Annotated in this window: 53 protein-coding genes; 30 read left to right on the forward strand and 23 right to left on the reverse strand. The window is 50.7% G+C overall.

What is annotated here, in order from left to right:
- Positions 1–299: 299 nt before the first annotated feature.
- Entirely contained in the window at positions 300–632 is a 333-nt protein-coding gene (locus BZJ21_RS09470; protein WP_077461911.1) for an SMR family transporter, read from the forward strand.
- 77 nt (positions 633–709) lie between these two features.
- Here BZJ21_RS09470 and groL read toward each other — a convergent pair whose 3' ends face one another.
- Together groL and BZJ21_RS09480 are read right to left on the reverse strand one after the other, a co-directional pair.
- Positions 710–2,356, reverse strand: coding sequence for a chaperonin GroEL (groL, locus tag BZJ21_RS09475; RefSeq protein ID WP_021024082.1), 1,647 nt, complete (start codon positions 2,354–2,356; stop codon positions 710–712).
- 43 nt (positions 2,357–2,399) lie between these two features.
- Complete coding sequence (locus BZJ21_RS09480) at positions 2,400–2,690, reverse strand: co-chaperone GroES (protein WP_021024083.1); 291 nt, start codon at positions 2,688–2,690, stop codon at positions 2,400–2,402.
- 219 nt (positions 2,691–2,909) lie between these two features.
- On the opposite strand from BZJ21_RS09480, the gene BZJ21_RS09485 reads away from it, so the two are divergent.
- On the forward strand, positions 2,910–4,259 hold the full coding sequence (locus BZJ21_RS09485; RefSeq protein ID WP_077669656.1) for an MATE family efflux transporter: 1,350 nt from the start codon (positions 2,910–2,912) through the stop codon (positions 4,257–4,259).
- Here BZJ21_RS09485 and BZJ21_RS09490 read toward each other — a convergent pair.
- Entirely contained in the window at positions 4,229–4,702 is a 474-nt protein-coding gene (locus BZJ21_RS09490; protein ID WP_077461909.1) for a MarR family winged helix-turn-helix transcriptional regulator, read from the reverse strand. The two genes, BZJ21_RS09485 and BZJ21_RS09490, sit on opposite strands and share 31 nt — an antisense overlap.
- Positions 4,703–4,949: 247 nt before the next feature.
- Between BZJ21_RS09490 and BZJ21_RS09495 the strand changes: the two genes are divergently transcribed.
- The 4 genes from BZJ21_RS09495 to BZJ21_RS09510 are packed head-to-tail and all read left to right on the forward strand — an operon-like array spanning position 4,950 to position 9,739.
- On the forward strand, positions 4,950–6,089 hold the full coding sequence (locus BZJ21_RS09495; RefSeq protein WP_074214047.1) for a homogentisate 1,2-dioxygenase: 1,140 nt from the start codon (positions 4,950–4,952) through the stop codon (positions 6,087–6,089).
- 14 nt (positions 6,090–6,103) lie between these two features.
- Positions 6,104–7,090 carry a fumarylacetoacetate hydrolase family protein gene (locus BZJ21_RS09500; protein ID WP_077669657.1) on the forward strand — a complete coding sequence of 329 codons (987 nt, stop codon included), beginning with the start codon at positions 6,104–6,106 and terminating at the stop codon, positions 7,088–7,090.
- Between the two features lie 60 nt (positions 7,091–7,150).
- On the forward strand, positions 7,151–7,771 hold the full coding sequence (gene maiA / locus BZJ21_RS09505; protein ID WP_077646945.1) for a maleylacetoacetate isomerase: 621 nt from the start codon (positions 7,151–7,153) through the stop codon (positions 7,769–7,771).
- Between the two features lie 9 nt (positions 7,772–7,780).
- Positions 7,781–9,739, forward strand: coding sequence for an acetoacetate--CoA ligase (locus BZJ21_RS09510; protein ID WP_077669658.1), 1,959 nt, complete (start codon positions 7,781–7,783; stop codon positions 9,737–9,739).
- Between the two features lie 113 nt (positions 9,740–9,852).
- On the opposite strand, the gene BZJ21_RS09515 is transcribed toward BZJ21_RS09510, so the two are convergent.
- Positions 9,853–10,374: an FxsA family protein gene (locus BZJ21_RS09515; RefSeq protein WP_021024090.1), complete on the reverse strand. Its 522-nt coding sequence runs from the start codon at positions 10,372–10,374 to the stop codon at positions 9,853–9,855.
- A gap of 306 nt (positions 10,375–10,680) precedes the next feature.
- Between BZJ21_RS09515 and aspA the strand changes: the two genes are divergently transcribed.
- A complete protein-coding gene (aspA, locus tag BZJ21_RS09520; RefSeq protein ID WP_394329758.1) occupies positions 10,681–12,132 on the forward strand; it encodes an aspartate ammonia-lyase in 1,452 nt (483 codons plus the stop codon).
- 75 nt (positions 12,133–12,207) lie between these two features.
- Here aspA and BZJ21_RS09525 read toward each other — a convergent pair whose 3' ends face one another.
- A complete protein-coding gene (locus tag BZJ21_RS09525; RefSeq protein WP_077461905.1) occupies positions 12,208–13,518 on the reverse strand; it encodes an anaerobic C4-dicarboxylate transporter family protein in 1,311 nt (436 codons plus the stop codon).
- Positions 13,519–13,772: 254 nt separating this feature from the next.
- Between BZJ21_RS09525 and BZJ21_RS09530 the strand changes: the two genes are divergently transcribed.
- The 8 genes from BZJ21_RS09530 to BZJ21_RS09565 all read left to right on the forward strand — a co-directional run bounded on the left by BZJ21_RS09530 (position 13,773) and on the right by BZJ21_RS09565 (position 18,989).
- Positions 13,773–14,042: a type B 50S ribosomal protein L31 gene (locus BZJ21_RS09530; RefSeq protein ID WP_021024093.1), complete on the forward strand. Its 270-nt coding sequence runs from the start codon at positions 13,773–13,775 to the stop codon at positions 14,040–14,042.
- On the forward strand, positions 14,039–14,182 hold the full coding sequence (gene ykgO, locus BZJ21_RS09535; RefSeq protein WP_077461903.1) for a type B 50S ribosomal protein L36: 144 nt from the start codon (positions 14,039–14,041) through the stop codon (positions 14,180–14,182). Before BZJ21_RS09530 ends, ykgO begins: the two co-directional genes overlap by 4 nt.
- Before the next feature lie 133 nt (positions 14,183–14,315).
- Positions 14,316–14,831: a thioredoxin fold domain-containing protein gene (locus BZJ21_RS09540; protein ID WP_077669659.1), complete on the forward strand. Its 516-nt coding sequence runs from the start codon at positions 14,316–14,318 to the stop codon at positions 14,829–14,831.
- A gap of 88 nt (positions 14,832–14,919) precedes the next feature.
- Positions 14,920–15,552: a response regulator gene (locus tag BZJ21_RS09545; protein WP_077461901.1), complete on the forward strand. Its 633-nt coding sequence runs from the start codon at positions 14,920–14,922 to the stop codon at positions 15,550–15,552.
- Positions 15,553–15,587: 35 nt separating this feature from the next.
- Positions 15,588–16,220, forward strand: a complete 633-nt coding sequence (locus BZJ21_RS09550) for a MarC family protein (RefSeq protein WP_077669660.1) — start codon at positions 15,588–15,590, stop codon at positions 16,218–16,220.
- 180 nt (positions 16,221–16,400) lie between these two features.
- Positions 16,401–16,667, forward strand: coding sequence for a DUF4212 domain-containing protein (locus BZJ21_RS09555; protein ID WP_021024098.1), 267 nt, complete (start codon positions 16,401–16,403; stop codon positions 16,665–16,667).
- 12 nt (positions 16,668–16,679) lie between these two features.
- Entirely contained in the window at positions 16,680–18,407 is a 1,728-nt protein-coding gene (locus tag BZJ21_RS09560; protein ID WP_077461899.1) for a sodium:solute symporter family protein, read from the forward strand.
- Between the two features lie 69 nt (positions 18,408–18,476).
- The gene (locus BZJ21_RS09565; RefSeq protein ID WP_236719544.1) at positions 18,477–18,989 is read left to right on the forward strand and encodes a hypothetical protein; all 513 of its coding nucleotides are present in this window, start codon (positions 18,477–18,479) and stop codon (positions 18,987–18,989) included.
- 58 nt (positions 18,990–19,047) lie between these two features.
- On the opposite strand, the gene BZJ21_RS09570 is transcribed toward BZJ21_RS09565, so the two are convergent.
- The 3 genes from BZJ21_RS09570 to BZJ21_RS09580 all read right to left on the reverse strand — a co-directional run bounded on the left by BZJ21_RS09570 (position 19,048) and on the right by BZJ21_RS09580 (position 24,027).
- Positions 19,048–19,272 carry a hypothetical protein gene (locus BZJ21_RS09570; RefSeq protein WP_077461897.1) on the reverse strand — a complete coding sequence of 75 codons (225 nt, stop codon included), beginning with the start codon at positions 19,270–19,272 and terminating at the stop codon, positions 19,048–19,050.
- On the reverse strand, positions 19,272–22,721 hold the full coding sequence (locus BZJ21_RS09575; RefSeq protein ID WP_077669662.1) for a PAS domain-containing hybrid sensor histidine kinase/response regulator: 3,450 nt from the start codon (positions 22,719–22,721) through the stop codon (positions 19,272–19,274). The genes BZJ21_RS09570 and BZJ21_RS09575 overlap by 1 nt, the downstream gene beginning before the upstream one ends.
- A gap of 130 nt (positions 22,722–22,851) precedes the next feature.
- A complete protein-coding gene (locus BZJ21_RS09580) occupies positions 22,852–24,027 on the reverse strand; it encodes a 3-phenylpropionate MFS transporter (RefSeq protein WP_077669663.1) in 1,176 nt (391 codons plus the stop codon).
- 197 nt (positions 24,028–24,224) lie between these two features.
- Between BZJ21_RS09580 and BZJ21_RS09585 the strand changes: the two genes are divergently transcribed.
- The 9 genes from BZJ21_RS09585 to fis all read left to right on the forward strand — a co-directional run bounded on the left by BZJ21_RS09585 (position 24,225) and on the right by fis (position 33,921).
- Positions 24,225–26,021 (forward strand): DUF294 nucleotidyltransferase-like domain-containing protein, encoded by a 1,797-nt coding sequence (locus tag BZJ21_RS09585; protein WP_077669664.1) that lies wholly within the window; start codon positions 24,225–24,227, stop codon positions 26,019–26,021.
- Position 26,022: 1 nt separating this feature from the next.
- Positions 26,023–26,646: a 3'-5' exonuclease gene (locus BZJ21_RS09590; protein ID WP_021024105.1), complete on the forward strand. Its 624-nt coding sequence runs from the start codon at positions 26,023–26,025 to the stop codon at positions 26,644–26,646.
- Positions 26,647–26,875: 229 nt separating this feature from the next.
- Positions 26,876–28,825 carry an acetate--CoA ligase gene (acs, locus tag BZJ21_RS09595; RefSeq protein ID WP_077669665.1) on the forward strand — a complete coding sequence of 650 codons (1,950 nt, stop codon included), beginning with the start codon at positions 26,876–26,878 and terminating at the stop codon, positions 28,823–28,825.
- Between the two features lie 270 nt (positions 28,826–29,095).
- Positions 29,096–29,551 (forward strand): type II 3-dehydroquinate dehydratase, encoded by a 456-nt coding sequence (aroQ, locus tag BZJ21_RS09600; RefSeq protein ID WP_077461892.1) that lies wholly within the window; start codon positions 29,096–29,098, stop codon positions 29,549–29,551.
- 25 nt (positions 29,552–29,576) lie between these two features.
- Entirely contained in the window at positions 29,577–30,038 is a 462-nt protein-coding gene (accB, locus tag BZJ21_RS09605; protein ID WP_021024108.1) for an acetyl-CoA carboxylase biotin carboxyl carrier protein, read from the forward strand.
- A 10-nt stretch (positions 30,039–30,048) separates the two neighbouring features.
- Entirely contained in the window at positions 30,049–31,392 is a 1,344-nt protein-coding gene (gene accC / locus BZJ21_RS09610; RefSeq protein ID WP_021024109.1) for an acetyl-CoA carboxylase biotin carboxylase subunit, read from the forward strand.
- Positions 31,393–31,519: 127 nt separating this feature from the next.
- Entirely contained in the window at positions 31,520–32,407 is an 888-nt protein-coding gene (gene prmA, locus BZJ21_RS09615) for a 50S ribosomal protein L11 methyltransferase (RefSeq protein ID WP_077669666.1), read from the forward strand.
- 229 nt (positions 32,408–32,636) lie between these two features.
- The gene (gene dusB, locus BZJ21_RS09620) at positions 32,637–33,602 is read left to right on the forward strand and encodes a tRNA dihydrouridine synthase DusB (protein WP_021024112.1); all 966 of its coding nucleotides are present in this window, start codon (positions 32,637–32,639) and stop codon (positions 33,600–33,602) included.
- Between the two features lie 22 nt (positions 33,603–33,624).
- Complete coding sequence (fis, locus tag BZJ21_RS09625; protein WP_021024113.1) at positions 33,625–33,921, forward strand: DNA-binding transcriptional regulator Fis; 297 nt, start codon at positions 33,625–33,627, stop codon at positions 33,919–33,921.
- Positions 33,922–34,010: 89 nt separating this feature from the next.
- Here fis and zntR read toward each other — a convergent pair whose 3' ends face one another.
- Positions 34,011–34,436: a Zn(2+)-responsive transcriptional regulator gene (gene zntR / locus BZJ21_RS09630; RefSeq protein ID WP_394329759.1), complete on the reverse strand. Its 426-nt coding sequence runs from the start codon at positions 34,434–34,436 to the stop codon at positions 34,011–34,013.
- Between the two features lie 270 nt (positions 34,437–34,706).
- Here zntR and purH point away from each other — a divergent pair, with 270 nt between their 5' ends.
- Positions 34,707–36,296: a bifunctional phosphoribosylaminoimidazolecarboxamide formyltransferase/IMP cyclohydrolase gene (purH, locus tag BZJ21_RS09635; RefSeq protein WP_077669667.1), complete on the forward strand. Its 1,590-nt coding sequence runs from the start codon at positions 34,707–34,709 to the stop codon at positions 36,294–36,296.
- 21 nt (positions 36,297–36,317) lie between these two features.
- Complete coding sequence (gene purD, locus BZJ21_RS09640) at positions 36,318–37,613, forward strand: phosphoribosylamine--glycine ligase (protein ID WP_077669668.1); 1,296 nt, start codon at positions 36,318–36,320, stop codon at positions 37,611–37,613.
- A 132-nt stretch (positions 37,614–37,745) separates the two neighbouring features.
- On the opposite strand, the gene BZJ21_RS09645 is transcribed toward purD, so the two are convergent.
- Both BZJ21_RS09645 and hupA read right to left on the reverse strand, forming a co-directional pair.
- Positions 37,746–38,420, reverse strand: a complete 675-nt coding sequence (locus BZJ21_RS09645; protein WP_077461886.1) for a DUF1481 domain-containing protein — start codon at positions 38,418–38,420, stop codon at positions 37,746–37,748.
- A gap of 60 nt (positions 38,421–38,480) precedes the next feature.
- Entirely contained in the window at positions 38,481–38,753 is a 273-nt protein-coding gene (gene hupA, locus BZJ21_RS09650) for a nucleoid-associated protein HU-alpha (protein WP_021024119.1), read from the reverse strand.
- Positions 38,754–38,976: 223 nt separating this feature from the next.
- On the opposite strand from hupA, the gene BZJ21_RS09655 reads away from it, so the two are divergent.
- Positions 38,977–40,065 carry a CNNM domain-containing protein gene (locus BZJ21_RS09655; protein WP_021024120.1) on the forward strand — a complete coding sequence of 363 codons (1,089 nt, stop codon included), beginning with the start codon at positions 38,977–38,979 and terminating at the stop codon, positions 40,063–40,065.
- Between the two features lie 58 nt (positions 40,066–40,123).
- Here the strand turns inward: BZJ21_RS09655 and BZJ21_RS09660 are convergent, their stop codons facing one another.
- A complete protein-coding gene (locus BZJ21_RS09660) occupies positions 40,124–40,714 on the reverse strand; it encodes a YjaG family protein (RefSeq protein ID WP_077461884.1) in 591 nt (196 codons plus the stop codon).
- A gap of 91 nt (positions 40,715–40,805) precedes the next feature.
- Between BZJ21_RS09660 and BZJ21_RS09665 the strand changes: the two genes are divergently transcribed.
- Both BZJ21_RS09665 and BZJ21_RS09670 read left to right on the forward strand, forming a co-directional pair.
- Positions 40,806–41,711: a D-2-hydroxyacid dehydrogenase gene (locus BZJ21_RS09665; protein WP_077669669.1), complete on the forward strand. Its 906-nt coding sequence runs from the start codon at positions 40,806–40,808 to the stop codon at positions 41,709–41,711.
- A complete protein-coding gene (locus tag BZJ21_RS09670; protein ID WP_077577035.1) occupies positions 41,712–42,326 on the forward strand; it encodes a uracil-DNA glycosylase family protein in 615 nt (204 codons plus the stop codon).
- A 31-nt stretch (positions 42,327–42,357) separates the two neighbouring features.
- On the opposite strand, the gene hemE is transcribed toward BZJ21_RS09670, so the two are convergent.
- A complete protein-coding gene (gene hemE / locus BZJ21_RS09675; protein WP_077669670.1) occupies positions 42,358–43,422 on the reverse strand; it encodes a uroporphyrinogen decarboxylase in 1,065 nt (354 codons plus the stop codon).
- A gap of 289 nt (positions 43,423–43,711) precedes the next feature.
- A complete protein-coding gene (gene nudC, locus BZJ21_RS09680) occupies positions 43,712–44,482 on the reverse strand; it encodes an NAD(+) diphosphatase (protein ID WP_077669671.1) in 771 nt (256 codons plus the stop codon).
- A 144-nt stretch (positions 44,483–44,626) separates the two neighbouring features.
- Here nudC and BZJ21_RS09685 point away from each other — a divergent pair, with 144 nt between their 5' ends.
- Complete coding sequence (locus tag BZJ21_RS09685) at positions 44,627–45,112, forward strand: Rsd/AlgQ family anti-sigma factor (protein WP_025744442.1); 486 nt, start codon at positions 44,627–44,629, stop codon at positions 45,110–45,112.
- Between the two features lie 143 nt (positions 45,113–45,255).
- Here the strand turns inward: BZJ21_RS09685 and rpoC are convergent, their stop codons facing one another.
- The 9 genes from rpoC to BZJ21_RS09730 all read right to left on the reverse strand — a co-directional run.
- Positions 45,256–49,470, reverse strand: coding sequence for a DNA-directed RNA polymerase subunit beta' (gene rpoC / locus BZJ21_RS09690; RefSeq protein WP_077661080.1), 4,215 nt, complete (start codon positions 49,468–49,470; stop codon positions 45,256–45,258).
- An 83-nt stretch (positions 49,471–49,553) separates the two neighbouring features.
- Positions 49,554–53,579 (reverse strand): DNA-directed RNA polymerase subunit beta, encoded by a 4,026-nt coding sequence (gene rpoB, locus BZJ21_RS09695; RefSeq protein WP_025744443.1) that lies wholly within the window; start codon positions 53,577–53,579, stop codon positions 49,554–49,556.
- 231 nt (positions 53,580–53,810) lie between these two features.
- Positions 53,811–54,179: a 50S ribosomal protein L7/L12 gene (rplL, locus tag BZJ21_RS09700; protein WP_077669672.1), complete on the reverse strand. Its 369-nt coding sequence runs from the start codon at positions 54,177–54,179 to the stop codon at positions 53,811–53,813.
- Between the two features lie 57 nt (positions 54,180–54,236).
- Positions 54,237–54,725 (reverse strand): 50S ribosomal protein L10, encoded by a 489-nt coding sequence (gene rplJ / locus BZJ21_RS09705; RefSeq protein ID WP_025744445.1) that lies wholly within the window; start codon positions 54,723–54,725, stop codon positions 54,237–54,239.
- A gap of 227 nt (positions 54,726–54,952) precedes the next feature.
- Entirely contained in the window at positions 54,953–55,657 is a 705-nt protein-coding gene (gene rplA / locus BZJ21_RS09710) for a 50S ribosomal protein L1 (RefSeq protein WP_025744446.1), read from the reverse strand.
- Between the two features lie 4 nt (positions 55,658–55,661).
- Entirely contained in the window at positions 55,662–56,090 is a 429-nt protein-coding gene (gene rplK, locus BZJ21_RS09715; RefSeq protein WP_025674743.1) for a 50S ribosomal protein L11, read from the reverse strand.
- 122 nt (positions 56,091–56,212) lie between these two features.
- On the reverse strand, positions 56,213–56,758 hold the full coding sequence (gene nusG, locus BZJ21_RS09720) for a transcription termination/antitermination protein NusG (RefSeq protein ID WP_025744447.1): 546 nt from the start codon (positions 56,756–56,758) through the stop codon (positions 56,213–56,215).
- Between the two features lie 11 nt (positions 56,759–56,769).
- Positions 56,770–57,141, reverse strand: a complete 372-nt coding sequence (secE, locus tag BZJ21_RS09725; protein ID WP_025744448.1) for a preprotein translocase subunit SecE — start codon at positions 57,139–57,141, stop codon at positions 56,770–56,772.
- A 222-nt stretch (positions 57,142–57,363) separates the two neighbouring features.
- Positions 57,364–57,565: EF-Tu C-terminal domain-related protein (locus tag BZJ21_RS09730; protein WP_449329001.1), on the reverse strand; the 202-nt coding region annotated here is incomplete at its 5' end.

A 57,565-nucleotide genomic window follows, 5' to 3' on the forward strand; every position in this document is an offset into this window, starting at 1 on the left:
AGAGCGTGTCGATTCGTGGTTGGCATTTCGTGACTTACGTCTCGTTGCCCCGTCGACAGGAAGCGCAGTATAGAGATCTCAGTTTTTACCGCAACCCCTTTTTGCAAAAAAAAACTCACCCGCACAAAAAACATACTAAGTCGCTTTTTTTGTCTATTTTAACGTTCAGGAAAGGCTTGTTTTTGTTTAGATTTATTAACATAGTCGAAATTTTCACCTTTCTCTAGAAAAAATGAGGCATACATCATGAAAAGGGGCTGGTAGCATATCGGCCTGTTTCTCACTTGGGAGTCATCGATATGAAGCACTGGCTTTTTCTGGGGTTTGCGATTGTGGCAGAAGTGATTGCAACAGCGTCACTCAAAAACAGCGACGGCTTTTCAAAGCTCGTCCCTTCGGTGTTAGTCGTAGTGGGGTACAGTTTTTCTTTCTATTTACTCGCGCTGACACTACGCGCTATACCGGTTGGTATCGCTTATGCAATTTGGGCAGGTGCTGGCGTAACATTGATTGCTTTAATTGGCTGGCTTGTCTTTGACCAAAAACTCGATACAGCGGCGATTATCGGCATGGTACTGATTGTCTCGGGTGTAGCAGTGATGAATATTTTTTCATCTGCGTCTCCGCACTGAGTCGCGTTATTGGCGTCAGCCCGAGAACGAAAAAACCCAGCCGAAGCTGGGTTTTTTCTTTAAGGAGGAGAGGCAGATTACATCATGCCGCCCATTCCTCCCATACCGCCCATTCCAGCAGCACCCATATCAGCGCCGCCATCTTTTTGTGGCAGATCAGTAATCATGGCTTCGGTGGTGATCATCAGGCCAGCCACGGATGCCGCAAACTGAAGCGCACTACGCGTCACTTTGGTTGGATCCAGGATACCCATTTCAATCATGTCACCGTATTCACCGGTTGATGCGTTGTAGCCAAAGTGGTTTTCACCCGCTTTCACGTTGTTCGCAACCACTGAATCTTCGTCACCTGCGTTAGTGGCGATTTGACGCAGTGGTGATTCCATCGCACGTAGCGCCACACGGATACCGACATTTTGCTCTTCGTTATCGCCTTTTAGCTCACCGACTTTGCTTGCAGCACGGATAAGCGCAACGCCACCACCGGCAACCACGCCTTCTTCAACCGCAGCACGGGTTGCGTGCAATGCGTCTTCAACGCGATCTTTCTTCTCTTTCATTTCAACTTCGGTCGCTGCACCGACTTTAATCACCGCAACACCGCCAGCCAGTTTGGCAACGCGCTCTTGCAGTTTTTCTTTGTCGTAGTCAGACGTCGCGTCTTCGATTTGTTGACGAATTTGAGCAACACGACCTTCGATCGCCGCTTCTTCACCAATACCATCAACAATTGTGGTGTTGTCTTTAGTAATGGTGACACGCTTGGCTTGGCCAAGGTCTTCTAGTGTCACTTTCTCAAGATCCATACCGATCTCTTCAGACACGACAGTACCTGCAGTCAGGGTCGCGATGTCTTGTAGCATCGCCTTACGACGATCACCGAAACCAGGTGCTTTCACTGCTGCCACTTTGACAATGCCGCGCATATTGTTTACCACCAAGGTGGCCAGCGCTTCACCTTCAAGATCTTCTGCAATGATCAGCAGCGGACGAGACGCTTTAGAAACCGCTTCAAGGGTTGGCAGTAGTTCGCGAATGTTAGAGACTTTTTTGTCGATCAGTAGGATAAATGGGTTATCCAGTTCAACATTACCGGCTTCTTGGTTGTTGATGAAGTACGGAGACAAGTAACCGCGGTCGAACTGCATGCCTTCCACAACGCTCAGTTCGTCTTGCAGTGACTGCCCTTCTTCAACAGTGATCACACCGTCACGGCCCACTTTGTCCATTGCTTGTGCGATAAGCTTACCAACGGTGTGGTCAGAGTTTGCCGAGATAGTCCCCACTTGCTCAATAGCATTGTTGCTGGTGCAAGGTGCAGACAGATTTTTCAGCTCTTCCACCGCGGCAACGACAGCTTTGTCGATACCACGTTTCAGATCCATTGGGTTCATGCCCGCAGCAACTGCTTTTAGGCCTTCGCTAATAATAGACTGCGCCAATACGGTCGCTGTGGTCGTGCCGTCACCCGCCGCATCATTGGCTTGTGAAGCGACTTCTTTCACCATTTGCGCGCCCATGTTCTGGAATTTGTCTTCCAGCTCAATTTCACGCGCAACAGAAACACCATCTTTAGTGATGGTTGGTGCACCGAATGATTTGTCGAGCACTACGTTACGGCCTTTAGGGCCCAGTGTGACGCGAACGGCATCCGCCAGAACATTCACACCTTCGAGCATTTTCGCACGTGCGTCGTCACTAAATTTAACGTCTTTAGCAGCCATGTTTTTATTCCTTTCTTACGTTATTGATTGGAGGTGAAATGAATTACTCAACGATTGCCATAATGTCGCTTTCAGACAAGATCAAAACCTCTTGACCCTCGATCTTTTCGGTTTTGGTACCAAAGCCTTCAGAGAAGATAACAGTGTCACCCACTTGAACGTCCAACGGCTGCACACTGCCGTTTTCAAGAATACGGCCTTTACCTACCGCCAGTACTTTACCGCGGGTAGATTTTTCTGCAGCAGAACCAGTTAACACGATGCCGCCCGCTGATTTAGACTCAGCTTCTTGGCGCTCAACGATAACGCGATCATGTAGTGGACGAATGTTCATCGGTCGTCTCCTGAATTAGTAATGATGTTCCGTTTGATGAAGTAAGTATGCACACAGGCCGTACATGCGTCCGGTACCTGATGTCTCTCCCTATGTGGGGACGGACTTTTTCTTTCCCAAGGGCTTTACAGCAATTTTTTTGTTTTTTTTAGACACGTAACTTTCTCACCTTATGCGGATCCGCTAGGGTAAGCCGTCCCAACTCAGCGATCAGAGACTATGAACGATAAACACGGGTTGCTTTCTGCTCCAATTAATCAAACCTTGCGCAAAATGACGATTCCAATGGTGTTCGGCCTGTTTGCGATCATCATGTTCAACGTGGTCGATACCTTTTTTATCTCGCAACTAGGGACAGAGGCGTTGGCAGCGGTGAGTTTTACCTTTCCTATCACCTTTGCGGTGAACTCCATCACTCTCGGGTTAGGAGTCGGTATTGCAGCACTTGTCGGACGTTTACTCGGCCAAGGAGATCACCAAGATGCGGCGCGCGTATCAACCCACGGATTATTATTGGCCTTGTTACTCGTGATGTTGGTTGGCTGGTTGGGTGCTGCCACCATTGTTCCCGTTTTTTCTGCATTAGGCGCCAGTAAAGATTTACTTCCACTGATCCATGAATATATGCAGATATGGTACCTCACGATTCCTTTATTGGTGGTACCGATGGCAGGTAATGCCGCCATTCGTGCCACAGGTGATACCAAAACCCCAGCCAAAATCATGATGGTCTCTGGGCTGATTAATGGCGTTCTCGACCCCTTGCTAATTTTTGGTTTAGGCCCTTTCCCTGAACTAGGCGTGCAAGGTGCCGCTATCGCTAGTGCCTTGAGCTGGGCCGGAGCCATGCTCGCTGCACTTATCGTACTCACTCGACGAGAGCAGTTACTGATTGCGCCGCAATGGCAACAGATTGGCACCGATGTGAGTCAAATTCTTAAAATTGGCATGCCTGCTGGAATGACCAATGCGCTCAACCCTGCAGCAGCTGCCATATTAATGATGATGCTCGCCTCACAAGGCACAGAAAGCGTTGCCGCCTATGGCGCCGCGCAACGGATTGAAGCGATTTTATTGATAGTGATGATGGCAATGACGTCTTCGCTTACGCCCTTAATGTCGCAAAACTTTGGCGCCCAATACCATCAGCGGGCCTTTCAGGCGCTGTTCAGTGCGATGCGCTTTGCCATCTTGTTCCAATTTGCCTTGTACTTATCGCTGTGGCCTTTTATCGATCTGATTGCGGATGTGTTCAGTGACAATGTGCGGGTTCAACAAGAAATTGCCCACTATTTGATGGTGGTCCCGGCCAGTTACGGCTTACAAGGCACCTTGATGTTATTGGTCGGCGGCCTGAATGCCATGAAGCGTTCGCTGCATTCGTTCGCCTGCAACCTAGTCCGTTTGTTTGTTTTCTTAGTGCCCTGTGCGTGGCTGGGCGGCATGGTCAACGGCACCCATGGCCTGTTTGCGGGAATCGCTGTTGCCAATCTACTGGCCGGTATTATGGCGTACCTGTATGCCGTGGTGTTGCGCCGTCAAACACTGGCTTCGTCACTGCCGGTCTGATCCAAGTGATACACTCGGTGCTGCAAGGCATCTAATGCCTGATATAAGGCTTGATACTGCGCCGCACTGAGTCCCTCAAGCATGGCTTTTTCCCACTCCAACACCTTGGGAATAATGGTCTGATAATGGGTGCGGCCTTTGTCGGTCAAATGGACTAACGCGGCGCGCTGATCACCTTGACACGCGCGTCGCTCTACCAACTGATGCTGCTCTAAACGGGTAAGCAAGCGCGACACTCTCACTTTATCCAACCGCGTTTCTGCGGCTAAATCTTTCGCCATCACGCCATCCCGTGCGCCCAAAGAGGCCAGCACGCGCCATTCTGGACGCGACAATCCAAACTCTGCTTCATAACGTGCCGCAAGACTATCGGCAACCAGCTCTGCGGTGTGAACTAATTTGTAGGGCAAAAAACTGTCAAGGGCTAGGTGCGGAACGGTCATATCAGTTAGTTTCAATTGAAATCATATACCTTACTTTACGAGAGGCGTCGATAAGATGCAAAGGTAGTGCTTTGTTTACACTTACGGTTTTTAGGCGGCAAAAATACTGAACAGACAAGGTAAAATATTTGTTAACAGTACGTTGCTTTTTATCTTGTCTGCTCGCTAGTATAAACGGATAGATTGTTTCTTTTGAAACTATTTGGCCGTACCGGTGACCACGGCCGCCCAGCACAAGGAGCGAGATATGCGAAAGTGGTTTTCATTCCCCATTCGTGAAGGGGACGCCTCACGTCAAGCCCACTGCGACTTTCCCGAAGGAACCTACGAGCGCGAATGTGGCAAGGAAGGCTTTTTTGGCCCGGCCAGCCATATGTATCACCGCCATCCCCCGACGGGCTGGAGTGAGTGGGAAGGCCCATTGCGACCGCATGCTTTTGACACCAACCGAGTTGAAACGCAAGGCACGTCGCCAATGGATGCCCCTGTGCTGTTATCCAATGCCAATGTTCAGGTTCGCTTATGGCGCACCGATACCGCCATGTCTTATCTGGTGCGCAACAGCGATGGCGACGATTGCTTATTCGTCCATCAGGGCGAAGGCTCGCTGTATTGCGATTACGGCCACTTGCGCTACAGCAAAGGCGATTACTTGATTATTCCTCGTGCCACCAGCTGGCGACTGGTGCCGGATGAGGCCACTACTTTGCTGATGATTGAAGCGACACATGGCTCCTACATGAGCGCCGAACGAGGCATTGTCGGCGAGCATGCGGTGTTTGACCCCGCGGTGCTAGAACATGCACGTATTGACGATAGCTTTAAAGCCCAGCAATCCGATAGCGAAAGCTGGCAGGTGATGATCAAATCGCGCCAACAGCTCAACCGTGTCACTTATCCTTATAACCCACTCGATGCCGTAGGCTGGAAGGGCAACCTCACCGTATTCCGGCTTAACTGGCGAGATATCCGCCCACTAATGAGCCATCGTTATCACTTGCCGCCATCCGCGCACACCACCTTTGTCGCGCAAGGTTTTGTGATTTGTACCTTTGTCCCCCGCCCGATCGAGTCGGATCCTGGCGCACTGAAGGTGCCTTTTTACCACAATAACGATGACTATGATGAAGTGCTTTTCTATCACCAAGGTGACTTTTTCAGCCGCGATAACATTGATGCCGGTATGGTGACCTTACACCCTTGTGGCTTCCCACATGGACCTCACCCAAAAGCCTTTGCCGCGGGCAAAAAGCATCAGAAAAAAGAGACCGATGAAGTGGCGGTGATGATCGATACCCGCATGCCACTTGATATGGGCGACGCGGCGAAAGCCACCGAACTGACCGATTATGTCTACTCTTGGCGCACGCCAAGTGACGCAGAATAGCGAAGGAGAAAGCAATGAAACTGGCTTCACTCAAACACGGACGTGATGGCAAATTGATTTTGGTCTCTCGCGACCTTACTCGCGCCGTCCACGCCGACGATATTGCGCCCACACTACAAGCGGCACTCGATAATTGGACGACCCTTGCGCCCAAACTGACTCAGCGCTATGACGCGCTTAACGACAACCAAGTCAGTGAGTCTTTTGCCTTTGACCCAAGTGTCTGCGATTCACCGCTGCCCCGCGCCTTTCAGTGGGCGGATGGTAGCGCCTACGTTAACCACGTTGAACTGGTGCGCAAAGCACGCGGTGCAAAAATGCCTGAGAGTTTTTGGACCGATCCTTTGATGTATCAAGGCATGTCTGATGGCTTTCTTGGTCCGCGTGATGAGATTGAATTAGTGGATGATGCATGGGGCTGTGATTTTGAAGCCGAGCTAGCCGTCGTCACCGATGATGTGCCCATGCACCTAAGCGCTGACAAAGCCGGCCAACACATTAAATTACTGATGCTGGTCAACGATGTTTCTCTGCGCAACCTGATCCCCGGCGAGCTTGCCAAAGGGTTCGGTTTTTTCCAATCCAAGCCCGCCTCTGCTTTTTCGCCGGTGGCGGTTACCCCCGATGAGCTTGGCGATCACTGGCGCGACCATAAAGTCCACTTGCCGATGCATGTCACTCTGAACGGCGACTGGTTTGGCTCGCCCGACGCCGGTGTCGATATGACCTTTGATTTTGCCGAACTAGTCGCCCATGTAGCGAAAAGCCGTCATGTCAGTGCCGGGACCATTATTGGCTCCGGCACCGTGTCCAATACCGATCGCAGTAAAGGCTCTTGCTGCTTAGCCGAAAAGCGCATGCTGGAAATTATCGACCAAGGCGAGGCAAAAACCCCGTTTATGACCTTTGGCGATAGTGTCACCATCGATATGCGCGACAGCCAAGATGCGTCTATTTTCGGCGCCATTGAGCAAACTGTGACCCGTTACATCGCAGAGTAACCTTGATGCGCGCCCGGTGCCTCTGGGCGCGCTTGACGTTGACGCCGTCTAGGAGCTTGTATGCTGCTTTATGATTACAGTAAGTCGACCGCGGCCTACCGCGTCCGCATCGCCCTTGGCCTTAAAGGCCTCAGCTACCAACGAGAAACCGTGTCCCTTCTGGATAAACATCAGCACAGTGACGCCTATCGTTCGCTCAACCCCGCCGGTTTAGTGCCTACCTTGGTCGATAGCGATGTCACCTTGAGCCAATCGCTCGCCATTATCGAATACCTCGATGAGCGCTATCCACAGGTCAAACTGCTCCCCGGTGATCCAGTGCAAAAAGCCCAGTGCCGCTCTCTGGCACTCGATATTGCCTGTGATGTGCATCCACTCAATAACTTGCGAGTTCTGCAATACTTAACCGGCCCCTTTGGCCACAGTGATGATGACAAAATCACTTGGTATCACCATTGGCTAAAACAAGGGTTCGATGGCTTGGAAGCCAAACTACAAGGATTAGACAGCTCCTTTATCGGCGGAGAAGCGCCCAATTTGGCCGATATTTGTTTGGTCGCGCAGCTGTTTAATGCACGCCGATTTGCGTTTGATTTAACGGCCTACCCAACTTTGACGCGCATTGAATCACAATGCCAAACGTTGGATGCATTTATACAGGCACACCCTGATAAGGGCTAAGGAGAGGACATGAAAGACGGATTGTTGTGGGCGCCGGATAAGGAACGTCAAACCCACACGTTACTCGCTGCGTTTATCCGTGCCGTGAATCAGACTCACGACACCCAGCTAAGCGGTTATGACGATCTTTATGCATGGTCAGTACGTCAAAGCGGCGATTTTTGGCAACAGTTATGGCAATTTTCCGGCGTGATCGGCGATCCGGGCGAGAGAGTGTGCGATATCGATCCCGAGCACCCCAATCGAGATAGCCACTGGTTTCCCACCGCACGTCTGAACTATGCCGAAAACCTGCTCAAGCACGCAGAGCAATATGCCGACCAACCGGCGATGATTTTTAGCGGTGAGCATGAGGTAGCACGAACCCTCACTTGGCGTGAGCTCGTCGATCAGGTCGCGGCCATCCGTCACTACCTATATATGCAAGGCGTTCAGCCGGGCGATGTGGTTGCGGGCTATTTACCTAACCTGCCTGAAACCGTGATTGCGATGCTTGCCACCGCGGCACTGGGCGCGATTTGGACCTCAACCTCACCGGACTTTGGCGTCGACAGTGTGTTAGACCGTTTTGGCCAAACCGAGCCCAAAGTGCTGTTTACCACCGATCATTACCACTATAACGGCAAAACCTATGACTGCCTGAATAAAGCACAGCAGGTGGTGGGTAACGTACCGGCCATTGAACGCCTAGTGGTGATCCCTTTTGATGGCGAGCGACCTTCTTTACCTGCTGGCGTGGATAACTGGCAGGACTTATTAGTCAAGGACGTGCCGCCGCTTCGCTTTACCCGCGTGGCGTTCAATGCCCCACTCTTTGTGCTTTACTCTTCCGGCACCACGGGTAAGCCCAAGTGCATTATTCATTCGGTAGGGGGGATATTGCTCAATCATTTGAAAGAGCATCAGCTCCATTCGGATGTGCGCCCCGGCGATCGCTTTTTCTATTTCACCACCTGCGGCTGGATGATGTGGAATTGGCAAGTCAGCGCTTTAGCAAGCGGCGCGACCTTGGTGCTCTATGATGGCTCGCCGTTTTATCCCGATGCGGGGGTACTTTGGCGACTGGCCGAGCGGCACCGGCTCACCCTTTTTGGCACCGCAGCCAAATACTTAGAGGCATTGGAAAAACAAGGTGTGGCGCCGAAAGATGATTACTCGCTGACGTCACTACGCGTCCTATGTTCGACCGGCTCGGTACTTGCGCCCGAGCAGTTTGATTATGTCTATCAAAAAATAAAATCTGATCTGCAATTAAGCTCGATTGCGGGTGGCACCGACATTTGTGGCTGCTTTGTTCTTGGCAGCCCGCTGTCACCGGTTTATCGCGGCGAAAGCCAAAAGCGGAGCTTGGCGCTGGATGTACAAGTGTTTAACGCCCAAGGCCAAGCGGTTGAAGAGCAGAAAGGGGAACTGGTGTGTTGTAATAGCTTCCCCAACCAGCCGGTTGGCTTTTGGCACGATACCGATGGCAGTCGCTACCATAATGCCTACTGGAACAAGATTGATGACATCTGGTTCCATGGTGACTATGTGCGCCTGACCGCACAAGGTGGCATGGTGTTTTATGGTCGGTCTGATGCGGTATTGAACCCAGGCGGGGTGCGAATTGGTACGGCGGAAATCTATCGCCATGTAAATCAGCTTAGCGAGATCATCGATTCAGTGGTCATTGGTCAGCAATGGCTAAATGATATCCGCGTGGTGCTATTCGTCAAACTCGCCGCCGGTGTGACACTGGATGAGCCAATCAAGCAAGCCATCAAAAAAACTATTCGCACCCAGTGTACACCGCGTCATGTTCCCGCGGTGATTGCCGAGGTGAGCGATATTCCGCGCACCAAGTCAGGCAAACTGGCTGAGTTGGCGGTGCGCGATGTGGTCCATGGCCAAGACGTGGCACAGTTAAGCGCACTGGATAATCCAGCATCACTCGACCAATATCGCCAACGCCCTGAGCTTGCTGAATAAACGACACTCGCTGAATAAACGACAATAGTGCAATAGGCCCATAAGGTCCGCAAAAAACTAAAAATGGCCGCAGTGTGCGGCCATTTTTGTCGATGTTTATTACAACGTAAACGTTATCTTAGGCGATGATTGTCATCGTCGTCATCGTCTTTACGCTCGTACTCACCTTCAAAGGTATTGCCATCATCATCGCGCCCGCCACGACGAAAAGGATCGTCACCAAAGGGGCCTTGCGTATTACCTCCTTGGTGGAAGCCGCCTTGGCCAAAGCCCGCTTGAGACACAGTGACCCGTTTCATCACTTGTTTGGCGAGCGCCGCACGCGGTGCTGGTAGCAGCACCAACATCCCCATCGCATCGGTCATAAAGCCTGGCGTCAACAGCAAGACACCTGCTACCGCAAGCATCACGCCTTCAAGGATTTGCTGCGCCGGTAACTCACCGCGATTGAGCCTGTCCTGCACCGAGGCCAGCGTCATCAACCCCTGATTACGGACCAAAGACGCACCGACAAATGCCGTGATCAGAACCAACGCCAAGGTCGGCCACAAGCCCAGCCAGCCGCCGACCTGAATAAATAGGCCAATTTCGATCACTGGGACCAGAATAAATAGCAGTAGTAAGACTGGAAACACGGTTCACCTCGCGCTAAAAATTGACGTTTCATCCTAACATCAAAATAAGGCAAAAGCCGAACCGGGATCCTGTATTTACTGCTTGAATCCCAGCGCAAGAAAGCGCATTTTGTTTAGTCATCATGTTACAGCTGTGACGGAAGTCAGCCATTTCAACCGCATCATGTGCTGTAATATGGGTTGAAACGATGTAATAGACGATACATCCAGCCAAAATCTCTGAGGAATGGATTCTACAGCAATATTTGTGGCGACGTTTTAATCATTATAATAACTTGATGTTAAGGCCAACGCATGTCTCAGACGATTATTACCCCCAATGATACCCCTACGCAAACCACTGCCACCCGCTTGGAAGAGGACTTACTCGGCCAACGAGCGGTGCCTGCAGATGCGTATTATGGCATTCATACCTTGCGCGCGATTGAGAACTTCACTATTTCAAGCACCCGTATTTCTGATATCCCAGATTTCGTACGCGGCATGGTTTATACCAAAAAGGCCGCCGCAATGGCCAACCAAGAACTTGGCGTGATCCCTGCTGACGTCGGTGATTACATCATCAAAGCCTGTGACCAGATGTTGGAAACCGGCAAATGCATGGATCAGTTCCCCTCGGATGTCTTTCAAGGCGGCGCGGGCACCTCGGTGAACATGAACGCCAACGAGGTAATTGCCAATCTTGCGCTTGAACTGATGGGGCACGAGAAAGGCGATTATGATGTGATTAACCCTAACGATCACGTCAACAAGAGCCAATCCACTAACTGTGCGTATCCAACCGGATTTCGAATTGCGGTATATAACAGCATTCTCAAACTGATGGATGCGATTGATTACTTACAAAAAGAATTCGATGTCAAAGCAGACACGTACGCTCATGTCATAAAAATGGGCCGTACCCAGCTGCAAGATGCGGTGCCAATGACAGTGGGACAAGAGTTCAAAGCCTTCTCTGTACTGCTGCGTGAAGAGATTAAAAACATCAAATATACGGCGGCCCTACTTTTAGAAGTGAACTTAGGCGCCACCGCGATCGGGACGAAGTTGAATGCTGCAGAAGGTTACCAGCAACTGGCGGTGAAACGCCTTGCAGAGATTACTGGTTTACCTTGTATACCGGCAGAAGATTTGATTGAAGCCACCTCAGACTGTGGGTCCTATGTCATGGTGCATGGCGCGCTAAAACGCCTGGCGGTGAAACTATCGAAGATCTGTAATGATTTACGCCTACTTTCTTCTGGCCCTCGTGCAGGACTGAATGAAATTAACTTGCCTGAAATGCAAGCCGGTTCATCCATCATGCCTGCCAAGGTCAACCCGGTGATCCCTGAAGTAGTCAATCAGGTTTGTTATCGAGTCATGGGGAACGACACTACCATCACCTTTGCTGCCGAAGCCGGCCAACTTCAGCTTAACGTGATGGAGCCCGTAATTGGGCAGGCACTGTTTGAGTCTATTTCCATCCTGGCGAATGGCTGCCGGAACTTGGGTGAGAAGTGTGTAAGCGGGATTACGGTTAACCAAGAAGTGTGCGAGCACTACGTGCATAACTCGATTGGGATTATCACCTATCTCAACCCCTTTATCGGTCATCACGAAGGCGATATTGTCGGCAAGATTTGTGCGGAAACCGGTAAAAGTGTTAAAGAGGTGATACTCGAGCGTGGTTTGATGACAGAGTCTGAGCTTGATGAGATTTTCTCCGTTGAGAACCTCATGCACCCCAAATACCGCGGCAAACGCTTTAACGCTTAGTCGGTCAAAATCACAACAACCATAAAACAACAAAGGGCGCTAATAGCGCCCTTTTTCATGCCGGTGAAACAGCCGCTACAACACCTGGGTAATCAACAAACCACATGCAATACTGAAGACCATGCTCAGTAAGCCTGGCAACATAAAGCTATGGTTGAACACATACTTACCAATCCGCGTAGTACCGGTGCGGTCAAAATCAATAGAAGCGATAATCGGACCATAGTTCGGGACGAAGAAATAACCATTTACCGCAACAAAGGTGGCAATGATCATCGAAGGAGGTAAGCCAAGCGAAATCGCTACTGGAACAAGCACCGCCGTCGTTGCACCTTGACTATTCACCATCACTGATAGAGCAAATAAGGCAAAAGCAAATGTCCAGGGCGCCACTTCAACCAAGCCAGATACCGCGTCTTTGACCATATCTAGATGGCCGGCAACCAAGGTATCCCCTAACCAAGCAATACCAAAGATAGCAACGATGGCACGCATCCCAGCATGGAATACTGAGCCTTGGCTAATCGCATTACCGTCTGGTTTACAAGTCAGAATAATTAACGCAGCAACCGACAACATGACGATTTCAATGGTGTGTGCCATGCCCATTGGCTCACCATCAAATGCCGGACGCAAAGCAGGGAAAGCCCCCATAATGACCACGGCTAACGCACCGAATAAGAACAATGCGACCGATTTTTTCGCCTCCGACGTGACTTCGATATCTTCAACGGCCAAATCGGCTTCCATTTCTCGACGAAAGTCGGGATCTTGCAGGCGACGTTGATATTCAGGATCGTCTTTAAGCTCTTTGCCCAGTTTATTCACGATCACACACGCCAGCGCCAAACCGATAAAGGTGCTAGGAATGGTCACTGATAGAACATCTGTTAGTGTGATGCCTTGCGGCTCTAAAAAGGCGACACATGCCACCACAGCAGCGGCAATCGGGCTGGCCACAATCGCAAACTGTGAGGCAATCACCGCCATACCGAGAGGGCGAGCAGGACGAATCCCGCTTTTGCGGCTCACTTCGGCAATAACTGGCAACACCGAGTACGCCACGTGTCCCGTCCCTGCCATCATGGTAAAGACATACGTCACTAAAGGCGCAACAAAAGTAATATGACGTGGATTTTTGCGCAGAATGCCACTGGCAATTTTAATTAAAAAATCGAGGCCCCCTGCCGCTTGCATGGTCGCGGCGGCGGCAACTACCGCCATGATCATTAATAAAACATCAATCGGAGGATGCGTCGGTTGCAACCCGAACACAAAGCTCAACACTAAAAGTCCAAGCCCGCCCATCACACCTAAACCGATGCCGCCGATACGGGCACCCACTAAGATGCAGCTGAGTACCACTAATAACTCAACCAAAAACATAATTTTCTCCTACTTTGGATAGACTTTCCCACTACGTCGCGTTCACACACGAGAGCAAACGCGCCCAGCACCATGGCCAAAGTCTAACCAGGCCCCGTAACGCGTATGTTGATTCAAGTAAGAAAAAGTAACACTTTTCGCGAACTGACAACAAAAAGTTCGGAAATTGAGATCTTTAACCTAGACACTAGGCAAGCTTTTCTTTCCTGCCTTTAATTGTTATGTTATATCATAACAATTAATAAGGAGTCATTATGCAAGCCAATATCCATCCCGAGTACCGCCCTGTCGTTTTTCATGACACCAGCGTTGACGCCTATTTTATAATCGGATCAACCTTGCAAACATCACGCACCATTGAGTGGCAAGATGGCAAAACCTATCCTTACTACCCGTTGGATATCTCGAGCGCTTCACATCCGGTGTACACAGGTAAACAACGCGCTGCCAATAAAGAGGGGCGCGCCGCCAACTTTGCGCGCAAGTTTGGCCAAATTGGTCGCAGTCAAAAGGCGTCGTCATGAAGGTATTGAACTCACTGAAAAGCGCCCGCCAGCGTCACCCTGATTGCCAGGTTATCCGTCGCCGCGGACGCATGTTTGTCATTTGCAAAACGAATCCGCGTTTTAAAGCCGTACAAGGGCGCGCGAAAAAACGCGCCTAAGCGTCGGCGACGCACTGCCACTGATGGGGCAGTGCGTCTCTGCGGGCAAACATCTTGATGTCGTCATTTCCTTTTTCTAAGCAAGTCATGGTATGTGTGTATACTCATCCTATTAGCGTGAAAAGGAAAACATATGAGACAGCGTCGCCGTGTCGCATTGACTGCTGGATTGTTGGTTGCCGCATTAGGCGCCAGTGCGCTTTATATTGTTCGCTCGCAACAAGCTACCGTCCCTGCGACAACATCGCATACCGTCACGGCGCCAACGTTTGTGACCGTTAATAGCCAAGCCGCGCTTGAGGCTGAACTTGCCAAAGCCGCTACCAATCAACAAGTCGCCTTTGTCGACTATTACGCCGACTGGTGCATTCCATGCAAACAGTTTGCGCAAAAGACATTCACTGATCCGGCAGTGGCTAAGCCACTTAGTACTATGCACCGAATTAAAGTGAACCTGAGTGAAAACCGTCCGGAAGATTTTGCCTTGATGCGTAGCCAAGCGGTGGCAGGCTTACCGACTCTCGATTTTTGGCTTCCAACGGGGGAACGAAATCAAGCGGCGCGTATAACCGGCTTTTTACCTCCTGAGGCATTTCTCGCTCACCTCAATGAACATGCACTTATGCCGTCAGTAAAAAGCAAGGAATGATCAATCTCTTAGTTCTCTTGTTACAAAATTGATAAGCCCTGCATCGGGTGATAGGTTGAAAGAAACTGAAGGGAAAGATAGCCGCATTATGGAAGCGCAACACACCATCGTTATTGCTGATGATCATCCACTATTTCGAAATGCCTTATTTCAATCTGTGCATATGGCGATAAGCGGTGCCAACCTGTTGGAAGCAGATAGCTTAGATAGCTTGCATAAAATACTCGCACGAGATGCTGACGTCGATTTAGTCTTACTCGACCTCAAAATGCCCGGCGCTAACGGCATGTCCGGTCTGATTGAGCTGCGCAACCAATATCCTAACCTGCCCATTGTCGTCGTCTCTGCCAGCGAAGAACGCAATGTGATCCGTCAAGTGTATTCACATGGTGCGTTTGGCTTTATCCCTAAGTCCAGCGATATGCGCGCCTTGGTACAATCATTAACCCAGGTACTCGAGGGAACGCCTTGTTTTCCTGATGATCTCGGCGAGGAGGATGACAGCGAGAGCCTATCTAGCAAACTCGCAGCGCTGACACCGCAGCAGTATAAGGTGTTGCGGATGCTCTGTGACGGTCTGCTCAATAAACAAATCGCTTACGATCTCGCCGTTTCCGAAGCCACCATCAAAGCGCATATGACGGCTATTTTCCGCAAGCTCGGGGTGAAAAATCGTACGCAAGCGGTGATTTTATTGCAGCAATCCAATATAGAACTTTGATACGCTAGCGCCCTCGACCCTATTATGGAGCGCCCATGCTAAGTATTCTGGCTACACAATTCGTGATCTTATGGGCCGTGATCGATCCTGTCGGTAGCGTGCCCATTTATCTCTCGCAAACCAGCCATATGACGGCGAAACAAAAACGCCGCGTTGCCATTAAAGCCGTCACTATTTCCTTTGCTATTTTGCTTTTCTTTCTCATTATTGGTCAGATTTTGTTAGAAGCGATGCAAATTCCACTGCCCGCATTTCAAGCCGCGGGCGGTTTAGTACTCCTTCTTTTTGCTCTGACCATGATTTTCGGCGAAGGCAAACCCAGCCAAGAGGCCAAAATGCTGAGCGAAAACGTGGATAAAGCCGAGATAGCGGCAACGGCCGTTTCCCCCTTGGCTGTGCCTTCCATTGCCTCCCCCGGCGCCATGATGGCCATTGTGATGCTCACCGATAACAACCGCTATGCCATTGCTGAACAAGCGATCACAGCGGGAGTGATGTTTTTAGTTCTGCTCGCGACCTTGGCTTTACTCCTCGGGGCCAATGTGATTCACAAGGTGATTGGTAATGTGGGCGCTTCTATTATCAGTCGCGTAATGGGGCTGATTCTCGCCTCGGTGGCAGTGGCTAATTTACTCGAAGGGGTCCAAAAGTTTTACCACTTAAGTTAGACCTTTGGCGAAAGCCTTGGCTGGCTCACACGGAGCCAGCCCAACCTACCTCACAAAACACCTGATTTTTCCTGCGATTGCCTACAACTAAGCTCGACTAAAGTTGCAATGTCGCTTTGCCTAACCCCTGCTATCGTCATTACGTAACATTCCATTAACGTAATAAACAAGGAGAAGGCGATGGCGTTTCAAAGCAAGGAACACGCAAAAGCCTACTGGGACAGAAACGTAAAACTGATGATCAGCTTACTGATTGTCTGGTTTGTGGTCTCATTTGGCTGCGGGATCTTATTCGTTGATGCTCTCAATACCATTCAAATTGGCGGCTACAAATTAGGATTCTGGTTTGCTCAGCAGGGATCGATTTATACCTTCCTCGGCATCATTTTTGTGTATACCAAACAAATGCGCAAACTCGATCGCGAGTTCGGTGTTGACGACGAGTAAGAGGATAAACACATGGATTTAAGAACCATTACTTATATTGTTGTCGGGTTCACATTCGCACTCTACATCGGGATTGCAATTTGGGCACGCGCAGGCTCCACCAAGGAGTTTTACGTCGCGGGCGGCGGGGTCAACCCCATCGCAAACGGGATGGCCACCGCTGCAGACTGGATGTCAGCCGCTTCCTTTATTTCAATGGCCGGCTTAATTGCCTTTATGGGTTATGGCGGTTCGGTGTTTTTAATGGGTTGGACTGGCGGCTTCGTGCTTCTTGCATTGCTGCTCGCGCCTTATCTCCGTAAGTTTGGCAAATTTACCGTGCCAGAGTTTGTCGGTGAGCGCTTTTATTCAAAAACCGCACGTATCGTCGCTGTCATCTGCTTAATCATCGCCTCGGTGACGTATGTTATCGGTCAGATGAAAGGCGTTGGGGTGGCTTTTGGTCGCTTTTTAGAAGTGGATTACTCCACCGGGCTATTAATCGGTATGGTGATCGTCTTTATGTATTCCGTGATGGGCGGGATGAAAGGCATTACTTACACCCAAATTGCTCAATATTGCGTACTCATTTTAGCTTACACCATTCCCGCAATCTTTATTTCCCTTAACTTGACTGGTAATCCGTTCCCACAACTGGGTCTCGGTAGCACCATGGCAGGCACCGATCAGTATCTGCTCGATCGACTGGATCAGGTGGTCACCGAACTTGGCTTTGTGGAATACACCACCGCAGTGCGTGGCAGTACGCTCAATATGTTTGCCTACACCATGTCACTGATGATTGGTACTGCTGGCTTACCCCACGTCATTATCCGTTTCTTTACCGTGCCTAAGGTACGTGATGCTCGGGCTTCTGCGGGTTGGGCGCTGTTCTTTATCGCGATTTTGTACACCTCAGCACCTGCGGTCGCGGCAATGGCGCGCTTGAACTTAATGGACACTGTGAATCTGCCTAATGGCGACAATCTTGTCTATGACGAGCGTCCAGACTGGTTCAAAAACTGGGAAAAAACCGGGCTACTTGGTTTTGATGATAAAAACGGCGATCAAAAAATTCAGTACACGTCGGATCCGGCAACCAACGAATTACGCGTTGACCGCGATATTATTGTCCTGGCCAACCCCGAAATCGCCAAACTGCCTAACTGGGTGATCGCCTTGATTGCCGCCGGTGGCCTGGCGGCCGCTTTATCGACCGCAGCCGGGTTATTATTGGCTATATCGTCCGCGATATCCCATGACCTGATTAAGGGGGTCGTCAATCCGAATATCAGTGAAAAAGGCGAGCTGATGGCGAGCCGGATATCCATGGCATTAGCGATTGCCGGCGCTGGATACTTGGGGCTCAATCCACCAGGCTTTGCGGCCGGGACAGTGGCACTTGCCTTTGGTTTGGCCGCGTCATCGATATTCCCGGTACTGATGATGGGGATCTTCACCAAAACCATCAATAAAGAGGGCGCAATTGCGGGTATGGTAGCGGGGATCAGTGTCACTCTGTTCTATGTCTTCCAACATAAAGGGATTCTGTTTGTCGCTGATTGGACCTACTTAGAAGGCTTAGGCAGCAACTGGATCTTAGGGATTGAACCCAATGCCTTTGGTGCAGTCGGGGCAGTCTGCAACTTTGTCGTCGCTATCATTGTGTCACGCATGACGAAGGAAACACCGCAAGAGGTGCAAGACTTAGTCGAACACGTTCGCATGCCATCGGGTGCGGGTGATGCGCAATCACATTGATACAGTGTTAAACTATCAAGCCCCTTCGGGGGCTTTTAAACGACCGATTATGGCCAGCCAAGGAGAGGCATGATGTCAACGATAACGCGTTTATTAACCAACAAGCATGTAGTTATCGCGATGCTAGTCGCGCCAGTGCTCGCAGTGATAGCCTATTTTGCGGTCGATGCCAGTGTGTCTGAAGCGCCCAAGGCGGCCCAACCGGGGAAAAGCTACCCGCTTGCTGTCCGTTCCAACTGTCGCTATACCAGCGGATTTTGTCAGCTCGAAAATGGTGATATGAAACTCAAACTGGAGTCACAAGGGATCGAGGATAATCAGCTGACGTTGCGGCTGATCAGTGAGTTGCCTTTAGAAGGTGTTCGTATTGGCCTGGCACAGACCTCGCCCCAAGCAATGCAAGCCACCGGTAATAAAGGTACCCACTGGCTCGTATCACTGCCAGCACCAAAGAGTAATGATGCACAAATCCGCGTCGCAGTGAGCATGGCGGGTAGCCATTATTTTGCGCAAACGCCTGCTACGTTTATCGAGCACAAGACCTTTTACACCGAACACCAGCAAGCCCAAGACGCATCATAGTCGACGACAAAATGCGTCATAATTGATGATACCATGATGACCCCAGCGAAGGGAGCCACTAGCTATTCAGCGACATCACGGCAGGTCGAATCGCGGCAATAATCACAGCGATTTTGTGTTCATAAGCTTGTTCGGCAAGCCAATGGTTCACATCGGCCCACCCGTCGCCATCCAAGTGAGCAAGTTCATCGACTTCAATATGGCCATCAATAGGATCAAATCGTCCTTCGACCTTGACGGTACCGATATCGGTTTCAAGGCGCGCGAATGCAAACGGCGTCATTATTTTCCTCGCTGTTGTAATAGGGTCCGTAGCTTCAGCGGCTTCACGGGCTTAGACAGATACGTAAAGCCTAGTCCTGTTACCGCCTGTTGTGTTTCAGCACTGCGGTCAGCGCTAATCATTACGCCATGAAAACAAGCGCCCAACTTGAGTTGGCATTGCTGTAATACTTGTAGGCCCGTTTGTTGGTTGGCTAAATGATAGTCACTCAGCACAAATTCAGGTTGCCATTGTTCACTGATTTGCTGCATAGCCTCGCCAACATCTTGCGCGCACCGCACATCACAGCCCCAACGTGATAAAAGCTGGGTCATTCCGGTCAAAATATCTTGTTCATTATCAACGCATAATACTCGGCATCCTTCCAACGCCTGGGCGCTGTGCAGCGTTGGTGTGGCGCCTTTCGGAATAGCATTCACTTCGCGGATATCACTGCCATCAACGGTGATAGAAAAAACAGTCCCCTTGCCTGGCCATGACTGCAGTCCCAACGGTTGAGACAAGATTTGGCTAATGCCTTTCGCGATAGCCAACCCCAGTCCCAGCCCCTGCTCTGCACCTTGGCGCTCAATCCGAGTGAACTCTTGAAAAATATCTTGCTGGCGAGCCAACGGGATCCCATCCCCATCATCCCAAACCTCGATTCGATAATCATGGCCGGTACGGCGCACGCCAAATAACACCCGTCCGTCTGGGTTGTAGCGAAAGGCATTGGTTAAGAAGTTTTGCAATACTCGCCGCAGGAGGGTTTTATCCGAGCGGACAATGGCCCGGCTGCGGCAGACATGAAAATCGAGGCCTTGTCGATGTGCTAACACTCCAAATTCCGCTTCAAGCGCATCAAAGACTTCACTCAATGGAAAGGATTCAATCCGGGCTTTCATCTTGCCCGATTCAAGACGAGAAATATCCAATAAGTCTCCAATCAATACCTCAGCACTTTCGAGCGCACTTTCGATATGCTGCGCGGCGGTTTCTGTTTCACGGTTGACCGCCATTTCACTCAGTGATGAGGCAAACAAGCGCGCCGCATTGAGCGGTTGCATTAAGTCGTGACTCACTGCGGCTAAAAAACGGCTTTTTGACTGCGAGGCGGATTCCGCTTTACGGGTGGCGTCGATTAAACGGCTATTCAAGCGCTCCAATTCCTGGGTTCGCTCAGTCACACGCACTTCCAAGGTTTCGTTTGACTGTTTGAGCGCGGCTTCGGCATCGCGGAACGCGGTGATATCGGTAAAGGTCATGACAAAGCCCCCGCCCGGCATCGGGTTACCTTGCAATTCAATCACGCGCCCGTCGGGATGAACACGCGAGGACGTATGCGGCTTTCGCCGCGTTAAGTGCACCACCCGTTTGCTCACATGATCCTCCGGATCGCCCGGCCCACACAATCCCCGCTGAGCATTGAACCGGATTAAGTCTGCGACCGGTCGTCCGACTTGAATAAGCCCAGGTGGGAATTGGAACATATCGATATAACGCTGATTCCACGCCACTAGCCGTAATTGTTTATCCACCACCGATATCCCTTGATTGATATGCTCAATGGCGCCTTGCAAAAGACCGCGAGAAAAATCAAACAACTCAGAGGCTTCATCCACGATGGTGGCAATTTCCTCCAGCTGCATATTTCGTCCTTGTAGTGCAGAAGACAGCACCAGCCGAGCGGATGACGATCCAAACACGCCCGCCAGCACACGCTCGGTATGACGAATTAAAGGGGCGCTGGCCTGTTGCTGTGGCATTAACTCCTCACCGCGCTGCTCAGCAAATTGGCTAAAAGCCTGGCGCATGCGTCGACGCCCCACGAAGCGTGACGCCAGCATCTCAAGCTCTGCGACCGTGACTCGGCTTTGATACAAGCGCGCACCATCGTTTTCGGGTAATGGCATGCCGACAAATGCGGCGGCTTGCAAGCGCTCACTCAGTGACGGTCGTGTTAATAAAGACACAAGGATAAAGCTAGCGGCATTCATCAATACGCTAAAGGCCAACCCCCAATCAATAATATTAAGCCCGGCGAGTGGAGGTAATGATGGTGGCGTAATCAGCCAGATAAGCATATTGGATTGCCCATCCCCTGCCAGCATCCCGGTTTGGACCATCATGGTCACCAACCAAAGCGAAAATCCGACCGTCAGCCCAGCGTACACCCCTTTTTTATTTCCTTGCCGCCAATACAAGGCGCCAACCATGGCAGGTGCAAATTGCGCGATGGCAGCAAAAGACAGAAAGCCAATTTCTGACAAGGTTGGGACAGTTAAAATCAAATGATAGAAGCCCCAAGCGGCAATCAAAATCAAGAAAATCAGCGCGCGACGGACGTTGAGTAATAAACCAGAAAATTGCGCGAAATTGCGAGAGGCCATTTTCATACGCCGTAACAGCAGCGGCATAACAAGATCATTGGAGACCATAATGGCCAGCGCAATGGTAGAAACAATCACCATGCCACTGGCTGCCGAGGCACCGCCCATAAACGCCAGTAATGCCATGCCTTCCGCGCCCACAGATAAGGGCAAGCGGATCACATAGGCATCCGCCGGTGTACCGGGCAATAACGCTTGCCCGGCATAAGCCATGGGAAGGACAAAAATTAGCATCAGGAGTAGATAGGTTGGGAAGACTTTACGTGCCATGTTCAAATCGCTTGCACGCGTGTTTTCCACCACCATGGTATGAAACTGGCGCGGCAGACAAATAATCGCGGCGCCCGTTAAAAAGGTGTGAATGATTAAACTACCGACATCGGGCTCACCGATAACGCCTGATGCTTCAAGCGTTATTGGCAACGTCGGCGCTTGGAATAACAGCGCAACAACAAACACGCCAACCCCGAGAAAAGCCACCAGCTTAATGACAGATTCAAACGCCACTGCCATCATCATACCGCGATGATGTTCGGTGCTATCAATGTGTCGAGTACCAAATAACACCGTAAAAACGGCGAGAACGACACACACCAACCACGCAATTTGCGTTTGTTCTAAGCCAACACTCCGCCCCATTTCCGGCGAGAGCACGTCAAGGCCCATGGCAATGCCGCGTAGTTGCAACGCAATATAAGGGAGCACCCCCACCACAGCGATCAGCGTCACCATCACAGCCAGTCCCTGAGACTTGCCATATCGCGCCGCAATAAAGTCAGCGATCGAAGTGATATGTTCGCGTTTGGCAATCAGAATGAGACGAGCGAGAAAGCGCCATCCGAGGGTAAACACCAACATCGGCGCCAGGTAAATCGGCAAAAAGGACCATGGAGAGCTGGACGCTTGGCCGACGGTGCCAAAAAAGGTCCAAGAGGTGCAATAAACGGCAATGGAAAGGCTATAAATCCAAGGCCGCCATTTGTGAAGCCAGCGCGGCTGGCGATCGCCATACCAGGCAATGGCAAATAATGCCCCCATATAGAGCAGTGAAACAGAGACAATTACCCAGCCTTGTGTCATGACTCCCTTCCTGACGCCATAATGTGCCAAATCCTTTGGCTGGGTGTACCACGGCAACGGCGCCCACTCAATCATGCAATGCTGGCTTTGTGGGCGCTCTAGCTAACTTTATTGCAAGCCGGTAAGCCGTTTATTGCACACTGGCATGCTTGGCGCGTCGAAATTCGGGCTCACGTAATGGGAGCACAAAAACAGGCAACGCAAGCAGCGCCATTGCGTAAAAGGTTCCCGATGGCGAAACCGCATAAATCCACCCACTTGTAGTAGTAAGAGCCGCGACCACCGCGCCCATCGGCAACGCGTTATAAGCAGCTTGTGCAGCGACCAACCGCGTTCCGCATTCACGCTGAATATACTGCATGGCACCCAAGTGCGCACCGGCAAAGGTGACGCCATGGAGTAACTGAACCAACACAACGGGAATGGCTGCGGTGGTGGTGCCTGTTATCCCCCAACGGATCAATACGCCTAACGCAGCCAATTGGAATAACGACTTGGACGACCAACCGCTAAAAAGCCGGGCGCCGAGAGCAAATACGGCCACTTCTGATACGACGCCCAAGCTCCATAAATAACCGACGATACTCTCGCTGTAACCGGCCTGCTTCCAATAAATCGCACTAAAGCTGTAATAGGCGGCATGACTGCCCTGCAACAAAGAGGCGATCAGCAAAAATACAATGACCTGACGATCACCGAATAGCTGACGCATCGACACTTTGCTGCCTGTCATATCATGCTCGCTTTGCGGCATGATGGTCGGACGACGCAAGGTCAGCAGTAAACATGCCGATAAGCCACCGATTGCCACCCAAGGAATAATTGCCGCCGATTGCTCGGTCACCAACCAGCCCGTTAAGCTCGAACCGACAATAAAGGCAATCGACCCCCAAAGACGCGTACGACCATAGTCGATATACCGATGACGCGCGTAATAGTTCGCTAACGCATCAGACAAGGGCACCGCTGGACCAATGGCTAAATTAAACAACACAGTGACGAAAGCTAGCCACCACACATTGTCGCCCATCATAGGATGCAAGGCACAGGTCACCAACGCCATCAAGGTCAACGCCCGCAGAGCCGGCAACAAAGCTTCAACCTGTTGCACACGCGGAGTAAACACTAAGTTGGCGACACATCGGGTAGCAAAACCAAGCCCAATCAAGGTCCCGATCACACCCGAATTAAGGCCTAGAGACTCAAACCATATCGCCCAAAACGGCAAATACACGCCATACGAAAAAAAGAAGCCGCCAAAATATTCTGACAACCAACGAAAGGGGGAACATTGGGTTAATGCCATATCATTACTTCATATTAAGAGACATACGGCGCTAAGTGTCGCAGTAATAGGACGGGAAAAAAAGACACAAGCGGCGCTTATTGATGGCAAAACATTGATCTCGTCGATGAAACCGTCGTAACTGGCTAGACTAAAGTCGGCTAGCAGGATCGCGAGGGCTAGGACACACTGAGGCTATCATAGTGAGGAGTGCGATTATGCCTGAACCTTTTGACACCTCGCAGCCACCGTTTGATTGCCTAACGCCCGCACAAGCCAAACAATGTCGACAAGCGCTGGATGTTGGCTATTTTCGACGTGGTGACAGCCTGATCCATGCAGGCGATACGGGTGAGCAGCTGTTTATCATTATTAAAGGCAGTGTCGAAGAAGTCTCAGAAGAAGGCAAAGAAGTGTTTTCTCACTATACGTCTGAGGATTTATTTGACGTCCCCGCGCTCGTGCACGGCACCGCCAAACATCAATACCGCGCCCTAGAAGATACGCTTTGTCACCTACTACCGGCCGAGGTGTTTCTTGCGATCTACCATAGTAATCAAGACTTCCGCGATTACTTTGAGACCAACTTACAACGCCGACAAGCGTTAATGGTCCAGGCACGTCAGCAACAAAACCTCGCCGAATTTATGCTCACCAGGATTGATGATAGTAATATTCAACCTGCGTTATGTATTTCCCCAACGCTGACGATAAAAGCCGCGACCGCGCAAATGAAAGCCGAACGCTGTGACTGTGCATTGGTGACGTTTGATGATGGAGACTGCGGGATCATTACCCGGACGAACTTATTACACGCTTTGGTGCTCGATGGCTATGATCAATCTGCCCCCGTTGGCGAGGTGGCCACGCGCCCTGTGGTCAGTGTTGAGCGCGGTGACTTTCTTTTTCACGCCATGATCAGTATGACGCGCCAGTGCGTGAAGCGTGTGCGTGTGGTCGACCAGCAAGGGCAAACCGCGGGGATGCTTGACCTGCCGCAAGTGCTGAGCCTATTTTCAACCCACTCACACGTGCTCAACTTGCAAATTGCGCGCGCCCAAACCATTGATGAGTTAGTTATCGCCGCCAATAGCCAGAGCAAACTGGTGCATACCCTATTTAATAACGGCATCCATACCCGCTTTGTGATGCAACTCATCGCTACCGTGAATGAACAAATCATGGAAAAATCCTTTCGCTTGTTGGTGCCCGAGAACTATCAAAACCAGTGCTGCATGGTGGTGATGGGCTCAGAAGGACGGGGCGAGCAAGTACTTAAAACCGATCAAGATAATGCGCTTATTCTCGCCGATGACCTGGACTGGCCGGATTGTCAGCAAGTCATGGCGGCCTTTTCACACACGCTTTATCAACTGGGCTACCCGCCCTGCCCCGGCAATGTGATGGTCAGCAACCCCAAATGGGTAAAAACCGCCTCGCAATGGCAACAAACCGTGCGCAACCTCGTCCAAAGTGCCAATGAACAAAGCGTGATGGATTTGGCCATCTTAGCCGATAGCCAGGCGATTGCCGGGGATCTCAGCTTGATTAATGCGATCCAAACACCACTTCACGAGGCGTTAAGTGACAATATGTTGGCGCTTAATACCTTTGTGCGTCCCGCGCTGGCCTTCCGGGTTCCTTTGACCGTGTTTGGCTCGCTTAAAAGCAGTAAAGAAGGGCTAGATATTAAAAAAGGCGGCATTTTCCCGATCGTCCACGGTGTTCGCACCATGAGCTTAGAAAAAGGGATCACCGAGACCAATACCTTTGAGAGGCTCGCGCAACTGGCCCAGTTAGGCACACTTGCCGACGAGACGGCAGAAAACCTGTCAGAGGCGCTAAAACTGTTTATTCGTCTTCGTCTACGCCAACAACTTCGTGGTGAGCAGCAAAGTAACCGTCTGGATGTGGCCGACTTACCGTCGAGTGAACGCGATCTGTTGCGCCACGGGTTGCACGTGGTGAAAAAGTTTAAACAATCCCTCGCATTCCACTATCATGTGAGGGATTAACGTGAACGAGCTAGCTCGCTATTGGTATCGCTATCGGTTGCGCCACTCTCCTTATCGCGCGCTCTTTTTACCGCCAGATAAACGTACCCTGATATCACTGGATTGTGAAACCACCAGCCTTGACCCAGCTCATGCCGAGTTAGTCACGATTGCGGCGACACCGATCAAAGGCAATCGTATTCTGACCAGTCAATCGCTGACACTCACCCTTGCCGCGCCCGAAAGTTTAAGCGCCAGCTCCGTGCGCATTCATCAATTGCGTCATCAAGATCTTGTCCATGGTGTCAGTGCCAAGCAGGCCATGACCTCACTGATCCACTTCATCGGTAATCATCCTTTGGTTGGCTACCATATCCGCTACGACAAAAGCATTTTGGATCGCTATGCCCGTCAATATCTTGGTTTCCCGCTGCCCAACCCACTGATTGAAGTCAGCGACATTTATCAACGCAAATTAGAGCGCCTACTCCCTAATGCTTATCATGACATCAGCATGGAAGCGATCAGTCGCCATCTAGAGATTCCCCTTCCTGCTCGCCATGATGCTTTAGACGATGCCTTAGCAGCGGCCCTGATTTATGTTCGCCTGACGCAAGGCGAGATGCCAATCCCTCAATCTCGGTAATCCAGCGCCCTTGAATCGCAATAAAAGTGCGATCCAGCGCCCAGTAACTGGCCCGACAATACCACAATCCACTTAAAAATCAAGGGGCTCATCCTAAAGTCTAATTGCCGGATAGCCTTATCTGTCACACCTTTACTGCATGGTTTACGTTTGCCAGGCCGCGGTAACGCCTGACATCTCACGACATGGAAGCGCCGCGCGGAGCATCGCGGACACGAGGAGAAACAGGATGAGCGATAGTCACGTATATCCCGTCATGCCTTCAATTGCACAAAAGGCACACGCTGATGAGGCCAAATATCAAGCTCTCTATCAGCAATCAATTACCGACCCTGAGGGATTTTGGCGAGAACAAGGCCAGATAATTGATTGGATAAAACCTTACAGCAACGTCAAGCACACGTCCTTTGATACGGGGCATGTCGATATTCGCTGGTTTGAAGATGGCACACTCAACGTGGCGGCTAACTGTATTGATCGCCACCTAAAAGACAAAGGCGATCAAATCGCGTTGATTTGGGAAGGCGATGATCCCAACGACGATGCGACCCTGACTTACCAAGCCCTTTACGAGCACGTGGGTCGCTTTGCTAACGCCCTAAAAGCGCAAGGGGTTAAAAAAGGCGATGTGGTTTGCTTGTATATGCCGATGGTCATGGAAGCGGCCATCGCGATGCTCGCTTGTGCGCGCATTGGGGCGGTGCATACCGTCGTATTCGGTGGCTTCTCCCCTGAAGCGCTTGCTGGCCGCATCATTGACTCGAACGCGAAAGTGGTGGTAACTGCGGATGAAGGGGTACGCGGTGGCCGTGCCGTCCCGTTAAAGCAAAATGTCGATGAAGCGCTAACCCACCCCAACGTGAAGTCAATCGAAAAAGTGGTGGTCTACCAGCGCACAGGTGGCGACATTGATTGGCATAATCACCGCGATGTTTGGTGGCATGAGGTCACGGAAAACGCATCGGTGGATTGCCCCGCAGAAGAAATGCAGGCTGAAGATCCCCTTTTCATTCTCTACACCTCCGGCTCCACCGGCACCCCCAAAGGCGTTCTCCACACCACAGGCGGATACTTAGTTTACGCCGCAATGACCTTTAAATATGTTTTCGATTATCAAGACGGCGAGGTGTTCTGGTGTACGGCCGATGTCGGCTGGATTACCGGTCACAGCTATCTGGTGTATGGCCCGCTCGCGAACGGGGCAAAAACCCTTTTATTCGAAGGTGTCCCCACCTACCCGACCACGGCGCGAATGAGTGAAGTGGTCGATAAGCACCAGGTCAATATCCTCTACACCGCCCCCACCGCGATTCGCGCACTGATGGCCAAAGGCAATGAAGCCGTTGCCGGCACCCAACGTAATTCGCTACGGATCATGGGATCGGTCGGCGAGCCCATTAACCCCGAGGCCTGGGAGTGGTATCACAGCACCATCGGTAATCAAGCCTGTCCAATTGTCGATACTTGGTGGCAAACAGAGACGGGCGGGATTTTGATTACGCCCCTCCCTGGTGCTACACCACTTAAACCGGGCTCAGCGACGCGTCCTTTCTTTGGTGTTCAGCCAGCGCTGGTGGACAACATGGGCAACCTTCTTGATGGCGCGACAGAGGGTAACTTGGTGATGCTGGACTCATGGCCCGGTCAAATGCGGACCGTATTTGGTGACCACGATCGCTTCGAGCAGACTTACTTCTCGACCTTCAAAGGCATGTATTTTACCGGTGACGGCGCGCGCCGCGATCAAGACGGTTATTACTGGATCACCGGCCGGGTTGATGATGTACTCAATATATCCGGGCACCGAATGGGCACCGCCGAAGTCGAATCCGCTTTGGTGGCATTCAATAAGATTGCTGAAGCAGCAATTGTTGGGGTGCCTCATGATATCAAAGGCCAAGCCATTTATGCCTATATCACCCTCAACGCCGGTGAAGTACCAAGCGCCGAGTTGCATAAAGAAGTGAAAGAATGGGTGCGAAAAGAAATCGGACCGATCGCCACGCCAGATTTCATTCATTGGACCGATGCGCTCCCTAAAACACGTTCCGGTAAAATCATGCGCCGAATTCTGCGTAAAATTGCCACAGGCGAAACCGGAAGCTTGGGAGATACGTCTACCCTTGCCGACCCGAGTGTGGTGGATAAGCTTATTGCAGAAAAAGAGAGTGTGGTGTAACCCTCACGAAAGATTGCTTAGCAACCTTTGCCGCCCACGGGCGGCTTTTTTATTCTTGCCGCTAAACCTGCTTTAGCGCGCATTTTTTCAACACCAACAGGACGAAGTGTGCTGATTAGACCAGTATTTTGCTGCGATTTGCGGTGAATTCTCTATAATTGCTATCACAAAGGATAAAATCGCATGTAGCGTACCATCACAGCATGCGTACCAGCAGGAATTCACACTAAGCTGACATGATGTTAGCGAATAGGAGAAGTAAGCCTCAAGATGCCGACAAGAAACCACATTTTAGTCTTAAACGGCCCGAACCTTAACTTGCTCGGACGCCGTGAGCCTGAACACTATGGCTCTCAGACCCTCGCGCAAATCATGGCCGCGTTAGAGGCTCAAGCCACAGGGTTGGCATTGACCCTTGAGCACTTTCAATCCAACAGTGAAGCTAGCCTCATTGATAAAATCCACCAAGCGATGGAAAGCGTGGATTTTATTATTATTAACCCAGCCGCTTTGACGCACACCTCGGTTGCATTACGCGATGCACTGCTCGGGGTCAACATTCCCTTTATTGAAGTGCATTTATCTAATGTTCACGCCCGCGAACCCTTCCGACATCATTCCTATTTGTCGGATAAAGCGGTCGGCGTGATCAGTGGCTTAGGGGCTGATGGTTACGAATTCGCCTTAACAGCTGCCGCACGCCACCTCGCGTTTGCGGCCCAGTAAAACAAAACATAAGAAGAGACGTATCATGGATATCCGCAAGATTAAAAAACTGATCGAACTTGTCGAAGAATCGGGCATCTCCGAACTCGAGATTGCCGAAGGTGAAGAGTCAGTACGAATCAGCCGCTCAGCACCCGCAGCGCCAGCCCAAATGGCTGCGCCACAGTACGCACCACAATACGCAGCACCGGCTGCACCCGCGCCTGCCCCCGAGGCTTCTGCCGCAGAGCCAGCAAGCGCACCTAAACCGACTGGCCATCAGGTTCTGTCACCCATGGTTGGCACCTTCTACCGTGCACCGAGCCCAGAGTCGGCAGCATTTGTCGAAGTCGGCAGCCAAGTGAAAGAAGGCGACGCCTTGTGTATCGTTGAAGCCATGAAAATGATGAACCAAATCCAAGCCGATAAGAGCGGGGTGGTGAAAGCAATTCTGTGTGAAGACGGCCAGCCCATTGAATTCGACGAACCACTCGTGATCATCGAATAAGCGAGGGCGCATGTTAGATAAAATTGTAATTGCTAACCGTGGTGAAATTGCACTGCGGATTTTGCGTGCTTGTAAAGAGCTCGGCATAAAAACCGTGGCGGTGCATTCCACCGCAGATCGCGATCTTAAGCATGTCTTGTTAGCCGACGAAACCGTCTGTATTGGCCCCGCGCCAAGCAATCAAAGCTACTTGAATATTCCTCGCATTATCAGTGCCGCTGAAATCACCGGTGCTGTTGCCATTCATCCTGGCTACGGCTTCTTATCAGAAAATGCCGATTTCGCCGAGCAAGTCGAACGCTCAGGGTTTGTGTTTGTTGGCCCAAGAGCAGAAACCATTCGTCTGATGGGGGACAAAGTCTCCGCGATCGAGTCGATGAAAAAAGCGGGCGTGCCCTGTGTGCCAGGTTCAGATGGCCCTCTGGGTAGCGATCAAGAGAAAAACAAAGCGATCGCCAAGCGTATCGGGTATCCCGTCATTATCAAAGCCTCTGGCGGCGGCGGTGGCCGTGGTATGCGTGTGGTTCGTGCCGAATCGGAACTGATTGACGCCATTGCCATGACGCGTTCTGAAGCAAAATCCGCGTTCAGCAACGACATGGTTTACATGGAAAAATTCCTTGAAAACCCACGTCATGTTGAAGTGCAGGTACTCGCAGACGGTCAAGGTGGTGCCATTCATCTCGGTGAACGCGATTGCTCAATGCAACGCCGCCATCAAAAAGTGGTCGAAGAAGCCCCTGCACCAGGGATCACTGCAGAAATGCGTAAGTTTATTGGTGAACGTTGCTGCCGCGCGTGTGTTGAAATTGGCTATCGCGGCGCCGGCACCTTTGAATTTTTGTATGAAAACGGCGAGTTCTTCTTTATCGAGATGAATACACGTATTCAAGTTGAGCACCCTGTGACAGAAATGGTCACGGGTATCGATTTGGTTAAAGAGCAACTGCGTATCGCTGCCGGTCAGCCGCTGTCGTTTACGCAAGACGATATTCAGATTCGTGGTCATGCGGTCGAGTGCCGGATAAACGCCGAAGATCCAGAGCGCTTTATCCCCAGCCCGGGACAAATCCAACGCTTTCATTCGCCAGGTGGCATGGGTGTACGCTGGGAGTCCCATGTCTATACGGGCTATCACGTGCCTCCCCATTACGACTCCATGGTCGGCAAGCTTATTTGTTATGGGGAAAACCGCGACGTTGCGATTGCTCGCATGAGAAATGCGCTCGCTGAGACAGTGATCGACGGCATAAAAACCAATATCCCACTCCAGATCGATATTATGAATGACGAGCACTTCCAACGCGGTGGTGCCAACATTCATTACCTCGAGAAGAAGCTCGGCTTGTCATGACCAGAGCGTAGAACGATAAATAGACGCAAAGCGGCCTGCATATTAGTAGGCCGCTTTTTGTTTGCAGCATGCACAGTGTTGATCTGATAAAATCTTCAGTATTCCTTATCCTGACACGAGACTCACCATGCCTTGGATCCAATTAAAACTGAACGCCAATGCCGACAATGCTGAAGCACTTGGCGATCTACTGATGGAAGAAGCCGGCGCGTTGTCTGTGACCTTCCTTGATGCCAAAGACACCCCGGTTTTTGAGCCTTTACCCGGCGAAACCCGCTTGTGGGGCGAAACTGACATCATGGCGTTGTATGATGCACAAGCCGATATGGATACCGTATTAGCGGTACTAAACGCGAGCCCATTGCTGGCTGACAACTTTGCCCACAAGATCGAGCAGCTCGAAGACAAAGACTGGGAACGGGCATGGATGGATAACTTTAAGCCGATTCAATTTGGCGAGCGGCTGTGGATCTGTCCGACCTGGTGTGAGGTCCCCGATGACACGGCAGTCAACGTGATGCTGGATCCTGGACTCGCCTTTGGCACCGGCTCTCACCCAACCACGGCCCTTTGTTTGGAGTGGCTTGATAACTTGGATCTAAACGGAAAAACCGTGATTGATTTTGGCTGTGGCTCAGGCATTCTAGCCATTGCGGCTATCAAGCTGGGCGCTGAGCGGGTCATTGGCATTGATATCGATCCCCAAGCCCTGCTCGCCTCCAAGGACAACGCTGAGCGTAATGGTGTTGCCGATCAACTGCACCTGTATCTCCCGAAAGACCAACCGGCCGATCTGAAAGCAGATGTGGTCGTGGCCAATATTCTCGCTGGCCCACTCCGTGAGCTTTCTGGCGTGATCAAAGGGCTGATCAAACCAAATGGTCAACTAGCGATGTCTGGCGTTCTCGATTCTCAAGCCGAAGACGTTGCTAATCACTATCGCGATCGTCTCGATATTAACCCGATCGTCGAACGTGAAGAGTGGTGCCGGATAAGCGGCCAGTTGCTCACTTAATCGGTCAGATCGTCGCGCTATGAGCTTGCCGCACAAGTAACTTTTGTCGGTAAGCCATGGTTGACGTGCTACTTGAAATGCTTGATTAATCAGCGAAACGCGGCTGATACAAAAAGTGCGAGAAAAATCAAGCCATCAATGCTCAAATATTGTCCTTTTCAGACGCAGCAAAAATGCGTAAAATGCGCGCCCTTGCTGACTCAGAGCGGCTGAAGAGGATTTAGAGCTTTTGCGTATCGGACCTTACACCCTGGATGTCCCTTTGATCGTCGCCCCAATGGCCGGCGTGACGGACCGACCATTTCGTGAGCTATGCCTTGCGCATGGTGCAGGTATGGCTATCAGTGAAATGATGTCATCCAATCCAGCATTGTGGCGGACGAACAAATCGCAAAAGCGCATGGTTCATATTGACGAATCCGGTCTACGCTCGGTGCAAATCGCGGGTGCTGAACCCGAGCTTATGGCTGAGGCGGCGCGATTTTGTGTCGAGAACGGGGCGCAAGTGATTGACATCAACATGGGTTGCCCAATGAAAAAGGTCAATAAAAAGCTAGCAGGCTCTGCATTGCTAACTCGACCCGATCTGATTGAGCAAATCCTAACAGCCACGGTAAACGCGGTGGATGTTCCCGTGACGCTTAAAACGCGTACAGGCTGGGATCCGGACAATAAGAACTGTGTAACGATCGCCCGGATGGCGGAAGATTGTGGTATCCAAGCCCTTGCACTGCATGGCCGCACGCGTGCTTGCATGTACAAAGGTGAGGCAGAGTACGACAGCATTAAAGCTGCGAAAGCAGCGGTATCAATTCCGGTGATAGCCAATGGCGACATTGATTCACCAGAAAAGGCCCAGTATGTTCTCGACTATACAGGGGCAGATGCCGTAATGATTGGTCGCCCTGCTCAGGGACGCCCGTGGATTTTTCGCGAAATCCACCACTATCTCACCACAGGTGAGCACTTGCCTGCCCCTTCATTAGAAGAGGTTAGGACGATTTTGTTGGGTCATGTTCAAGAGCTTCATCAATTTTATGGGGAGCTCAAAGGATTACGTATTGCCCGAAAGCACGTGGGCTGGTACCTCAAAGAGCATGATCAAATTGGCGACTTTCGCCGCACCTTCAACGCAATCGAAGATGCACAACAGCAGATCGATGCGCTGCAAGGCTACTTCGACAACGTTGCATAAATACGAGAAGAGCTGACAGAATATGTTCGAACAAAACCTGACTTCCGAAACATTGACAGTAACAACTGTAACTTCACAAGATCAAATTACGCAAAAGCCACTTCGTGACTCTGTAAAAGCGTCCTTGAAGAACTACCTCGCGCAATTGAATGGCCAGGAAGTCAACGATCTGTATGAGCTTGTCCTCGCAGAAGTTGAGCAGCCACTGCTGGATACCATCATGCAATACACCCGCGGTAACCAAACCCGCGCAGCCACCATGATGGGCATCAACCGCGGTACATTGCGTAAGAAACTGAAAAAATACGGCATGAACTAATCAATCATTGGTTTGGCTGTTATAAAACGGGCTAACCGTCAATCGGTTAGCCCGTTTTTGTTTTCTCTGATGGTGCAACGCACCTTTCCTTAACAGCATGAGTTAGAATCTTCACTGTCCGCTAGGGTTTCCAATATTGAGCAATGGGTCGCGTCATCGTCGTCCATACCGCAGCAGGCGGCATTTAAACGTGTCAGGGCATGCTTGACCCGCTCAAGCGCGGCTATCTTCTCTGAGACCTCATTCAGGCGCCGCTGAGTGATCCCTTTCACTTCTGCACAGGTGTGTAACGTCGCTTCTTCGCGAATGTCAGACAGCTCGTGAATTTCATCAAGCGATAATCCCATTTCTTTGCCGCGCAAAATGAACATGACTTGGCTAATGGCATCATCGGCATAAAGCCGGTATCCCCCCTCTGTACGCGCACTCGGGGCCAGTAGACCGGACTTTTCATAAAAACGCAGCGTATCGGTGGAGACACCACAGTGCTTGGCTAGCTCACCTATTTGCAGCAACTTGGTCATCACCGCTCCTTTTCATGTTGGATGAACTTTCTTTTTGTAGCAAAGGCGGGCCCTTATGACCAGCGTTGTATGAAAGCAAGCAACGACAGCTGGACAAAAACAATAAAAATGTCGCCATCAGCAAATAGCAATCGATTGCGCAAATAAAATCAGATAGAATGGCGCCGCTTTGACAATTGGCCGTTTAATAAAGTTTACCTATGTGGTTAGCCATGGTGGGCTTTGATAAGCATTCAATCTGTCAGTGAAGAGAGCTAAGCCATGGAAAATCTGCGTCCTATTCGTCGCGCGTTACTCAGCGTGTCTGATAAAACCGGTGTGGTCGAGTTTGCCCAAGCGCTCGCCCAACGCGGTGTCGAACTGCTATCAACCGGCGGCACGGCCCGTTTGCTCGCAGAAAACGGCCTTGCGGTCACCGAAGTCTCCGAGCATACCGGCTTCCCAGAAATGATGGATGGCCGCGTGAAAACCCTCCACCCGAAAATTCACGGCGGTATTTTGGGCCGGCGCGGTCAAGACGATGCGGTGATGGAACAGCATCAGATCGCACCGATTGATATGGTAGTAGTGAACCTCTACCCGTTCGCACAAACCGTTGCCAACCCAGATTGCACACGTGAGCAAGCTATCGAGAATATCGATATCGGCGGCCCAACCATGGTGCGCTCAGCGGCGAAAAACCATGCTGATGTCACCATTGTGGTAAACAGCCAAGACTATGATCGCGTGCTCACCGAGATGGATCAGCACCAGCAGTCTTTGACACATGCCACGCGCTTTGATTTAGCGATTGCCGCGTTTGAGCACACCGCGGCCTACGATGCCATGATTGCGAATTACTTTGGTACCCAAGTGCCTGCCTATCATCACGCAGAAGACAGCCAAGAGTCGCCATTCCCACGCACCCTGACCCAACATTGGGTTAAAAAGCAAGACATGCGCTATGGCGAGAACAGCCACCAGGCGGGCGCCTTTTATACTGAAGCCCACCCGCAAGAAGCCTCGGTGGCCACGGCTACCCAACTGCAGGGCAAGGCGCTGTCTTATAACAATATCGCTGACACCGATGCGGCATTAGAGTGCGTGAAAGAGTTTGAACAACCTACCTGCGTGATTGTAAAACACGCCAACCCCTGTGGCGTTGCTATCGGTGAAGACTTACTCAGTGCCTATCAGCGCGCTTATCAAACCGATCCTACCTCAGCATTTGGTGGCATTATTGCCTTTAACCGTGAGCTGGACGGCGACACGGCACACGCCATTGTTGAGCGTCAATTTGTCGAAGTGATCATCGCGCCGCGCGTCAGTGACGCCGCCAAAGCGGTGGTCGCGGCGAAGAAAAATGTCCGTCTTCTCGAGTGTGGCCAATGGCAAGCACGCACCACAGGTTGGGATAGCAAGCGCGTCAATGGCGGCTTGTTAGTTCAAGCACGCGACCAAGGCATGGTCGGTTTAGACGATTTGCGCATTGTCACTGAGCGTCAGCCCACAGACAAAGAGCTAAGCGATGCCCTATTTTGCTGGAAAGTGGCAAAATACGTAAAATCGAACGCGATTGTGTATGCCAAAGACAGCATGACCATCGGCGTCGGCGCCGGCCAAATGAGCCGCGTCTACTCGGCGAAAATAGCCGGCATCAAAGCGGCCGATGAGCAGCTCGAAGTAGCCGGTAGTGTAATGGCCTCTGATGCCTTCTTCCCTTTCCGTGACGGCATTGATGCTGCGGCAAAAGCTGGGATCACCTGCGTGATCCAGCCGGGTGGTTCGATGCGTGATGAAGAAGTGATTGCCGCCGCCAATGAGCATGGCATGGCGATGGTCTTTACCGGTATGCGCCATTTCCGCCACTAAGTGGGCGATGAAGGAGAACACATGAAGGTATTAGTAATTGGTGGCGGTGGCCGCGAGCATGCGCTAGCGTGGAAAGCCGCGCAATCATCCAACGTTGAGATCGTATATTGCGCGCCGGGAAACGCCGGCACCGCGCATGAAAACAAGTTGAGTAACATTGCGATCGCAGCTGATGACGTTGAAGGGTTGCTGGCCTTTGCCCGCGAGCAACAGATTGATTTAACCATCGTCGGTCCTGAAGCGCCCTTGGTGTTGGGCGTGGTCGATGCCTTCCGTGAGCACGGCTTAGCCATCTTTGGTCCTACCCAAGCGGCCGCGCAACTTGAGGGGTCTAAAGCGTTCAGCAAAGACTTTTTAGCGCGCCACGGCATTCCCACCGCTGACTACCAAACCTTTGCCAAGGTGGAGCCTGCACTGGCCTACATCGCGGAAAAAGGCGCGCCCATTGTGGTCAAAGCCGACGGCCTTGCCGCTGGCAAAGGGGTCATTGTGGCGATGACCGAGCAAGAAGCGACTGAGGCCGTGCGCGATATGCTCTCGGGCAATGCCTTTGGTGAAGCGGGCCACCGCGTGGTCATCGAAGAATTTCTGCAAGGCGAAGAAGCAAGCTTTATCGTCATGGTGGATGGTGAGCATGTGTTGCCAATGGCCACCAGCCAAGACCATAAACGCGCAGGTGAAGGCGATACCGGCCTCAACACCGGCGGTATGGGTGCATACTCGCCCGCCCCTGTGGTCACCGACGCCATTCACCAACGCGTGATGGACGAGGTGATTATGCCCACCGTCAAAGGGATGTATGCGGATGGTGCGCCCTATACCGGCTTTTTATACGCAGGATTGATGATCGCCGTCGATGGGACGCCAAAAGTCATTGAGTTTAACTGTCGCTTTGGCGATCCGGAAACTCAACCGATTATGATGCGTTTGCAATCTGACTTGGTGGAGCTTTGCCTGGCTGGCACGCAAGGACGCCTCAATAAAGTCGATTCTCAGTGGGATCCACGTGCAGCCGTCGGCGTGGTTTTAGCCGCAGGTGGCTATCCAGGAGACTATCGTAAGGGCGATCGTATTACTGGGCTGCCTACCGATAGCGATACCGCCAAAGTGTTTCATGCCGGTACTGCGCTCAACAACGGCGACATTGTCACATCTGGCGGGCGTGTACTCTGTGCAACGGCACTGGGAGAGACGGTAACAGCCGCCAAACAAGGCGCTGACGCGCTTGCCGCTATGATTTACTGGCCAGGCTGCTTTTATCGCAGTGACATCGCCCACCGCGCGGTATCTCGCGAAAAGGCCGATTTATCGACTTAATGTTACATCGCGGCATGCCGCATCCAGCAAGCCAGACCCGATAAATGCGCCACCAAGGCGCATTTTTTATATCCGCGGTTTTTACGTGTCGACGAGCTTTTTTGCTTCGATAGGGTTTTGTTCATCGAGCTTTTATTCGTCAAGTAAGCGAGGGCGCTGCAAACAGGCTTTGTTATTATCGACATACACAAGAAAGTCGATGTTATCGCGTAGGATACCTGAATCGCCACCTGCTACCACAAAGGTGCCGGGCTGACTTATCTGCGAAACCACGCTGGGATCAATCGTGTCAGAAAATGTCCAACGCTGGGTATCGCCACGACAATCGACCCAACGGTCGCCCTGACGCTGCGCTTGCCACACTGATACATCACGTGACAACTGCGTTTTTGCTTGCTGCTGTACTTGATTGGCTTCTTGATAAAGGCGGGTCAGTGTCGCGCTACTCAAGGGGAGTAAGGTTTCATCTTGCTGATAGCGCTGAAAGACAGGCTCACCACTGGCATCAAATCGAACATAGATAGAGAAGGGAGCTAATGCGGCGCCCGCCAGCTGTGTGCCCTCTCGTTTGATTGCACGCAAGCTGCCGTCTCGCCAGACATACTCGCTACGATAACGACCATAATCGCCCTGCCACACCTGCTCGGCTAAACCAATTACCTGCCCTTGCTGACTATCCAACCAGTAAACAGCGCGATAATCGCCGGCGGAAGCGGCGGTCATATGCGTGACCGGCTTGGAAGGCTGCCCACTTGAGCACCCAACCAGGATGGCCATCAACGCGACTATCCAAAATTTAGAACGCATCACGAGTCCACATACAAAAACGCCATAGCGAGAAGGCTATGGCGACATGAGCAGTAACGCTTACTTAACCGCGTCTTTTAACGCTTTACCCGCGACAAACGCAGGTACGTTTGCTGCCGCAATTTGAATTTCTTGACCCGTTTGTGGGTTGCGACCTGTGCGTGCTGCACGGTGGTTCAATTTAAACGTACCGAAGCCAATCAGTTGTACCTGCTCGCCTTCTTTCAAAGCGCCTTCAATACCGCCTAAAGTCGCTTCCAAAGCTGTTTTCGCTTGTGCTTTTGAAAGTTCTGCTTTTTCTGCGATCAGGTCGATCAGTTGGGTCTTGTTCATTATGTCTTCCCTTCTAGGTTTTTTAGAGACGAAGTCACTCTAATTCAAAAGAAGCCCGGCTGGCAAAGGTTTGTGGCGCTCTGTGTGGCTGTATGGAGGCTCTTTAACCACAAACTGAGCGCGAACTCACAATTTGTTGCGTTTTTTCTCAGTTGAAAGGTTGTAAACGCCCGCCAATGGCCTGATCTTTAGAGTGTTGACTGACTTTTAACTTCGGAAATTTATGCTCATTCTGATCCTTTTTATCTCGCTTTCAATTGGTGTGTCTTTCATATGCTCAGTACTGGAAGCTATTTTGCTGAGCATCACACCGAGCTATATTGCCAATCTAAGAAACCAAGGTCACCCAGCCGCAGAGCGGCTCAACGCGCTTAAAAAAGATATTGATCGGCCACTCGCATCCATTCTGACACTGAATACCATTGCGCATACTGTTGGAGCCGCCGGTGCAGGCGCGCAAGCTGCCCATGTGTTTGGTGATGCTTGGGTCGGGGTATTCTCCGCCGTTCTTACACTGGCGATTCTTCTTTTATCAGAAATCATTCCTAAAACCATTGGCGCCAATTTCTGGCCTCAACTGGCACCCAGTGCCGCCGTCATTCTAAAGTGGATGGTCTGGGCATTAACGCCGTTTGTTTGGCTGTCCGAACAAATCACCAAGCGGCTGAGCGCAGATACCACGCATGTCAAACTGCGTGACGAAATTTCAGCGATGGCAATGCTGGCATCTGAAAGTGGCGAAATGGGCGAAGATGAAACGCAAATGCTCAATAACATGCTTAAATTACGCGATCTTCCTGCCACTCAGCTTATGACGCCACGTCCCGTATTATTTCGTGTTCCCGCCGATATGGATGTTAACACCTTTCTCAAGGAACATGGCGATTGCCCCTTCTCACGTCCTCTTGTCTACGGTGAGCAGCGTGACGATATTTTGGGATTTGTCCACAAATCTAATATCTATGAAGTCAAAACCGAAGGGGCAGGACAAACACGGTTAGGCAACTTGATGCGCCCACTCGCGGTAATCTTACCCGGTAATACGGTCTTACAAGCATTTGATATTTTAATGATTCGCCGCGCTCAATTGGCGATGATTGTCGACGAATACGGCACGGTACAAGGGATTATCACGCTCGAAGACATTTTTGAGTATCTCACCGGAAGAGAAATCATTGATGAGGCGGACACCGTGACGGACATGCAGCAACTGGCTTATCAGCGCTGGGACGCCTGGAAGAAGCAGCATAATATGATTGAAAGCCAAGACGATGACGAGCCACCGGTACAACGACATACCGATGAGTCATAACTCGAAAAGGCGGCCTAGGCCGCCTTTCTGTTCTTACTAACGTTTTGACAACTCATGCTTACTCAGCACGCAACCCTAGATTACTCACGCCAGCTTCTCGAAGCTCTTGCCGGATGCCTTTGAGCATCTCCACATCACGACTTTCGGCACTTTTCAGCACACGGAAGATTGCCCACTGGGCATCCCATTCCTCACAAACCGCCTCAAACGCCTTTTGATTGTCATCGGTTACCGTTTCACCGGTTTGTGCTTCTTCAAGCTGGGCAACACTGAGGACCGACTGCTGAGAAACTTTTAATGTAATGGGCAAGATTTCATCACGATCTAACAAAGCGTGAAGAAGCTGAGACAAGGCAATACAGGCATCAATCGCCGGATACGTCAGATAGATGGCATCGTCATCAGCCACAGGGATCAATGGCTCGAGCTTTTCTAATTGGCGCTCAAAGTCAATTTTAGCCGTTTTGACCGTTTGCGATTCCCAAACCGCATCGAGAATATTGCGAAACGCTTGCGGGTCGGCAAATTCTGTTTGCGCACAGAAAAGCGCGTAGTTTGGCACCATACGCTCCACCAGCGCAGCCATAAAACTAATATGTTGCCAATTCTCACATTTTTCCAAACGCAGTTGTAAAGGGTTTCGTAACATAGCTAATTGATCTTTAATAGCGGGAAGGACAAACGTCCTCGGTCAATGAGGGCAGTGTACTCGATTCCCCCCAGCATAAAAAGGAGCCTTTGTGGATAAAGTTTACGTTATCAGCGAGCATGCCGAGACCTATCATCGGTTACTGCATAACGCCACACTACCTGAACTCACCGTCGTGGATCGCCCCGATCAAGCCACTATCTGGCTCGCCGATCCGCCACTGGCGGCACCTCAATTATGCTATGGCGATCAGCTCCGCTGGTTACAATCAACATTCGCCGGTATCGACGCCCTGATCAACGCACCTTATCGACACTATCAATTAACCAATGTGAGAGGCATTTTTGGTGACTTAATGGCCGAATACGTCTTCGGCTATTTGCTCAACGAAACACGACATATTACTCAATATGCAGACCAGCAAGCGCAACGTCTTTGGCAACCGCACGACTACACGTCGGTACGTGGAAAAACACTGGCTATTCTGGGGACGGGCGCCATTGGTCAGCATATTGCCACCGTGGCTCATGCGTTTGGGATGCACGTGCTGGGCACCAACCAAGATGGGCGTGCTGTCGAGGGGTTTGAGCACACCATGACGCTGACTGCGCTGCGTCAGCGGCTAAGCGAGGTCGATGTGTTAGTCAGTACACTGCCCGCAACAACGGAAACGGCCCGATGCGTGAATGCTGATTTTTGGCAATACGCAAAAGACCTCTTGTTTATTAATGTCGGTCGCGGCGCAACGGTCGATGAATCTGCGCTCATTAAGGCCCTGGACGAGAAAAAGCTGCGCTTGGCCGTATTGGACGTGATGCAACAAGAGCCGCTACCTCAAGCGCATCCTTTTTGGGTGCATCCTCGTGTTCACATTACCCCACATATTGCTGCCGTTAGTTTTCCCGAACAAGTTTTTGACCTTTTTGCAGACAATTATCGCCGTTGGCATGCCGGTAAGCCGCTGGCTCATCAGGTCAATTTTAACAAAGGGTATTAAATGGTTTTCTCCGATTTAGAGACCGCCTTAGTAACCGCTCGTGAGTGCCACTTATGCCAACACTGGCTGGCGAACGGCCCCCACCCAATTATCCAAGCGAGTACAGATTCTAGAGTGCTGATTATCGGTCAAGCGCCAGGGCGACGGGTGCATGAAAGTGGTCTGCCGTTTAACGACCCTAGTGGCGATCGCCTGCGTGAATGGCTGGGGGTCACACGTGAGCAGTTTTACCAGCCAGATTTATTTGCCATCATGCCCATGGGCTTTTGTTATCCCGGCAAAGGTAAATCGGGCGATCTGCCGCCGGCGCGTATCTGCGCCCCCGTGTGGCACCAGGCAATCAAAGCACATCTCCCTAACGTTGCGGTGACCTTGCTGATTGGTCAATATGCTCAGCAGTACTACTTAGCCAACAAGCCTAAGACACTGACCGAGACCGTCAAGCAATGGCAACAGTGGGCGCCTCATGCCTTTTCGCTGCCTCATCCTTCTCCCAGAAACACACGTTGGCTACGCCGCAATCCGTGGTTTGAAGAGCAGGTAGTGCCCGCAATGCGACACCGAGTTCAGCAGGCTTTACGAGACGCTCCCCGTTGTAAGGGTCGCCTAAAATAAAAAAACGCTCGCCGATTGGCGAGCGTGATCGTTAGCGATGATAAGGCTTAGATAATTCATGTACCGCATCAATAAAGACGCCTGCATTCTCAGGTGGGACATCCAAGTGAATGCCATGGCCGAGGTTAAACACATGGCCAGTCCCTTCACCGAAACCTTCCAAAATCGTCGAGACTTCTTGGCGAATGCGCTCAGGGCTGGCATATAACATCGACGGATCCATATTACCTTGTAGAGCAACATTGTCGCCAATCCGTGCTTTGGCATCAGCCATGTTAATGGTCCAATCAAGCCCAACACCATCACACCCGGTCGCGGCAATGCGTTCCAACCACATACCCGCATTTTTAGTAAACAAGGTCACTGGCACGCGGCGCCCGTCATGCTCTCGGATCAGACCGTCGACAATTTTCTGCATATACTGCAAAGAGAAGTCATTGTAATCGCGCGGCGTTAGCACGCCACCCCAGGTATCAAAGACCATGACAGATTGCGCACCCGCCTTAATCTGCGCGTTTAGATAACTAGTCACACTGTCGGCGAGCTTGTCGAGTAAGGCGTGTAACGTCTGCGGCTCGGCATACATCATCTTTTTGATCTTGGTAAAGGCTTTCGAGGTGCCACCTTCTACCATGTAAGTTGCCAGTGTCCATGGACTGCCAGAGAAGCCAATCAAGGGAACTTCACCCGCCAATTCTTTGCGGATAGTGCGCACCGCATTCATCACGTATTGCAATTCCCCCTCAGGGTCAGGCATACCGATTTTATCGACATCCGCTTTACAGGTGATGGGACGAGAAAACTTGGGGCCTTCTCCCGTTTCAAAGTACAGCCCTAATCCCATTGCATCAGGAATAGTGAGAATATCTGAAAATAAGATAGCGGCATCCAAATCAAAGCGACGCAACGGCTGCATGGTCACTTCACAGGCCAATTCAGCATTTTTACACAACGACAAAAAGTCACCCGCCTGCGCACGTAATTCACGATATTCAGGAAGGTAGCGACCCGCTTGGCGCATCATCCACACGGGCGTGCAATCTACCGGTTGCTTATAAAGGGCGCGTAAATAACGATCGTTTTTCAATTCGGTCATTGTGTTTAAACCTGTGTGCGAAAAGTGGCCGTCATTGTATCACTGTAAAATGGCAACAAAAGCGAAGCTTTGTTAACAGGATCATAAAACGGCCACCCAAGGACCACGAACGATTGCTGGTGATTTAACCGCATGGTAAAACCATTCTATAACGACAATAGATCTACAAAAGACAATAGATCTACAAAAGACAATAGATCTACAAAAGACAATAGATCTACAAAAGACATAGGTCTACAAAAGACAACATGTTCGCATCTTACCCCGGCTCCCCTACGGCCGGGTTTTTTTATGCCTGCGTCAAGGTGCAGCTGGCCTCAATCAAGCGTCGAGCAATCGTTCCTGTTGGTGCGACTAACGGTAACTGGTCCATATCAAACCATTGTGCATCGGTGAGCTCCTCATAGTCGGGGTTTAGATCCCCTCCGGCATAATCGGCGAGAAACCCCATCATCACATTAGAAGGAAACGCCCAAGGCTGACTTTCCATGTAACGAATATTGGTTATCGATAGGCCCGTTTCTTCTTTCACCTCACGCGCCACACATTGCTCGAGCGTTTCGCCAGGCTCAACAAACCCCGCAATCACGGTATACATGCCCGTTTTATGACGAGGGTGCTGAGCAAGCAACAAACGTTTACCATCGCGCACGGCAACAATCACACACGGCGATACGCGTGGATAATCATGACGCTGGCAGCTTGAGCACCACATCGCTACCGCCTGCGCGTTAAATTCCGTACGCTGACCACAGCAACCACAAAATGCTTGCTGATGGCGCATATGATCGAGCTGGATGACCCGCCCGACTAAGGCAAATAAGTCCGCTGACAGATAGGGGAGTAAGTCCCGAAAGCCTGCCATCTCGTCATCGGGAAGCATGACGTTACAATTAAATATCCCCACCACCGGTGTCTGCTGATAGTTACCGACAGTCACTGTATCACCACCAGCAAACGGCAGCTGCGACAAGGGCATACATGGCAATTGACCACCTGGCAGCCAAAGTTTGCTCTTGCTAACTACACATACATAGACGGCTTTTTGATTCTGAGACATGGTCACTTCCTTAGCCTTGCAGCTACACTTGAATACTGGCAATCTAGTTTCATAACGTGATGCAAAGGATTGAGCAGCCCGTTAATTTTCAGCCGGCCTTATATAGTGCCATTCATTCGCTGATCGATCACGAGGACACCGATCATGCTGAGAAAACTTGAACGTACCAAAGCCCAATGGAGCGGTTACGACGAGGTTATTGATTACTGGCTTGAGTTACGCCGCCAATTATTGGTGGAGTATTACAATGTGGCTGGCGTGGCCGCCAAAAAAAAACAATCGCTGCCAACAAAAGCAGAACTCGATAATTTCTGTGATCATCTTGTCGACTATATCTCGACCGGCCACTTCAAGATCTACAACATGGTCATGGAGCGTTGGCAGTCAACAGGGTTCGCGGCGACGAAAGAGACCGATAACCTTTATTATCGCATCGTTGATACGACAGACCCTCTGTTAGACTTTAATGATAAATTCAGTGCGGTAGACTTGGACGACGAAGATTATGACGCCACCGATTTTGACCAAGATATGTCTGCGATTGGTGAGTGGCTTGAGCAACGTTTTGAGTTGGAAGATACTTTAATTCGATTGATTGCTGACAGTCTGGCTCACCCGCCGGGCGCCTAAAACGCATCACCTAATATCAATAGAAACGCCGCCTCTTGAGATGCGGCGTTTTTTGTGCGCTGAATGAACACAAAAACAAAAGGCATCTCCGAAGAGATGCCTTTTTATTCGACTTAGCTTATCGCGCTAATTATTTCACTCGCTTAGCTATCGTCGTTCAAGCCCGCATTAAGCAACGCCGCTAGGTCTTGTGATGCTTGCTCTGCATCGACCTGGGGAGCGACTGGCTGCTCTGGCTCTGCACGCTTAGCTTGACGGTCTTTGTGATACGCGAAGCCAGTACCGGCTGGGATCAGACGACCCACGATCACGTTTTCTTTCAGACCGCGCAAGTCATCACGCTTACCTGCCACCGCGGCTTCTGTCAGCACACGCGTGGTTTCTTGGAACGAAGCCGCTGAGATAAAGGACTCAGTCGCCAACGATGCTTTGGTAATACCCAAGAGATCACGGCCAAATGTAGCTGGCTGCTTACCTTCGATTTCAAGATCACGGTTAGCAATCATGACACGAGAGTATTCAACCTGCTCGCCTTCCAAGAACTCAGTATCACCTGCAGACTTGATCGTCACCTTACGCAGCATCTGACGAACAATCGTCTCAATGTGCTTATCGTTGATCTTAACGCCTTGCAGACGGTAAACGTCTTGTACTTCGTTGGTGATGTATTCCGCCACCGCATGGATACCACGCAGACGTAGGATGTCGTGTGGTGATTCTGGACCATCTGCGATCACATCACCTTTCTCGACTTTTTCACCTTCGAAGACGTTGAGCTGACGCCACTTTGGAATCATCTCTTCGTACGCTTTACCTTCTTCTGGTGTGATAACCAGACGACGCTTGCCTTTGGTTTCTTTACCAAAGGACACCGTACCGGTGATCTCTGCCAGAATCGCTGGCTCTTTCGGCTTACGCGCTTCAAACAGGTCAGCAACGCGAGGCAGACCACCGGTGATATCCTTGGTACCGCCGCTTTCTTGCGGGATACGCGCTAGGGTGTCACCAATGCCAACACTCGCACCGTCATCTAGTTGCACGATGGCTTTACCTGGCAAGAAGTATTGAACCGGCATATCAGTACCCGGCACCATCACATCATTACCTTGCGCATCCACCAGCTTCACCGCAGGACGCTTGTCTTTACCGGATGTTGGACGCTCTGAGGCATCCATGACCACGATAGAAGACAGACCCGTTAGCTCGTCAGTTTGACGTTGCATGGTCGCGCCATCAATCATATCCACGAAGCGAAGGCTACCTTCTACCTCAGTGATGATTGGCATGGTGTGTGGGTCCCAGTTAGCGACTACGTCACCGGCTGCCACGGCTTCGCCGTCTTGCTTGCCAAGGATTGCACCATAAGGCACTTTGTAGCTTTCTTTGGTACGGCCAAACTCATCAACAATGGTCATTTCTGTCGCACGCGAGGTAATCACGAGCTTACCGTCGCTGTTGGTAACAGATTTAGCATTGTGCAGGTGCATAGAACCTTTGTTCTTCACCTGGATGTTGTTTTCTGCCGCTGCACGCGATGCTGCACCACCGATGTGGAACGTACGCATGGTCAGCTGTGTACCAGGCTCACCGATAGACTGTGCTGCGATAACACCGACAGACTCACCGTGATTAACCAGGTGACCACGTGCCAGGTCACGACCATAACAGTTGGCACAACAACCAAAGTCGGTTTCACAGGTTACAACAGAACGCACTTTCACTTTATCGACGGAATGATGCTCAAGAATGTCACACCATTTTTCGTCCAACAGCGTGTTGCGTGGTGCCAGGACTTCTTCCGAGCCAGGCTTGAGCACATCTTCTGCCACAACACGGCCTAGAACACGCTCACGCAGGGCTTCTTTAACGTCACCACCTTCGATAACCGCCATCATGTGGATACCGCCTTGGGTGCCACAATCGGTTTCGGTCACAACCACGTCTTGCGCGACATCGACCAGGCGACGCGTCAGATAACCTGAGTTCGCGGTCTTCAGTGCCGTATCCGCCAGACCCTTACGGGCACCGTGCGTTGAAATAAAGTACTGAAGTACGTTCAGACCTTCACGGAAGTTCGCCGTGATTGGCGTTTCGATGATGGAGCCATCCGGCTTCGCCATCAGACCACGCATACCCGCTAGCTGACGGATCTGCGCGGCAGAACCACGTGCACCTGAGTCAGCCATCATGTAGACGCTGTTAAACGATGTTTGCGTTTCTTCTTCGCCATCACGGTTAATCACTGTCTCGGTAGACAGGTTATCCATCATCGCTTTGGCAACTTGTTCGTTCGCGGCCGCCCAGATATCGATCACTTTGTTATAGCGCTCGCCGGCCGTCACTAGGCCTGACTGGAACTGCTCTTGAATTTCCGCGACTTCAGCTTCAGCAGCTTCGATCAAGTCGTACTTCGCTTGTGGGATCACCATGTCGTCGATACCGACAGACGTGCCCGACAGCGCTGAATACGCAAAACCTGTGTACATAATTTGGTCAGCGAAGATAACGGTATCTTTCAGACCCAGCTTGCGGTAGCAGGTGTTTAGCAAGTTAGAAATTTGCTTTTTACCTAATGGCTGGTTCACCAAGTCATACGGCAAGCCGTTAGGAACAATGGTCCACAGCATGGCACGGCCCACGGTGGTATCCACCAAGGACACTTTTTCCGTGCGTGTACCCATCTCATCGATGTCGATTTGCTTGATACGTACTTTTACACGGCTGTGCAGTTCAGCATGACCGGTACGGTATACTTTTTCTGCTTCACCTGGACCAGCCAGGTACATGCCTTCGCCTTTGCCGTTGACCTTTTCACGGGTCATATAATAGAGACCCAATACCACGTCCTGCGACGGAACGATGATAGGGTCACCAGACGCTGGCGACAGAATGTTGTTGGTTGACATCATCAACGCACGCGCTTCCAGCTGAGCTTCCAGCGTTAGCGGCACGTGAACAGCCATTTGGTCACCATCGAAGTCAGCGTTATACGCCGCACACACCAACGGGTGCAGCTGGATCGCTTTACCTTCGATAAGCACAGGTTCAAACGCTTGGATACCCAAACGGTGAAGTGTTGGTGCACGGTTAAGCATCACTGGGTGTTCACGGATGACATCATCCAAGATATCCCATACGACCGCTTCTTCGCGCTCAACCATCTTCTTAGCGGCTTTGATAGTAGTCGCTAGACCACGAGTCTCAAGCTTGCCGTAGATAAACGGTTTAAACAGCTCTAGTGCCATTTTCTTTGGCAGACCACACTGATGCAGACGCAAGTATGGACCCACGGTAATCACCGAACGGCCAGAGTAATCAACACGTTTACCCAGCAGGTTCTGACGGAAACGCCCCTGCTTACCTTTGATCATGTCAGCCAGTGATTTCAGCGGACGCTTGTTCGAGCCGGTAATGGCGCGACCACGACGGCCGTTATCCAGCATGGCATCGACAGACTCTTGCAGCATACGCTTTTCGTTACGCACGATGATATCTGGCGCAGCAAGATCAAGTAGACGCTTCAAGCGGTTGTTACGGTTAATCACACGGCGGTACAGGTCGTTGAGATCCGAGGTCGCAAAACGACCACCATCCAACGGGACCAATGGACGCAGATCGGGCGGCAACACAGGCAGCACGGTCAAAATCATCCACTCAGGGTTGTTACCTGATTGTAAGAAGGACTCAACCAGCTTCAAACGCTTGGTGATCTTCTTACGCTTGGTCTCAGAGTTCGTCTCTTCGAGCTGTTCACGCATTTGCTCTGTCTCAACCGACAGATCCATGTTCGCGAGCAGTGCTTTGACTGCTTCTGCGCCCATGCGCGCGTCAAATTCGTCGCCCCACTCTTCAAGTGCGTCTAAATATTGTTCTTCAGACATCATCTGACCGCGCTCTAGGCTGGTCATGCCTGGTTCAATAACAATATACGACTCAAAGTAAAGCACACGTTCGATGTCACGCAGTGGCATGTCCATCAACAAGCCGATGCGCGATGGCAGCGACTTCAGGAACCAAATGTGGGCAACAGGAGAAGCAAGCTCAATGTGACCCATGCGCTCACGGCGCACTTTGGTCTGAGTGACTTCAACGCCACATTTTTCACAAATGACGCCGCGGTGCTTGAGGCGCTTATACTTACCACAAAGACACTCATAGTCTTTGACCGGGCCAAAGATACGTGCACAGAACAAACCGTCACGTTCAGGCTTAAAGGTACGGTAGTTGATGGTTTCTGGCTTTTTCACTTCACCAAACGACCATGAACGAATCATGTCCGGTGAGGCAAGACCGATTTTGATCGAGTCAAATTCTTCGGTCTTATGTTGTGCTTTCAGAAACTTAAGTAAGTCTTTCACAATCGGCTCCTGTGAGGAGTTGACCCATAAAGGCGCTGACAGGCAGCGCCTTCATATTCTTACCGGAGAGAGTAGCTCGAGGCTTACTCGTCTTCCAGCTCGATGTTGATACCCAACGAGCGGATTTCTTTCAGCAATACGTTGAAAGATTCCGGCATGCCCGGCTCCATACGATGGTCGCCATCTACGATGTTTTTATACATCTTAGTACGGCCATTAACGTCATCCGACTTCACGGTGAGCATTTCTTGTAGGGTATAGGCAGCACCGTATGCTTCCAGAGCCCAAACTTCCATCTCACCGAAGCGCTGACCACCGAACTGAGCCTTACCACCCAACGGTTGCTGCGTCACCAAGCTGTAAGAACCGGTTGAACGGGCGTGCATCTTGTCGTCAACCAAGTGGTTCAGTTTCAGCATGTACATGTAACCCACGGTTACCGGACGCTCAAACTTCTCACCAGTGCGGCCATCGTACAAGTCAAGCTGACCAGACTCAGGCAGATCACCCAATTTCAGTAGTTCTTTAACAATTGGTTCAGGCGCACCGTCAAAGACAGGAGACGCTGTCGGCAGACCATCACGCAGGTTTCCGATTAAGGTGCGTACTTCTTCGTCAGTCAGTTGGCTAATGTCCACTTTCTGACGGGTATCACCGAGATCGTAAACCTTCTGCAAGAACTCACGGAATTTCGCTAGTTCTTGCTGCTCTTTGAGCATGCGGTTGATCTTGTCACCAATCCCTTTCGCTGCCAGACCCAAGTGTGTTTCTAGGATCTGACCGATGTTCATACGCGAAGGTACACCCAACGGGTTCAGCACTAAGTCGACGGGTTCACCAGATTCGTCGTAAGGCATATCTTCGATCGGGTTGATCTTCGAGATAACACCTTTGTTACCGTGACGACCAGCCATTTTATCACCTGGCTGGATGCGACGTTTAACCGCAAGGTACACTTTAACGATCTTCAACACGCCTGGCGCAAGGTCATCACCTTGGGTGATCTTGCGACGTTTGGTGTCAAACTTCTTGTCAAAGTCAGCTTTGATTTCGTCGTACTGCTCGGCAAGCTGTTCTAGCTGCGTTTGCTGTGCTTCGTCGTCTAGTGTCTGCGTCAACATGGTCTGACGATCCATGCTGGCTAATTGACTATCAGTGTAACCGGCTTGAGAAAGCAGTGTGCGAACACGTGCCATCAGACCACCTTCAAGGATAGAGAACTCCTCGGTTAGGTCTTTTTTGGCTTCTTTCAGCTGCATTTCTTCGATTTCGAGTGCACGTTTGTCTTTTTCAACGCCATCGCGAGTAAAGACTTGCACATCGATAACCGTACCAGATACACCATTAGGAACACGCAATGATGAATCTTTTACGTCAGAGGCTTTTTCGCCAAAGATTGCTCGTAGTAGCTTCTCCTCTGGCGTCAGTTGTGTTTCGCCTTTTGGCGTCACTTTACCGACCATGATATCGCCGCCTTTGACTTCGGCCCCGATATACACAACCCCAGATTCATCCAGCTTAGACAGTGCCGCTTCACCCACGTTTGGAATATCCGCGGTAATTTCTTCACTGCCCAGCTTGGTATCACGCGCCACACAAGAAAGCTCTTGAATGTGAATAGTGGTTAAACGATCTTCCTGAGCCACACGCTCAGAAATAAGGATGGAATCCTCAAAGTTATAACCATTCCACGGCATAAACGCGATGCGCATGTTCTGGCCGAGTGCCAGCTCACCCAAATCGGTTGATGGTCCATCAGCCAAGACGTCACCTTTGGCGACTTCATGGCCTGGCATCACAGTTGGACGCTGATTAATACAGGTGTTCTGGTTTGAACGTGTGTATTTCACCAAGCTGTAGATATCGATACCCGCTTCGCCTGATACCAACTCATCTTCATTCACTTTCACCACGATACGTGATGCGTCGACCGACTGAATGGTACCACCGCGTTTCGCTACCGCTGTCACACCCGAGTCAACCGCCACATTACGCTCGATACCTGTTCCCACGAGCGGCTTTTGCGCGCGCAGTGTCGGCACCGCCTGACGTTGCATGTTCGCGCCCATCAAGGCACGGTTAGCATCATCATGCTCAAGGAACGGGATCAGTGAGGCTGCCACCGATACGACCTGGTTGGTCGCAACGTCCATGTACTGGACATGATCACGTGGGTGCAAGCCTGACTCACCGGTTTCACGCGCGGTGATCAGTTCATCAGTGAAGGAGCCATCTTCGTTCAACGCAGCGTTCGCCTGCGCAATCACGTAGTGACCTTCTTCGATCGCTGACAAATAATCAATTTGATCGGTCACTTTACCGTCAACGACTTTACGGTAAGGTGTTTCTAGGAAGCCGTAGCCATTACAACGTGCAAAGGCAGACAGTGAGTTAATCAGACCAATGTTCGGTCCTTCCGGTGTTTCAATCGGACACAGACGACCGTAGTGGGTGGCATGAACGTCACGCACTTCGAAACCTGCACGCTCACGCGTCAGACCGCCTGGACCCAATGCAGAAATACGACGTTTGTGCGTCACTTCTGACAACGGGTTATTTTGGTCCATAAACTGTGACAGCTGTGAAGAGCCAAAGAACTCTTTAACTGCCGCAGAGATAGGCTTAGCGTTAATTAAGTCTTGTGGCATCACACTGTCGAGATCGCCCAAGCTCAAACGCTCTTTTACTGCACGCTCTACACGTACTAGACCTACACGGAACTGGTTTTCTGCCATTTCGCCCACAGAGCGAATACGACGGTTACCCAGGTGATCAATGTCATCAACTTCACCAATACCATTTCGGATATGGATGAGTTTACGCATCACCTCGATAATGTCTTCTTTGCTCAGAACGCCTGGGCCAGTCAGATCATCACGACCCAGAGAGCTGTTAAACTTCATACGACCCACAGATGATAGGTCGTAGCGATCGTCTGAGAAGAACAGACTTTCGAACAGTTGCTCTGCCGCTTCACGCGTTGGTGGCTCACCAGGACGCATCATGCGGTAAATTTCAACTAACGCCGTCAAGCGATCCGTTGTATTGTCGATACGCAGGGTATCTGACATGTACGGGCCGTGATCCAGGTCATTAGTGAACAGGGTTTCGATACGTTTGTGACCTGCTTGCGACAACTGCGCCAGTGTCTCCAGACTTAACTCTTGGTTAGCCGAGACAATCACTTCGCCAGTTTCCTGGTTGATATATTCACGTGCAGAAATCTTGCCCGCAATATACTCCACCGGCACTTCGATGTGATCAACGTTATCTTTCGTCAACTGACGGATATGACGCGCGGTAATTCGACGGCCTTGCTCAACGTAAACTTTACCGTCGGCTTCAATGTCGAAATTTGCCGTTTCGCCACGTAGACGATCAGGCACCAACTCCATCACCAGAGATTTGCCCTTCACTTCGAAAACGACTTTTTCGAAGAATAGATCCAAGATCTCTTCAGTTGTGTATTCCAGCGCACGCAGAATAATAGAAGCCGGCAGCTTACGACGACGATCGATACGAACGTATACGATATCCTTAGGATCAAATTCGAAATCCAACCATGAACCACGGTATGGGATCACGCGTGCGTTATATAGCACTTTTCCTGAGGAGTGGGTTTTACCCTTATCGCTGTCGAAAAAGACGCCCGGACTACGGTGCAGCTGGGATACGATAACCCTCTCAGTACCATTGATGACAAAGGTACCATTTTCAGTCATGAGCGGAATTTCGCCCATATAGACTTCTTGTTCTTTGATGTCTTTTACGGTACCAGCCGGGGCTTCCTTATCAAACATCACCAAGCGCAGTTTCACGCGCAGTGGGGCCGAATAGGTTACGCCACGAATTTGGCATTCTTTGACATCGAAAACTGGCTCACCGAGACGATAGCTAACGTATTGCAGCTCGGAATTGCCGTTGTAGCTCTGAATTGGAAAAACAGAGCGAAAGGCAGCTTCAAGACCGTATTGCCCTTCTGGATCCTGCTCGATAAAGTTCTTAAAAGATTCAAGCTGGATCGACAGCAAGTATGGCACGTCCAGAACTTGAGGACGCTTACCAAAATCCTTACGGATACGCTTTTTCTCGGTATAAGAGTAAACCATAGGGTTCCTCAGCTCGCTGATAAGTGACCCAAACTGTCCGATAAAACAAGGACAGTGACTAAACAACCACCGTTTAGTGTAGGAAAATCAAAGCGCGTGCTTTGATCTTTTTTGCATGGTCAGCAGTGATAAAACGGGGTGGAAATTTCACTACTGCCCTACAGCGCAAAAAGGCCGGTGGCTTTCTAGCCACCAGCCAATGCCCTTTCAGGCTAGGAAATTAAGTATAAATTACTTAACTTCAACAGAAGCACCAGCTTCTTCTAGCTGAGCTTTAAGCGCTTCAGCTTCTTCTTTCTCAACACCTTCTTTCAGAGGTGCTGGCGCGCCGTCAACAAGCGCTTTCGCTTCTTTCAGGCCTAGACCAGTTGCGCCACGTACCGCTTTGATTACTGATACTTTGTTCGCACCAGCTTCTTTCAGGATAACGTCAAATTCGGTTTGCTCTTCAGCCGCTGCGCCTTCGCCAGCACCACCAGCAACAACTGCTGCTGCAGCTGATACGCCGAATTTTTCTTCCATAGCTTCGATAAGCTCAACAACTTGCATTACAGACATGTCTGCAATTGCGTCTAGGATTTGCTCGTTAGTGATAGACATAACAATTCTCTTTAAAGTCAACAATAAAAGGATTAAGCAACCAGATTAAGCGGGCAATTAGGCCGCGTCTTTTTGGTCGCGAACAGCGGCGATAGTACGAACCAGCTTGCCGGCAGAAGCTTCTTTCAAGCCCATCATTAGGCGTGCAATTGCTTCGTCGTACGTTGGCAGTGTCGCCAATACCTCTGGGTCAGTGATCACGCCTTCGAATGCAGCAGATTTAACCTCAAACTCGTTGTTTTCTTTAGCGAAGTCTTTAAAAAGACGCGCAGCAGCACCTGGGTGCTCGTTAGAAAACGCAATCAGAGTTGGGCCAACAAAAGTGTCTTTCAGACACTCGTAGTCTGTGCCTTCAACTGCACGGCGAGCCAGTGTATTACGAACAACTTTCATGAAAACGCCCGCTTCACGCGCTTGTTTACGTAGAGAAGTCATCGCATCCACGGTTACACCGCGAGAATCAGCAACTACTGCAGACAGGGCACCACTGGCAGCTTCGTTGACTTCAGCAACAATTGCTTTTTTGTCTTGAAGGTTTAAAGCCATTTGGATTTGCTCCTGGATTGTTTAACACCACTCCCCACATAGCGTAGAGAGAGCTTTTACGGTGCAGATCCAAGAAAGACGAAAATCTATCATGTTCTGGCACCGTCTACGTAGGAGAGATTAAGTTCGCTATGAACACCTACGGTCTTGGACGAAGTTTGCCGCAGCAAACTCAGCCATAAAATTGCCAAGCGAGAGAGTATAAACTACTCGCTCGCTTGTCGCAATTAGTTAACGCTTGCGTCCAAAGAGTTCTGGTCTAATGAAACACCAGCACCCATAGTGGTCGACAGGCTAACTTTCTTAATGAAAGTACCTTTTGCTGAAGTTGGCTTCGCCTTCTTCAGTGCAACCAACAGCGCTTCAAGGTTCTCTTTTAGGCTGTCAGCGTCAAAGTCTACTTTACCGATAGTAGTATGAACGATACCGTTCTTATCGTTACGATAACGAACCTGACCTGCTTTCGCGTTCTTAACCGCTTCAGCAACGTTAGGAGTTACAGTACCTACTTTCGGGTTTGGCATCAGGCCGCGTGGACCTAGGATAGTACCTAGCTGGCCAACAACGCGCATTGCGTCTGGTGAAGCGACGACAACGTCAAAGTTCATTTCGCCTTTCTTCACTTGCTCAGCAAGATCTTCCATACCCACGATATCTGCACCCGCTTCTTTCGCAGCGTCTGCATTCGCACCTTGGGTGAATACTGCAACACGGATATCACGGCCAGTACCGTTCGGCAGTACAGTTGCACCACGAACGTTTTGGTCTGATTTACGTGCATCGATGCCAAGGTTGACAGAAACATCAACACTTTCAACAAATTTTGCAGTCGCCAGTTCCTTAAGTAGAGCAACGGCTTCGTTGATGTCGTACTCTTTGGTCACATCAACTTTTTCGCGGATTACGCGCATGCGCTTAGTCATTTTAGCCATTGTCTTAACCCTCTACGTTCAGGCCCATTGAACGGGCAGTACCCGCAATGGAGCGTTTCATCGCTTCGACGTCCGCACCCGTCATGTCTGCCGCTTTGGTTTCTGCGATCTCTTGGATCTGAGCGTCAGTAACGGTACCCACTTTTTCAGTGTTCGGACGACCTGAACCAGACTTAACACCGGCTGCTTTCTTAAGCAGAATCGCCGCTGGTGGGGTCTTGGTTACGAAGGTGAAAGAACGGTCACTATATACAGTGATAACAACAGGAGTTGGTAGACCTTTCTCGATAGATTCAGTCTTCGCGTTAAACGCTTTACAGAACTCCATGATGTTCACACCATGTTGACCTAGAGCAGGACCAACCGGTGGCGATGGGTTAGCTGCACCCGCTGCAACCTGCAGCTTGATGTAAGCTTGTACTTTCTTAGCCATTATTCAATTACCTAATTTTGGGTACTAACGTCTATCTTGCGACAGACTTCCCGTTTAACAAAAGGGCGCGAAATTATAGTCAAATTTCGCGCCCTTGCCAACCGTTAGCGGTGCTTTTTTGATCAGGTTTTTTCTACCTGGCCAAATTCAAGCTCTACCGGTGTTGCACGGCCGAAGATAGACACTGAAACTTTAAGGCGGTTTTTATCGTAGTCGACTTGTTCAACCACGCCGTTAAAGTCTGCAAATGGGCCTTCAGTAACGCGTACCACTTCACCTGCTTCAAATACGGTTTTATGCACCGGAGACTCACTCGCTTTTTCAAGGCGATTGAGGATAGAGTCCGCTTCTTTATCAGAAATTGGAGCTGGGCGATCAGAGGTGCCGCCGATAAAGCCCATCACACGTGGCACACCACGTACTAGGTGCCACGACTCATCGTTCATCACCATTTGGACGAGCACATAACCTGGGAAGAATTTACGTTCGCTTTTACGACGTTGACCTTGGCGCATTTCAACCACTTCTTCGGTTGGCACCAATACTTCCCCGAAATAGTCTTCCATTTCGTGCATCTTGATATGTTCGCGCAATGATTGCGCCACACGGCTTTCAAAACCAGAGAAAGCCTGAACCACATACCAACGTTTTTTGGGAGCTTCGCTCATGTACTTTTACCTCACACGCCAGTGATTAGGCGGACTAGACGGACCATGATTCCGTCAACGCCCCACAAGATGAGCGCCATAACGACAGTAACAGCCAGAACGATGAGAGAGGTTTGCAAAGTCTCCTGGCGCGTAGGCCAAATGACTTTACGCACTTCCATACGCGATTCGCGTGCAAACGTGATCGCAGCTTTTCCTTTCATCGTGAGTGCAGCCACACCGCCAGCAGCGGCAACCAGCACCACTACAGCAGCAGCTCGCACTACTACAGACACATCACTGTACAGGCTATTCCCTACCACGGCTGCGGCCAATAGGACAAAAACAACACCCCACTTGAGGATGTCCATCGAACCGGATTGGGTCTCAGCGTTCGCTTTCATACATTCTACCTGTAACAAGTCTACATAGACGGCAGTGCCTATAACAGCATACGGTCAGTATTCTGCAAGGCACGTGGTGATCTTATCTCTCGTTAGAGGGTGATACGATCACTAAAGTCCGCGCTGACCGACCACGAGTGGCGAAAATTACGCCAATAGGAGTGTCAAACGCAGAAAAAGGGCATCAAATGATGCCCTTTTTACTAGTGTTTCGTCAAATCATTATTCAACGATGTTGGCAACAACACCAGCGCCTACAGTACGGCCACCTTCACGGATAGCGAAACGTAGGCCTTCGTCCATCGCGATTGGGGCGATAAGCGTTACAACCATCTTGATGTTGTCACCAGGCATAACCATCTCAACGCCTTCTGGCAGTTCGATAGTACCGGTCACGTCAGTTGTACGGAAGTAGAACTGTGGA

The sequence above is a fragment of the Salinivibrio costicola subsp. alcaliphilus genome (assembly GCF_001996185.1).
Taxonomy (GTDB): Bacteria; Pseudomonadota; Gammaproteobacteria; order Enterobacterales; family Vibrionaceae; genus Salinivibrio; species Salinivibrio costicola.

Excerpts from the sequence above, each read along its gene's own strand:
- BZJ21_RS09470 (WP_077461911.1), top strand. The coding sequence starts at position 300 with ATGAAGCACTGGCTTTTTCTGGGGTTTGCGATTGTGGCAGAAGTGATT.
- groL (WP_021024082.1), bottom strand. The coding sequence starts at position 2,356 with ATGGCTGCTAAAGACGTTAAATTTAGTGACGACGCACGTGCGAAAATG.
- BZJ21_RS09480 (WP_021024083.1), bottom strand. The coding sequence starts at position 2,690 with ATGAACATTCGTCCACTACATGATCGCGTTATCGTTGAGCGCCAAGAA.
- BZJ21_RS09485 (WP_077669656.1), top strand. The coding sequence starts at position 2,910 with ATGAACGATAAACACGGGTTGCTTTCTGCTCCAATTAATCAAACCTTG.
- BZJ21_RS09490 (WP_077461909.1), bottom strand. The coding sequence starts at position 4,702 with ATGACCGTTCCGCACCTAGCCCTTGACAGTTTTTTGCCCTACAAATTA.
- BZJ21_RS09495 (WP_074214047.1), top strand. The coding sequence starts at position 4,950 with ATGCGAAAGTGGTTTTCATTCCCCATTCGTGAAGGGGACGCCTCACGT.
- BZJ21_RS09500 (WP_077669657.1), top strand. The coding sequence starts at position 6,104 with ATGAAACTGGCTTCACTCAAACACGGACGTGATGGCAAATTGATTTTG.
- maiA (WP_077646945.1), top strand. The coding sequence starts at position 7,151 with ATGCTGCTTTATGATTACAGTAAGTCGACCGCGGCCTACCGCGTCCGC.
- BZJ21_RS09510 (WP_077669658.1), top strand. The coding sequence starts at position 7,781 with ATGAAAGACGGATTGTTGTGGGCGCCGGATAAGGAACGTCAAACCCAC.
- BZJ21_RS09525 (WP_077461905.1), bottom strand. The coding sequence starts at position 13,518 with ATGTTTTTGGTTGAGTTATTAGTGGTACTCAGCTGCATCTTAGTGGGT.
- BZJ21_RS09530 (WP_021024093.1), top strand. The coding sequence starts at position 13,773 with ATGCAAGCCAATATCCATCCCGAGTACCGCCCTGTCGTTTTTCATGAC.
- ykgO (WP_077461903.1), top strand. The coding sequence starts at position 14,039 with ATGAAGGTATTGAACTCACTGAAAAGCGCCCGCCAGCGTCACCCTGAT.
- BZJ21_RS09540 (WP_077669659.1), top strand. The coding sequence starts at position 14,316 with ATGAGACAGCGTCGCCGTGTCGCATTGACTGCTGGATTGTTGGTTGCC.
- BZJ21_RS09545 (WP_077461901.1), top strand. The coding sequence starts at position 14,920 with ATGGAAGCGCAACACACCATCGTTATTGCTGATGATCATCCACTATTT.
- BZJ21_RS09550 (WP_077669660.1), top strand. The coding sequence starts at position 15,588 with ATGCTAAGTATTCTGGCTACACAATTCGTGATCTTATGGGCCGTGATC.
- BZJ21_RS09555 (WP_021024098.1), top strand. The coding sequence starts at position 16,401 with ATGGCGTTTCAAAGCAAGGAACACGCAAAAGCCTACTGGGACAGAAAC.
- BZJ21_RS09560 (WP_077461899.1), top strand. The coding sequence starts at position 16,680 with ATGGATTTAAGAACCATTACTTATATTGTTGTCGGGTTCACATTCGCA.
- BZJ21_RS09565 (WP_236719544.1), top strand. The coding sequence starts at position 18,477 with ATGATGTCAACGATAACGCGTTTATTAACCAACAAGCATGTAGTTATC.
- BZJ21_RS09570 (WP_077461897.1), bottom strand. The coding sequence starts at position 19,272 with ATGACGCCGTTTGCATTCGCGCGCCTTGAAACCGATATCGGTACCGTC.
- BZJ21_RS09575 (WP_077669662.1), bottom strand. The coding sequence starts at position 22,721 with ATGACACAAGGCTGGGTAATTGTCTCTGTTTCACTGCTCTATATGGGG.
- BZJ21_RS09580 (WP_077669663.1), bottom strand. The coding sequence starts at position 24,027 with ATGGCATTAACCCAATGTTCCCCCTTTCGTTGGTTGTCAGAATATTTT.
- BZJ21_RS09585 (WP_077669664.1), top strand. The coding sequence starts at position 24,225 with ATGCCTGAACCTTTTGACACCTCGCAGCCACCGTTTGATTGCCTAACG.
- acs (WP_077669665.1), top strand. The coding sequence starts at position 26,876 with ATGAGCGATAGTCACGTATATCCCGTCATGCCTTCAATTGCACAAAAG.
- aroQ (WP_077461892.1), top strand. The coding sequence starts at position 29,096 with ATGCCGACAAGAAACCACATTTTAGTCTTAAACGGCCCGAACCTTAAC.
- accB (WP_021024108.1), top strand. The coding sequence starts at position 29,577 with ATGGATATCCGCAAGATTAAAAAACTGATCGAACTTGTCGAAGAATCG.
- accC (WP_021024109.1), top strand. The coding sequence starts at position 30,049 with ATGTTAGATAAAATTGTAATTGCTAACCGTGGTGAAATTGCACTGCGG.
- prmA (WP_077669666.1), top strand. The coding sequence starts at position 31,520 with ATGCCTTGGATCCAATTAAAACTGAACGCCAATGCCGACAATGCTGAA.
- fis (WP_021024113.1), top strand. The coding sequence starts at position 33,625 with ATGTTCGAACAAAACCTGACTTCCGAAACATTGACAGTAACAACTGTA.
- purH (WP_077669667.1), top strand. The coding sequence starts at position 34,707 with ATGGAAAATCTGCGTCCTATTCGTCGCGCGTTACTCAGCGTGTCTGAT.
- purD (WP_077669668.1), top strand. The coding sequence starts at position 36,318 with ATGAAGGTATTAGTAATTGGTGGCGGTGGCCGCGAGCATGCGCTAGCG.
- BZJ21_RS09645 (WP_077461886.1), bottom strand. The coding sequence starts at position 38,420 with ATGCGTTCTAAATTTTGGATAGTCGCGTTGATGGCCATCCTGGTTGGG.
- hupA (WP_021024119.1), bottom strand. The coding sequence starts at position 38,753 with ATGAACAAGACCCAACTGATCGACCTGATCGCAGAAAAAGCAGAACTT.
- BZJ21_RS09655 (WP_021024120.1), top strand. The coding sequence starts at position 38,977 with ATGCTCATTCTGATCCTTTTTATCTCGCTTTCAATTGGTGTGTCTTTC.
- BZJ21_RS09660 (WP_077461884.1), bottom strand. The coding sequence starts at position 40,714 with ATGTTACGAAACCCTTTACAACTGCGTTTGGAAAAATGTGAGAATTGG.
- BZJ21_RS09670 (WP_077577035.1), top strand. The coding sequence starts at position 41,712 with ATGGTTTTCTCCGATTTAGAGACCGCCTTAGTAACCGCTCGTGAGTGC.
- hemE (WP_077669670.1), bottom strand. The coding sequence starts at position 43,422 with ATGACCGAATTGAAAAACGATCGTTATTTACGCGCCCTTTATAAGCAA.
- nudC (WP_077669671.1), bottom strand. The coding sequence starts at position 44,482 with ATGTCTCAGAATCAAAAAGCCGTCTATGTATGTGTAGTTAGCAAGAGC.
- BZJ21_RS09685 (WP_025744442.1), top strand. The coding sequence starts at position 44,627 with ATGCTGAGAAAACTTGAACGTACCAAAGCCCAATGGAGCGGTTACGAC.
- rpoB (WP_025744443.1), bottom strand. The coding sequence starts at position 53,579 with ATGGTTTACTCTTATACCGAGAAAAAGCGTATCCGTAAGGATTTTGGT.
- rplL (WP_077669672.1), bottom strand. The coding sequence starts at position 54,179 with ATGTCTATCACTAACGAGCAAATCCTAGACGCAATTGCAGACATGTCT.
- rplJ (WP_025744445.1), bottom strand. The coding sequence starts at position 54,725 with ATGGCTTTAAACCTTCAAGACAAAAAAGCAATTGTTGCTGAAGTCAAC.
- rplA (WP_025744446.1), bottom strand. The coding sequence starts at position 55,657 with ATGGCTAAAATGACTAAGCGCATGCGCGTAATCCGCGAAAAAGTTGAT.
- rplK (WP_025674743.1), bottom strand. The coding sequence starts at position 56,090 with ATGGCTAAGAAAGTACAAGCTTACATCAAGCTGCAGGTTGCAGCGGGT.
- nusG (WP_025744447.1), bottom strand. The coding sequence starts at position 56,758 with ATGAGCGAAGCTCCCAAAAAACGTTGGTATGTGGTTCAGGCTTTCTCT.
- secE (WP_025744448.1), bottom strand. The coding sequence starts at position 57,141 with ATGAAAGCGAACGCTGAGACCCAATCCGGTTCGATGGACATCCTCAAG.